This is a genomic window from Streptomyces sp. NPDC028298, assembly GCF_055565895.1.
Genome location: NZ_JBVHTL010000001.1, coordinates 21,239 through 78,483, shown reverse-complemented (window position 1 = coordinate 78,483; position 57,245 = coordinate 21,239). Strand labels below are relative to the sequence as shown.

Annotated in this window: 46 protein-coding genes (1 of these 46 cut by a window edge); 24 read left to right on the top strand and 22 right to left on the bottom strand. The window is 71.9% G+C overall.

Annotated features, from left to right (window positions below):
- On the bottom strand, positions 1-233 hold the 5' portion of the coding sequence (locus ACZ4TO_RS00345; RefSeq protein ID WP_468022942.1) for a hypothetical protein. The gene continues 529 nt to the left of window position 1, outside the view; only the first 233 of its 762 coding nucleotides appear in the window; it begins with the start codon at positions 231-233; its stop codon lies beyond the left edge, outside the window.
- Positions 234-426: 193 nt separating this feature from the next.
- Between ACZ4TO_RS00345 and ACZ4TO_RS00340 the strand changes: the two genes are divergently transcribed.
- On the top strand, positions 427-1,569 hold the full coding sequence (locus tag ACZ4TO_RS00340) for a winged helix DNA-binding domain-containing protein (RefSeq protein WP_468022941.1): 1,143 nt from the start codon (positions 427-429) through the stop codon (positions 1,567-1,569).
- 36 nt (positions 1,570-1,605) lie between these two features.
- Complete coding sequence (locus ACZ4TO_RS00335) at positions 1,606-2,310, top strand: hypothetical protein (protein ID WP_468022940.1); 705 nt, start codon at positions 1,606-1,608, stop codon at positions 2,308-2,310.
- Positions 2,311-2,398: 88 nt separating this feature from the next.
- On the opposite strand, the gene ACZ4TO_RS00330 is transcribed toward ACZ4TO_RS00335, so the two are convergent.
- Positions 2,399-3,103, bottom strand: coding sequence for a response regulator (locus ACZ4TO_RS00330; protein WP_382784723.1), 705 nt, complete (start codon positions 3,101-3,103; stop codon positions 2,399-2,401).
- A complete protein-coding gene (locus tag ACZ4TO_RS00325; protein WP_468023760.1) occupies positions 3,100-4,365 on the bottom strand; it encodes a sensor histidine kinase in 1,266 nt (421 codons plus the stop codon). The genes ACZ4TO_RS00330 and ACZ4TO_RS00325 overlap by 4 nt, the downstream gene beginning before the upstream one ends.
- A 359-nt stretch (positions 4,366-4,724) precedes the next feature.
- On the opposite strand from ACZ4TO_RS00325, the gene ACZ4TO_RS00320 reads away from it, so the two are divergent.
- From ACZ4TO_RS00320 to ACZ4TO_RS00310, 3 genes are all read left to right on the top strand, one after another.
- Complete coding sequence (locus ACZ4TO_RS00320) at positions 4,725-5,417, top strand: ABC transporter ATP-binding protein (protein ID WP_382784726.1); 693 nt, start codon at positions 4,725-4,727, stop codon at positions 5,415-5,417.
- A complete protein-coding gene (locus ACZ4TO_RS00315) occupies positions 5,414-7,828 on the top strand; it encodes an ABC transporter permease (RefSeq protein ID WP_468022939.1) in 2,415 nt (804 codons plus the stop codon). The genes ACZ4TO_RS00320 and ACZ4TO_RS00315 overlap by 4 nt, the downstream gene beginning before the upstream one ends.
- Before the next feature lie 284 nt (positions 7,829-8,112).
- Complete coding sequence (locus ACZ4TO_RS00310; protein WP_468022938.1) at positions 8,113-8,754, top strand: hypothetical protein; 642 nt, start codon at positions 8,113-8,115, stop codon at positions 8,752-8,754.
- Positions 8,755-8,782: 28 nt separating this feature from the next.
- Here ACZ4TO_RS00310 and ACZ4TO_RS00305 read toward each other — a convergent pair whose 3' ends face one another.
- From ACZ4TO_RS00305 to ACZ4TO_RS00295, 3 genes are all read right to left on the bottom strand, one after another.
- The gene (locus ACZ4TO_RS00305; protein WP_385037539.1) at positions 8,783-9,166 is read right to left on the bottom strand and encodes a VOC family protein; all 384 of its coding nucleotides are present in this window, start codon (positions 9,164-9,166) and stop codon (positions 8,783-8,785) included.
- Between the two features lie 58 nt (positions 9,167-9,224).
- Positions 9,225-10,439 (bottom strand): glycoside hydrolase family 3 N-terminal domain-containing protein, encoded by a 1,215-nt coding sequence (locus ACZ4TO_RS00300; protein WP_385037542.1) that lies wholly within the window; start codon positions 10,437-10,439, stop codon positions 9,225-9,227.
- Between the two features lie 280 nt (positions 10,440-10,719).
- The gene (locus ACZ4TO_RS00295; RefSeq protein ID WP_451075262.1) at positions 10,720-11,247 is read right to left on the bottom strand and encodes a DinB family protein; all 528 of its coding nucleotides are present in this window, start codon (positions 11,245-11,247) and stop codon (positions 10,720-10,722) included.
- A gap of 157 nt (positions 11,248-11,404) precedes the next feature.
- Here ACZ4TO_RS00295 and ACZ4TO_RS00290 point away from each other — a divergent pair, with 157 nt between their 5' ends.
- Entirely contained in the window at positions 11,405-12,193 is a 789-nt protein-coding gene (locus tag ACZ4TO_RS00290; protein ID WP_468022937.1) for an MBL fold metallo-hydrolase, read from the top strand.
- Positions 12,194-12,519: 326 nt separating this feature from the next.
- Complete coding sequence (locus ACZ4TO_RS00285) at positions 12,520-12,726, top strand: hypothetical protein (protein ID WP_382784747.1); 207 nt, start codon at positions 12,520-12,522, stop codon at positions 12,724-12,726.
- Between the two features lie 276 nt (positions 12,727-13,002).
- On the opposite strand, the gene ACZ4TO_RS00280 is transcribed toward ACZ4TO_RS00285, so the two are convergent.
- The gene (locus ACZ4TO_RS00280; protein WP_382785905.1) at positions 13,003-13,773 is read right to left on the bottom strand and encodes a polysaccharide deacetylase family protein; all 771 of its coding nucleotides are present in this window, start codon (positions 13,771-13,773) and stop codon (positions 13,003-13,005) included.
- A gap of 208 nt (positions 13,774-13,981) precedes the next feature.
- Here ACZ4TO_RS00280 and ACZ4TO_RS00275 point away from each other — a divergent pair, with 208 nt between their 5' ends.
- A complete protein-coding gene (locus ACZ4TO_RS00275) occupies positions 13,982-14,416 on the top strand; it encodes a VOC family protein (RefSeq protein ID WP_382784749.1) in 435 nt (144 codons plus the stop codon).
- A gap of 293 nt (positions 14,417-14,709) precedes the next feature.
- Positions 14,710-17,433, top strand: coding sequence for a glycoside hydrolase family 5 protein (locus tag ACZ4TO_RS00270; protein ID WP_468022936.1), 2,724 nt, complete (start codon positions 14,710-14,712; stop codon positions 17,431-17,433).
- Between the two features lie 33 nt (positions 17,434-17,466).
- Here ACZ4TO_RS00270 and sigJ read toward each other — a convergent pair whose 3' ends face one another.
- The gene (gene sigJ, locus ACZ4TO_RS00265; protein WP_468022935.1) at positions 17,467-18,414 is read right to left on the bottom strand and encodes an RNA polymerase sigma factor SigJ; all 948 of its coding nucleotides are present in this window, start codon (positions 18,412-18,414) and stop codon (positions 17,467-17,469) included.
- A 164-nt stretch (positions 18,415-18,578) separates the two neighbouring features.
- Between sigJ and ACZ4TO_RS00260 the strand changes: the two genes are divergently transcribed.
- Positions 18,579-19,298, top strand: coding sequence for an LUD domain-containing protein (locus ACZ4TO_RS00260; RefSeq protein WP_382784758.1), 720 nt, complete (start codon positions 18,579-18,581; stop codon positions 19,296-19,298).
- Between the two features lie 41 nt (positions 19,299-19,339).
- Here the strand turns inward: ACZ4TO_RS00260 and ACZ4TO_RS00255 are convergent, their stop codons facing one another.
- Positions 19,340-26,314: a glycoside hydrolase domain-containing protein gene (locus ACZ4TO_RS00255; protein ID WP_468023759.1), complete on the bottom strand. Its 6,975-nt coding sequence runs from the start codon at positions 26,312-26,314 to the stop codon at positions 19,340-19,342.
- Positions 26,315-26,868: 554 nt separating this feature from the next.
- Between ACZ4TO_RS00255 and ltaE the strand changes: the two genes are divergently transcribed.
- Positions 26,869-27,996, top strand: a complete 1,128-nt coding sequence (gene ltaE / locus ACZ4TO_RS00250; RefSeq protein WP_468022934.1) for a low-specificity L-threonine aldolase — start codon at positions 26,869-26,871, stop codon at positions 27,994-27,996.
- Between the two features lie 60 nt (positions 27,997-28,056).
- Here ltaE and ACZ4TO_RS00245 read toward each other — a convergent pair whose 3' ends face one another.
- From ACZ4TO_RS00245 to ACZ4TO_RS00235, 3 genes are all read right to left on the bottom strand, one after another.
- Positions 28,057-29,535 carry a glutamate-cysteine ligase family protein gene (locus ACZ4TO_RS00245; protein WP_382784763.1) on the bottom strand — a complete coding sequence of 493 codons (1,479 nt, stop codon included), beginning with the start codon at positions 29,533-29,535 and terminating at the stop codon, positions 28,057-28,059.
- Between the two features lie 258 nt (positions 29,536-29,793).
- On the bottom strand, positions 29,794-30,768 hold the full coding sequence (locus tag ACZ4TO_RS00240; RefSeq protein ID WP_468022933.1) for an NAD(P)-dependent alcohol dehydrogenase: 975 nt from the start codon (positions 30,766-30,768) through the stop codon (positions 29,794-29,796).
- Between the two features lie 137 nt (positions 30,769-30,905).
- Entirely contained in the window at positions 30,906-31,628 is a 723-nt protein-coding gene (locus ACZ4TO_RS00235; RefSeq protein ID WP_468022932.1) for a DUF4232 domain-containing protein, read from the bottom strand.
- A 373-nt stretch (positions 31,629-32,001) separates the two neighbouring features.
- On the opposite strand from ACZ4TO_RS00235, the gene ACZ4TO_RS00230 reads away from it, so the two are divergent.
- The 5 genes from ACZ4TO_RS00230 (at position 32,002) to ACZ4TO_RS00210 (ending at position 36,058) form a co-directional block, all read left to right on the top strand.
- The gene (locus ACZ4TO_RS00230) at positions 32,002-32,487 is read left to right on the top strand and encodes a DUF6896 domain-containing protein (protein WP_468022931.1); all 486 of its coding nucleotides are present in this window, start codon (positions 32,002-32,004) and stop codon (positions 32,485-32,487) included.
- The gene (locus ACZ4TO_RS00225) at positions 32,471-32,941 is read left to right on the top strand and encodes a hypothetical protein (protein WP_468022930.1); all 471 of its coding nucleotides are present in this window, start codon (positions 32,471-32,473) and stop codon (positions 32,939-32,941) included. The genes ACZ4TO_RS00230 and ACZ4TO_RS00225 overlap by 17 nt, the downstream gene beginning before the upstream one ends.
- A gap of 142 nt (positions 32,942-33,083) precedes the next feature.
- Positions 33,084-33,518: a DUF5958 family protein gene (locus tag ACZ4TO_RS00220; protein WP_468022929.1), complete on the top strand. Its 435-nt coding sequence runs from the start codon at positions 33,084-33,086 to the stop codon at positions 33,516-33,518.
- A 217-nt stretch (positions 33,519-33,735) separates the two neighbouring features.
- On the top strand, positions 33,736-34,266 hold the full coding sequence (locus tag ACZ4TO_RS00215; RefSeq protein WP_451075272.1) for a hypothetical protein: 531 nt from the start codon (positions 33,736-33,738) through the stop codon (positions 34,264-34,266).
- Between the two features lie 217 nt (positions 34,267-34,483).
- Positions 34,484-36,058, top strand: a complete 1,575-nt coding sequence (locus tag ACZ4TO_RS00210) for a serine hydrolase domain-containing protein (RefSeq protein ID WP_468022928.1) — start codon at positions 34,484-34,486, stop codon at positions 36,056-36,058.
- Positions 36,059-36,080: 22 nt separating this feature from the next.
- Here the strand turns inward: ACZ4TO_RS00210 and ACZ4TO_RS00205 are convergent, their stop codons facing one another.
- From ACZ4TO_RS00205 to ACZ4TO_RS00185, 5 genes are all read right to left on the bottom strand, one after another.
- Positions 36,081-36,449 (bottom strand): VOC family protein, encoded by a 369-nt coding sequence (locus tag ACZ4TO_RS00205; protein ID WP_468022927.1) that lies wholly within the window; start codon positions 36,447-36,449, stop codon positions 36,081-36,083.
- An 86-nt stretch (positions 36,450-36,535) separates the two neighbouring features.
- Positions 36,536-37,540, bottom strand: a complete 1,005-nt coding sequence (locus tag ACZ4TO_RS00200; RefSeq protein WP_468022926.1) for a HEAT repeat domain-containing protein — start codon at positions 37,538-37,540, stop codon at positions 36,536-36,538.
- 3 nt (positions 37,541-37,543) lie between these two features.
- The gene (locus ACZ4TO_RS00195; protein ID WP_468022925.1) at positions 37,544-38,179 is read right to left on the bottom strand and encodes a HEAT repeat domain-containing protein; all 636 of its coding nucleotides are present in this window, start codon (positions 38,177-38,179) and stop codon (positions 37,544-37,546) included.
- 322 nt (positions 38,180-38,501) lie between these two features.
- Complete coding sequence (locus ACZ4TO_RS00190) at positions 38,502-39,110, bottom strand: TIGR03086 family metal-binding protein (protein ID WP_468022924.1); 609 nt, start codon at positions 39,108-39,110, stop codon at positions 38,502-38,504.
- Between the two features lie 123 nt (positions 39,111-39,233).
- The gene (locus ACZ4TO_RS00185) at positions 39,234-39,872 is read right to left on the bottom strand and encodes a TetR/AcrR family transcriptional regulator (RefSeq protein ID WP_468022923.1); all 639 of its coding nucleotides are present in this window, start codon (positions 39,870-39,872) and stop codon (positions 39,234-39,236) included.
- 172 nt (positions 39,873-40,044) lie between these two features.
- Here ACZ4TO_RS00185 and ACZ4TO_RS00180 point away from each other — a divergent pair, with 172 nt between their 5' ends.
- A complete protein-coding gene (locus ACZ4TO_RS00180) occupies positions 40,045-40,617 on the top strand; it encodes a chloramphenicol phosphotransferase CPT family protein (RefSeq protein WP_468022922.1) in 573 nt (190 codons plus the stop codon).
- 8 nt (positions 40,618-40,625) lie between these two features.
- Positions 40,626-42,131, top strand: coding sequence for a COG1361 family protein (locus ACZ4TO_RS00175; RefSeq protein WP_468022921.1), 1,506 nt, complete (start codon positions 40,626-40,628; stop codon positions 42,129-42,131).
- Here ACZ4TO_RS00175 and ACZ4TO_RS00170 read toward each other — a convergent pair.
- A complete protein-coding gene (locus tag ACZ4TO_RS00170) occupies positions 42,120-44,330 on the bottom strand; it encodes an FG-GAP repeat domain-containing protein (protein WP_468022920.1) in 2,211 nt (736 codons plus the stop codon). The two genes, ACZ4TO_RS00175 and ACZ4TO_RS00170, sit on opposite strands and share 12 nt — an antisense overlap.
- A 199-nt stretch (positions 44,331-44,529) precedes the next feature.
- Between ACZ4TO_RS00170 and ACZ4TO_RS00165 the strand changes: the two genes are divergently transcribed.
- Positions 44,530-45,030, top strand: a complete 501-nt coding sequence (locus ACZ4TO_RS00165; protein ID WP_382784806.1) for a GNAT family N-acetyltransferase — start codon at positions 44,530-44,532, stop codon at positions 45,028-45,030.
- Between the two features lie 27 nt (positions 45,031-45,057).
- The gene (locus ACZ4TO_RS00160; RefSeq protein ID WP_468022919.1) at positions 45,058-45,933 is read left to right on the top strand and encodes a PhzF family phenazine biosynthesis protein; all 876 of its coding nucleotides are present in this window, start codon (positions 45,058-45,060) and stop codon (positions 45,931-45,933) included.
- Between the two features lie 199 nt (positions 45,934-46,132).
- Here the strand turns inward: ACZ4TO_RS00160 and pntB are convergent, their stop codons facing one another.
- The 4 genes from pntB to ACZ4TO_RS00140 all read right to left on the bottom strand — a co-directional run bounded on the left by pntB (position 46,133) and on the right by ACZ4TO_RS00140 (position 51,731).
- Positions 46,133-47,587 (bottom strand): Re/Si-specific NAD(P)(+) transhydrogenase subunit beta, encoded by a 1,455-nt coding sequence (gene pntB / locus ACZ4TO_RS00155; RefSeq protein ID WP_382784811.1) that lies wholly within the window; start codon positions 47,585-47,587, stop codon positions 46,133-46,135.
- A gap of 6 nt (positions 47,588-47,593) precedes the next feature.
- A complete protein-coding gene (locus ACZ4TO_RS00150; RefSeq protein WP_468022918.1) occupies positions 47,594-49,150 on the bottom strand; it encodes a Re/Si-specific NAD(P)(+) transhydrogenase subunit alpha in 1,557 nt (518 codons plus the stop codon).
- A gap of 212 nt (positions 49,151-49,362) precedes the next feature.
- Entirely contained in the window at positions 49,363-51,072 is a 1,710-nt protein-coding gene (locus ACZ4TO_RS00145) for a sensor histidine kinase (protein ID WP_468022917.1), read from the bottom strand.
- Positions 51,069-51,731 (bottom strand): response regulator transcription factor, encoded by a 663-nt coding sequence (locus ACZ4TO_RS00140; protein WP_382784815.1) that lies wholly within the window; start codon positions 51,729-51,731, stop codon positions 51,069-51,071. The genes ACZ4TO_RS00145 and ACZ4TO_RS00140 overlap by 4 nt, the downstream gene beginning before the upstream one ends.
- 146 nt (positions 51,732-51,877) lie before the next feature.
- Here ACZ4TO_RS00140 and ACZ4TO_RS00135 point away from each other — a divergent pair, with 146 nt between their 5' ends.
- The 4 genes from ACZ4TO_RS00135 to ACZ4TO_RS00120 all read left to right on the top strand — a co-directional run bounded on the left by ACZ4TO_RS00135 (position 51,878) and on the right by ACZ4TO_RS00120 (position 57,133).
- Positions 51,878-52,582 carry a PepSY domain-containing protein gene (locus ACZ4TO_RS00135; RefSeq protein ID WP_468022916.1) on the top strand — a complete coding sequence of 235 codons (705 nt, stop codon included), beginning with the start codon at positions 51,878-51,880 and terminating at the stop codon, positions 52,580-52,582.
- Positions 52,583-52,848: 266 nt separating this feature from the next.
- Complete coding sequence (locus ACZ4TO_RS00130; protein ID WP_468022915.1) at positions 52,849-54,834, top strand: fibronectin type III domain-containing protein; 1,986 nt, start codon at positions 52,849-52,851, stop codon at positions 54,832-54,834.
- Positions 54,835-55,038: 204 nt separating this feature from the next.
- Complete coding sequence (locus ACZ4TO_RS00125) at positions 55,039-56,646, top strand: multicopper oxidase family protein (protein ID WP_451075285.1); 1,608 nt, start codon at positions 55,039-55,041, stop codon at positions 56,644-56,646.
- Positions 56,630-57,133, top strand: a complete 504-nt coding sequence (locus ACZ4TO_RS00120) for a hypothetical protein (protein WP_468022914.1) — start codon at positions 56,630-56,632, stop codon at positions 57,131-57,133. The genes ACZ4TO_RS00125 and ACZ4TO_RS00120 overlap by 17 nt, the downstream gene beginning before the upstream one ends.
- Positions 57,134-57,245: the final 112 nt, after the last annotated feature.

Sequence of the window (57,245 nt, the reverse complement as noted above, 5' to 3'; positions counted from 1 at the left end):
GGCGCCGCGGTGTGGACTTCGCACCGCCACAGAGCCGGGTCGGCCCCGGCCGGAAGGGCGGGGCAGTCGCTGAAGTCGGTGGCGATCGGCGGGGTGGCGGAACCCGGTTCCGCGGAGGCGAAGCTCGGGGTGTACGCCCCCACGAGCCCCGTCAGGGCGGCGGCCCCGGCGAGGGCGAGCGCGGCGCGGCGGGAGAGGGACGGACGGCGGCCATCGGGCGTCGTGTTCAACATGACCACAGCCTCCTGGCCACGACCGGGCGACCGCCATCGGTGACGCCCCCGCCTCGACCCTGAACGGACCCTGACGTTCTGTCAGGGATGGTGTGCGGTGCTTCTGCGGGGTTCCTGAGGCCTCCGCATGTCACGCGGCGGTTCGCGACCCGGATCGGTGCCGCCGATGCCGTCCGGGCGGGATAATCCGGGCGTGACCCTCACCGCGCGGCAGCTCACCCTGGCGACCCTGGACCGGCAGCTCCTCCTGGAGCGCAGGCGCCTCGACGTGGCGGAGGCGGTCCGCCGGGTCTGCGCCGTCCAGGCCCAGGCGCCCGCTTCGCCCTACCTGGCTCTGTGGAACCGCGTGGAGGGCTTCATGCCCGAGGATCTCGACGCGGCGTTCACGGACCGGCGGATCGTGAAGGCGACCCTCATGCGGATCACCCTGCACGCCGTCCACGCCGACGACTACGCGCCGTACCACGCCGCCATGGTCCGGAGCCTGCGGGCGTCACGGCTGTACGACCGCCGCTACACCTCGACCGAGTTGAGCGAGGAGGACGCCGACACACTGCTTCCGCGGCTCGCCGAGTTCCTGGCCCGCCCCCGTACCGGAGCCGACGTGGAGGCCGAGTTCACCGAGAGCCTCGGCGGTGACGCGCGCCGCCTGTGGTGGGCCCTGAGGACGTACGCGCCGATCCAGCACACCCCGATCGGCGGTCCGTGGTCCTTCAAGCTGCCGAACACCTATCTCGCCTCGGCCGTCGACCCGGCCGACGAGGCGAAGGACGCCGCGGCGGGCGTACGGCGGCTCCTGCTCTCCTACCTCGGGGCGTTCGGACCGGCGTCGGCACCGGACTTCGCACGCTTCACCCTGCTGGGGCGGCCCGTGATCACCCAGGCGCTGAGCGAGCTCGGCGACCAGGTGGTGCGCGTTCCCGGGCCGGCCCGGGCCGCACTGTTCGACCTGGCGGGCGCCACCGTGCCCGCCGAGGACACCCCCGCGCCGCCCAGGCTGCTGCCGATGTGGGACAGCACGCTGCTGGCCCACGCCCTCCCGGGGCGCCTGATGCCGCAGGAGTACCGGCCGCTCGTCGTCCGGCGCAACGGCGACGTCCTGCCGGCCCTGCTCGTCGACGGTCAGGTCGCCGGGGTGTGGCGCGCGGCGGACAACGGCCTGGAACTGACCGCGTTCCGCAAGCTCGACAAGGCGGCCTGGCGCGGCCTGACCGAGGAGGCGCGGAAGCTGGCGGTCCTGCTCGCGGACCGCGACCCGGCCCCGTACAGCCGCTACAACCACTGGTGGGACAAGGGGATCCCGGGCGTCGAGAGCAGGACGGTCAAGGGCGAGTGAACCGGGCCCGCATCAGGGCCTCCTAGGATCTCTCGTATGGCGAAGCGCAAGGTTCAGCGGCGGGTGCGGGCGATAGTGGGGGAGGACCCGACGGCTGTGGTCTGGTGCGAGATCCACAAGGGGATCCCGAAGCCGCCCGCGGACGTCCACCGGGCCGCGGGCAAGGGCCGGCTCAAGCCGGGGCACCACTGGCTGCTGTACGTCGGGGCCGTCGCGTTCTTCTTCGTGGTCGTTCCGATGATGCTGATCGACCGACTCGGTGACCGACTCGGCGGGACGCGATCGGAGCCGCGGTCCGGGCGGGGCCCGGGAGGCCGCTCAACAGCGGCCGACCGTAGGGCCGTTGACGGGCAACGGTCGGCAGGGGGCCGCGGCCGCGGGGAGGACCCGACCAACGGGGTTTTTGACGGCGACTGGAACCTGACCGCGGGCCGGCTGCTCCTGGGCTGGTACACGCAGTCGCCCAATCCGAAGCGTTTGGTGATGCTGACCAGCGACCGCGTCTGCGTGGCGGCATCGCCTCGGCGCAGGCTGTCGCCGACGAAGGCGGACGACTTCCGGATCGTCACGGAGTACCCGTACTCCGAAGTCCGGGTGGAGGGCGAGGCAGGCCAGCCCCGGGGATTCGCCACGTTCCGGCTCCACTTCAGCGACGGCTCCTGGCTGGAGCTGGGCCGTCTGGCGGAACCCGACGACGCCGACAGGTTCCTGCGGGTCGTGGACCCGACCGTGAACCAGTGATTCGTACGACGCTGTTGCCGCGACCCGCGACCCGCGACCCGCGACCCGCGACCCGCGACCCGCGACCCGCGCCCCGCGACCGGCGGCCTCAGCCGGGGCCGGCCGGCCCCTGGGGTGAGATCAGCCCGCTCTCGTAGGCGAGGACGACGGCCTGCACCCGGTCCCGCAGATCGAGCTTCGACAGGATGCGGCCCACGTGCGTCTTCACCGTGGTCGGGCTCAGGAACAGACGGTCCGCGAGTTCGGCGTTGCTGAGGCCCGTCGCCAGCAGGCGCAGCACCTCCAGTTCGCGCGGGGTCAGCCCGGACAGGTCACGGTGGAGGCCGGTCCGCGGGGACTCCTCGCGCTGAGCGAAGCGCTCGATCAGCCGGCGGGTGATCGTGGGCGCGAGCAGCGCGTCGCCGGAGCGCACGAGGCGTACGGCTGCCACGAGGTGCTCGGGGGTGACGTCCTTGAGCAGGAACCCGCTCGCCCCGGCGGTGAGCGCCGCGTACACGTAGTGGTCGAGGTCGTACGTCGTGAGGATGACGACCCGGGTGCCGGGGGAGCCGTCGGCGGCTTCCAGGCCGCTGCCGAGGATGCGCCGGGTGGCCTCGATGCCGTCCATCCGCGGCATACGGATGTCCATGAGGACGACGTCGGGACGGGTGCGTCTCACGGCGTCGACCGCCTCGGCGCCGTCCGCCGCCTCGGCCACCACCTCGATCCCGTCGGCGGCGAGGATCATCCCGAAACCGGTACGCACCAGGGCCTGGTCGTCCGCGATGACGGCGCGCAGGGCGGGCCCGTTCACACCGCCTCCCACGGGACGCGGGCCGTGACCCGGTATCCGCCGGTGGGCGTGGGCCCGGCGGTGAGCCTGCCGCCGTAGACCGCGAGCCGTTCGCGCAGCCCGATCAGCCCGCGGCCGTTGCCGTCGACCGGCGGCGAGTCCCGTACCGCCCCCGTGTCGGTGACCTCTATCTCCAGCCAGGAGCCGGCGAAGCCGATCGCCACCGCGGCGCCCGCGCCCGCCGCGTGCTTGATCGTGTTGGTGAGCGCCTCCTGGACGACGCGGTACGCCGTGAGCTCCACCCCGGGAGGCAGCGGTCCGGGTGGCAGCGACACGGTCAGGCCCACCGGAGTTCCGGCGGCCCGCACCCGCTCGGCGAGGGCGTCGAGCTGCCCGAGGCCGGGCTGCGGCTCCAGGCCGTCGGCGGGAGTGTCGGCGCCCGCCTCGGTGCCCGCGAGCAGGCCCATCACATGGCGGAGTTCGGCCATCGCGGCGCGGCCCCCGGCCTCCACCGCCAGCAGTGCTTCCTTGGACCGCTCCGGCGCCGCGTCCATCACCTTGCGTGCCGCGCCCGCCTGTATGACCATCACGCTGACATTGTGGGTGACGACGTCGTGGAGCTCGGCGGCGATCCGGGCGCGTTCCTCCTCCACGGCCCGGCGCATGGCCTGATCCTGGGCCTGCTGGAGGTCCGTGAAACGCTTTCGGCTGGCCTCCAGCCGCAGGCGTCCGAGCCGGACGAGGCTCGCCAGCACCCCGACGACCAGGAGCACCACGGCGGGACTCGACCAGCCGGGAAGCATGGGATCCGCGTTCCGGAAGGCGAGACCGGCCAGCACGGCCGCGACGATCAGCCCGGCCAGCGCCCGGGTCCGGTAGCGGCTGTGCGCCACCGCTCCGTACGCGGCGATGCTGCAGGTCAGCACGTTGATCCAGGAGACGCCGTCCGCCAGGGCCAGTACGGAGACCGCGATGACTCCGAACGCGAGCAGCGGGTACGTGCGCCGGGCCGCCAGCGGCAGCGCGGACAGCACGACCAGGACCCAGGGCGCGGACCTGGGCTCGGTCGCCGGTTCGAACATCGGCCCGGGTTCGGGCACGGTCGGGGGGTACGGGATCGAGTCCCGGCCCTCGGTCACGGCCCGGGAGCTGATCCGTACCGGCCCGTCTCCGGGGTAGCGCGCCGCCACGACCAGCGCGACGACGGTCAGGACGACCGCCAGCACCACGTCCAGACGCACCGCGCGCCGGGACAGCGGGGCGGGCTCGCCCTCCGGCCGCATCGCGTCGCGGAGATGCGCCCACCACGTCCCCGGCCTCAGCACGTCGCCGGCCCGCTCACGCCAATGGCCGGCCCGCTCTCGCCACGGGCCCGCCCACGACGTGTCGTACCGCCGCCCGTACGGCTCCTCCTTCTCCATCCGCACATTGTGCGGCCCGGGAGCACGGGTCCACGTCCACCTGTGTGACCGGCACACCTGACCGCCAGGCGTACTCCTCGAGGAGGACCCCGCCGCCGGGTCCTCCGCGGGGAGGGCCGTATGTCGGTGCCGCGGCCGACGCGCCGCCGTCGCGTCCGCCCGTACGTTCACCGAGCCCGCTCAGGGCACCGGCTTCCCGACCACGAAGGACGGACACACCCATGAATCACGTGATCGAACTGGAGGGCGTGGCCAAGCGGTACGGCGGCGCCGACGCCGCGGCGCTCGGACCGGTCGATCTCGGCGTGGCCGAGGGCGAGGCCCTGGCCGTGACGGGGCCGTCCGGCAGCGGCAAGTCCACCCTGCTCAACCTCGTCGCCGGTCTGGACCGGCCGAGCGAGGGGACCGTGACCGTGGCCGGGCAGCGCATCGACCGGTTGAGCGAGCACGCGCTGGCCCGGTTCCGCCGCGAACGGATCGGCATGGTCTTCCAGTTCTTCAATCTGCTCGACGACCTCACCGTCGCCGACAACATCCAGCTCCCGGCCCAGTTGACCGGCACCGCCCGACGGGCGGCGGCGACCCGCGCCGGAGAGCTGATGGAGGTGCTCGGAATCCAGAAGCACGCCCGCGCCTACCCGGGACGGCTGTCCGGAGGAGAGCGCCAACGCGTCGCGGTGGCACGGGCCTTGGTGAACAAGCCCGCGCTGCTGCTCGCCGACGAGCCGACCGGCGCGCTGGACAGCGCGTCGGGGCAGGAGGTCCGTGAGCTGCTCGTGGACCTGCACCGCGGCGGACAGACCGTCGTCCTGGTCACGCACGACCTGGAGCTGGCCCGGGCGTGCGCGCAGCGCACGATCCATCTGGTCGACGGCAAGGTCGCGGTCGACACGCGCGCGGAGGCCGTCCGATGACCGGGTTCGGCAACGGTGCCCTCGGGCGGGTCGTGCGGTCCGGGGTCGGCAGGCGACGCGTCCAGACCCTGGTGATCGCGGTGGCCACCATGATGGCGGTGGCCTCGGCCGTGGTCGCCGGTTCGCTGATGGTGGCCACGAACGCGCCCTTCGACCACGCCTTCGCTCGGCAGCACGGGGCGCACCTCATCGCGCAGCTCGACCCGAAACGGGCCGACGAGGCCCAACTGGCGAGCACCCGCGACCTGGAGGGGGTCACGGCGAGCGCGGGACCCTTCCCGTCCACGACGATCAACCCGATCGGCCAGGGCGGCGGACACCTGCCCGCGCTGACCCTGGTCGGACGGCCCGGTCCCGGGAGGGACGTGGACGCGCTCGACCTCAAGTCGGGCCGGTGGCCCCGCACTTCGGGTGAGATCGTGCTGTCCGCCTCGTTCCAGGGGCCGGATCTCGTACTCGGTGCGACCTTGAAGAGTTCCGACGATTCGGACGCGCGCACGCTGACCGTCGTCGGCTTCGCGCTGTCCGCGAGCGGGAGCGCCGACGTCTGGGCGACGCCCGCCCAGGTCAGGTCCCTCGCCACGGGGGAGAGCGTCCTGGCGAGCCAGATGCTCTACCGCTTCGACTCCGCGGCCACGAAGGCGCAGATCACCGCCGACCGCAAGAAGCTCGCCGCCGCTCTGCCCTCCGGCGCGCTGGTCGGCACGCAGTCGTGGCTGGACACCAAGCGTGCCGCCGATCAGGGTGCGGCGGCGACGATCCCGTTCCTGTTCGCGTTCGGTGTCCTCGGCATCGTCATGTCGGTGATCATCGTCGGCAGCGTCATCAGCGGCGCCGTCGGCACCAGTCTGCGTCGCATCGGCATCCTCAAGGCCATCGGATTCACCCCGCGCGAGGTCGTACGGGCCTATGTGGCCCAGGCGTTGATCCCTGCCGCGGCCGGCATCGCCCTCGGCGTCGTCCTCGGCAATCTGCTCGCCGTGCCGCTGCTGAACGACACCGAGTCCGTGTACGGCACCGTGTCGCTGTCGGTGGCCTGGTGGGTGGATGTCGTGGTGCCGGCCGGCGCTCTGCTCGTGGTGGCGGTCGCGGCGCTGTTGCCCGCGCTGCGGGCCGGGCGGCTGCGGACGGTGGAGGCCATCGCCGTCGGCAGGGCGCCGCGCACCACGCGCGGTCAGTGGGCGCACCGCGCGGCCGGGCGGCTCCCGCTGCCCCGGCCGGTCACGTACGGCCTCGCGAGTCCCTTCGCGCATCCTGTCCGCGCGATCGCCATGGTGCTGGCGGTGACCTTCGGGACCGTGGCCGCGACGTTCGCGGTGGGGCTGACGCAGTCCCTCAACGCGGTGGCGAGCGCGCAGGATCCCGAGAACAGCGCCGATGTCACCGCCATCAGCGGGGCAGGCGGCTCGGGTCCCGGTGCCGGTCGGGTGCAGCAGGCGCCCGCGGCCGGTTCCGGGCGTGCCCAGGCCCCCACGGGGTCGAACCAGCGGCAGCCGTCGGCCGATCCGGAAGAGGTGCGTGCCGCGATCGCGAAGCAGTCCGGCACCGCCTCGTACTACGGCACGGCGTCGGGCGACGCCACGGTGGCCGGGATCTCCGGCACCGTCCGGGCCACCCTCTACCAGGGTGACTCCCGCGCGGGCGCCTACGAGATGATCGCGGGGCACTGGATCACCGGGCGGGGCCAGGTCGTGGTGCCCACCCACTTCCTGGAGCGGACGGGCACCAGGATCGGCGAGTCCGTGCGGGTCACCTTCCAGAAGGAGACGGTGAGCCTGCGGATCGTCGGCGAGGCCTTCGACACGTCGGACGACGGCATGCAGGTGCACGCGGACCTGGCGAGCTTCTCGAAGGCGGAGCCCGGGGTCTTCCACATCGAGGTCGAGCCGGGGGTGTCACCCGCCGAGTACGCGCGGAAGCTCGCCGCCGTGGTCGAGCCCCTGGGCGGTGCCGCCTTCGCCGAGTCCGCCCCCGAGGGGGAGAACATGATCGTCCTGCTGGAGGCGATGGCCGCGCTGCTCACCCTGATGCTGGTCTCTGTGGCGGGCCTCGGCGTGCTCAACTCCGTCGTCCTCGACACCCGCGAGCGCGTCCACGACCTCGGAGTCTGCAAGGCGCTCGGCATGTCCCCCCGGCAGACCGTGAGTCTCGTGCTCGCCTCGGTGGCCGGCATCGGCGTGGTCGGCGGACTGATCGGCGTCCCGGCCGGGTTCGCGCTGCACGACTACGTCCTGCCGGTCATGGGAGAGGCCGCCGGCACCCGCCTGCCGCCGTCGGTCCTCGACGTGTACGACGGCACGCAACTGGTGCTGCTGGGCCTGGCCGGGGTGCTCGTCGCCCTCATCGGCGCCATGGCCCCCGCGGGATGGGCGGCCAAGGTGCGTACGGCCACGGCCCTGCGCACCGAGTGACCCCTCCCTCGACGCCGTACGGCCGCCCACCGAGTCAAGGAGGTGCGACCGTACGGCGTCGAGGGGGCACGAACCGTCCACGCGGGGGCCGGGTTCGGCCGGTTCGGCCGGGGTGACCGTTGCCGGGCGGTGGACAGCGCTCCACGTCCGGCGACGGTCCCTGGCGATGGTCGACCGAATGGCTCGGGCCCTGCCTGGGTAGACCAGTTCGGCGATGGAGGGCACGTCGACTCGGCGGGCCCGGAGTTGGTTTTCGGCTTCCCTGAACGGGAGGACTGGCGTACGTGGAATCCCAAACCGTCGTGAGTCTGGCGTCCACGGGAATCGCGGGGCTGGCCGTCGCCGCGAGTCTGGTGACGACGCTGCTCTCCCTGCGCGCGCAGCGGGAGAGCACGCGTGACGCCCTCGAAGCGCAGGAGCGACTGTCCAGCGCACAGGAGGAGGCGCTTCAGCAGCGGTCGCACGCACAGGACTTGCGCGACAGGCGAGCCGAGGCTTACCTCGCCCTGATGAAGTGGGCCGACCAACTGCTCGCAGCACTGGACGAGATGGACGAGGTGACCAAGCCGTACCTGGCCATCGAGGAGTGGAACACTGCCCCCGGTGTCGACAACCTGCTCGACCTGTACGCCTCCGATGCCGTCCACGTGCGGTACGCGGCTCTCCGCGGCAGGCTCATCGGACTCGTCGTGGGAGTCGTCGCCACGGACGGTCCGCGGCTGCCGAAGCTGGTGACCTGGACCGAGTCCGAAGGTGTGGTCGGCGACGTCGTCACCGAAACGGGGCCGGCGTGGAGCACCTGGTCCGAGCGGGACGAGGCTCGCGTCCGGTTGATGGATGAGGCGATCGCCCTGGTCGCGCGGGTCCGGGCAGAGGTGCAAGGCCGGGCCGGCAGTGGGTACTTCGTCATCTGGCGGTTGGTCTGACGGGCCCGGGCGAACTCGGGTTACGGGGCTATTCTCCGTCGAGGCACAGGCAGAACGGGTGGCCGGCCGGGTCCAGGAGGACGCGGACGTTGTCCTGCGGCTGGGAATCCGACACCGTGGCGCCCAGGGCGACCGCCTCGGCGACCGCTTCGTCCAGGTCGCCGACCTGGAAGTCCAAGTGCATCATCGGGCGTTGCCGCCCGTCGACCGGGGGCCACACCGGAGCCCGGTAGCCCTCGGCCCGCTGGAACACGAGGAACGGTCCCTGCGGGGAGGCGGCGACCACGGCCGTCCCCGGTTCCTCGTGGCCGACGGGCCAGCCCAGAAGTCCGGAGTAGAACGACGCCAAGGCGCTCGGGTCCGGCGCCTCGATCGTCGTACCCCACCACATGCCACCCGTTCGCGACTTCATGACGGCAGCTTGCCCGATGACTCGGATCTTGTCGCGCACGTTCCGGAGCCGACACGGGTCAACTGCAGGTGAGCAGGCCCGCCTTCTGCTTGGCGTTCAGGATGCGGTGGACGCTCTGGTTCACCTGCGTGCTGAAGGCCGAGCTCTGCGTCATCCGGCTCTGCACCGCCTTCGTCATGGCCGGGATCAGGTTCGGCTCGACCGTCAGGACCACGTCACCGCCGGCGGAGAGGAACTTGACCGCGCGGTCGCCCGGGGCCACGGCCTTCACCGCCACCGCGTTCCCGAGGTCGTCCGAGATGACCACGCCCTTGAACCCCAGGTTCTTGCGCAGCAGCGTCTGGATCACCGTCGAGGAGAACGCGGCCCGGTTCTTCGCGTCGATCTTGCTGTAGGTCGCGGACGAGATCATGACGAACGGGGCCCCGGCCTGGATACCCGACTTGAACGGCGTGATGCTCGAACTCGTGCTGGTCGTCACCGTGTCCACGACGCCCGCCGTGGTGTCGGTGTTGCCGCGCACATAGCCGAGCCCGGGGAAGTGCTTGAGCGTGGCCAGAACCCCGGACTGCAAGGAGCCCTCGAGGAACGCGTCGCTGTGCGGGGCCACGACCGCGGCGGTGTGTCCGAACTCGCGGTTGAACTTGCCGATCGGCGGATTGCCGGTGCCCAGGCTCGCGGGCACGACATCCGCGACGGGCGCGAGGTTCAGGTTCACGCCGGCCGACTTGAGTTCCTTGGCCCACCCGGCCGACGCGCTGCGCAGTTGCGTCGTCGTCCACGTGCCCTGCGTCAGCGCACTCGGGATGGTCGAGAAACCGGGGCCGGACAGCACCTGCACCTGACCGCCCTCCTGGTCGGTCGAGACCAGGAGGCCCACACGATGCCCGGCCACGGTGTCCGCCTTCGCCTGCAGGCCGTCGACGACACTCTTGGTCGCCGCCGTCCCGGCCTTGCTGCGCCCGGCGAGGAACACCGAGCCGACGTGGTACTGCTGCATGAGAGCGATCCGCTTGCTGTCCGGAGCGGACGGCGTCACGCCTCCCATGAAGAGCTGACCGACGCGCTGGGCGGTCGTCATCGCCGAGTACGTTCTGTCGGCACATGTGGACGCGGCGAGCTTCGAGGGCGGTGTGGACGGATCGATGGTGGCGGCCCGCGAGACCTGCACACCCGCCACTCCCGCCGCGGCGAGCGACACCGCCAGCGCGGATGCGAGCCAGACACGTCGGCTGACGCCGGGGCGACGGGTGGGCGACTGGTGGGATGCCATGAAGATACTCCGAAGGTGCCTGCTGGGGACCGCTTGCATCGTGAGCGGGAAGTCAGTTGCCTGATCCAGGGTACCTCCGCGTACATCGGCTGAGTCCGGGCGTACGGCCCCGCCTTTCGGCGGGCTCGACGCGTGCTCGCGAGTCTGCGCGGAGCCCGGTCGGCACACCTTCCCAGGACAGGCAGGCGGCGCGGTGGACAGCGCGGCGGCACATTTGTCCCTATAAGCGTAGTGGGGGTGGTGGGGGACTTCCACCGATGCCCCGACAGGCCGGGTGGCCCTAGGCGTCGAGCACGAGATAGCCGTCGACGCGACTGAGCCGGTCCGATTCGGGGTCGGGCGGAAGGGCGTGGCCCAGACTGTCAGCCCGGACCTCGCCGATCCACTGGTCGTGCTGGTACTCGTGGTTGATGAGCGTGGTCATCAGATGGCCGGCGACGACGGTCAGTTGGGCGGGCGCGCCGACGTTCCCGGCCGCGATGTCGCCGATACGGGCATGCACGCGTCCGGCGACCGCGCCACGGAACGCGGAGAGCCGCTCGACCGTGGGCAGCGCCCCACGGAACTTCTCCGGGTTCGCCGAATCCATGATCCCGTCGAGCTCCGGATCGGGGCTGGGCTCCGCCGCGGTGAGATTGCGGATCATGAAGTGGGCGACGTGGGCCTGATGCCCGAGATGCCACCCGATGGCACTGGAATCCTCATGAGGCCGCCAGACCACCTCGTCCGGCGTGAGATCCCGCCACAGCTCGTCGGTGTAGGCCCGGGCCCGGTCGTACTCGCGCAGCAGCGCGGTGAGGTCGTACATGGCACCACCTGTCGGTGTTGAGGGAGAAAGTCGGTGTTGAGCAGGAAATGGGTGCAGTACGTACTACGGTCTCGGTGAGGGGTGCAAACCGCTAGCGGAAGGGGTCGCCGTGCTTCAGCGGGTCGCGGAGGGTGTGCTGGTTCACGAGAGTGAGTTCATGCGGACCAACGCCGTCGTCGTGCAGGGCCGCGCCGGTGTGCTGCTCATCGACGCCGGGGTGCAGGAACACGAAATGGTCTGCCTCGCGAACGACCTGGCCGAGGCGGGACAGACCGTCGTGGCGGGGTTTTCCACGCATCCCCATTGGGACCACCTCCTCTGGCACGCCGGCCTCGGCTCGGCGCCCCGCTACGGCACGGCGCGCTGCGCGGCCACGGTCCGGGAGCGGCTGTCGGCCGAGGGCGCGATGGCCCGCGTGGCCACGATGATCCCGCCGGACATCGTCGAGCAGGTACCCCTGGACCTGCTCGGCCACATTTCCGGGCTGCCCGAAGGGACCGCGCGGATTCCCTGGGACGGCCCTCCCGTCCGGATCGTCGAACACGACGCGCACGCCCCCGGCCATGCGGCACTGCTCATCGAGGACCGTGGCGTTCTCGTCGCCGGCGACATGCTCTCCGACGTGCTCATCCCGATGCTCGACCTGACCGACACCGCGGACCCGATCGGGAGCTACCTCGCCGCCCTGAGCCTGCTCGAGGACGTGGCGGACGACGTCGATGCGGTCGTCCCCGGCCACGGGTCCGTCGGCCGCGCCGACGAGGTCCGGGCGCGGATCGCCCAGGACCGCGCCTACGTACACGCCGTGCGCGACGCCCGGGCCCCCGACGACCCCCGGCTCGGCCCGTCCACCTACGGCAAGGACTGGCTGCCCGACGTGCACGAACGACAGTTCCGGCACCTCACGCGGAGAAGCGGGCCGGACGGGACTCCCGGCCGGCCGTGAGACCGCAGCTTGAGCCCCTGTGCGAACGCGTCGCCGCCACCGTGGCGATTCGGGGCCTACGTCGGGTCCTGCCGCGTCGGTGTGGCCAGCCGCACATTCGGCGCGGTATGGGGAGGACAGCGGAGGCTGAAAGGCCGCCTTTTCGCGGGCTGTTGGGTTCCCTGGGGGACCGCAGCAGCAGCCCCGTTCCGGGTCCGTCGAGGGCCGGGAGGCGTGCGGTGGGGGCGCCGGGGTCCGGCGCTGGAACGGAGGTGGCCGTGAGGCCCGTACACTCGGCAACCGCCTCCGTGTCCGGCGCGAGGCCCGACAGGAAGGACGCGTTGTCCGTGTTCCAGGAAGCCCCGATCTACCGCCAGCTCGTCGCCGAGCGCGGTGATGTTCCCGCGCAGGTCCGAGGTGAGGCCGAGCAGATTCGCAGGGACCTGCAGCGGGTGATGCCGCCTCTCGAGACTTCCGCCCCCGTCGCGGCCGAGGGCTCCTGGCCCGCCGCTCCCGTCGGCCTGGCCCTTCCGCCCGGGACACAGCAGCGCTGATCCGCCTACAGGGCGGGCCCGCCCTGACGCGTCTTGACCGCCCGGAAGCCGTCGGCTTCCGGGCGGCGCTGGTGACAGGGGGCCGGCCGTAGCACGTCCTGGGGGACGGTCCGCAGCACCTTCGGCGTGACGGTCAGCCGCGTTCCGCGCGACGGTCCGGCGTGTGTGCCGTCTGCCGTCAGCCGCCCGTCACCGGGCCGTCCAGGCTTCTGGGGCCGGCCCCGCCGGAAACGCGCGCCTGGGACGAGTGCCTGGAGTGCGACGTCGAGCCGGCGCTCAGCGCACCGGGAAGCCGAACGTGTGACCCTGCTCCTTCAGCCGGGGCAGGATCCGGCGCAGCGCCTCGACCGTCTGGGAGCGGTCGCCGCCCGCGTCGTGGAAGAGGAGCGTCGGCCCGTTGGGCAGCTCCCGCTCGACCGTGGCGACGACCGCGTCCGTGCCCGGCCGCTCGAAGTCCTTCGAGTCCACGTTCCAGCCCAGCGGTCGCATGCCCCGCGAAGCCGCCAGCTTGCGGCTGTAGGGGGTGAAGGCACCGCCCGGCGCGCGGTAGTACATCGGCCGCACGCCCCCGGACGCCTTGGTGATCATGCGTTCGGCGTCGAGTATCTGCTCAGACTGGTACGCCTGCGACTTGGTGTCCATGGTGGTGTCGTGCGACACCGAGTGGTCGCACAGCCGGTGGCCGGCGGCGACCACCTTCTTCACGAGGTCGGGGTGCGCCTGCGCCTGGGTCCCCACCATGCAGAAGGTGGCCTTCACCCCGTACTCGCGCAGGACGTCGAGTACTTGAGGAGTCCATACGGGGTCGGGGCCGTCGTCGATGGTGATGTTGACGCCGCTCGCCCCCTTGTCCGAGGCGTGCGCGATCGTCACCGCCACCGGCTTGACGGCGGACTGCTGTGCCGACGCGGCCGGGCGGGGCGACGCGTCGTTCACGGCACCGGCCTGCGCGGTCCACACCGACGCACCGGCGGCCAGCACCGTCACCCCAAGTGCCGCCGCGGCCACCTTGCCGTACCAGCCCCGCTTGCTGACGTGCCGTGCCATGTCCGCCCCGCTCTCCCGCAGTTCCTCGGTCGCCCACCGACCACCTGGCAGGACGAGCGCCGGCCGCCGGGGGATGCGTCTGTTACCGATCACGGACAATTCCGGGAGGAAACGCGGACACGGCGTCGCGAGAACGGCCCGACGCCATGCCAACAGGGCCGTTCCTGCGGACAGTTCGGCCGTCGTACCGCCCTGTTACGGTGGGCCGATGTCATCCGTGAAGCAGTTCCAGGTCACTTTCGACTGTGAGCGCCCCGAGCGCGTCGCCCGCTTCTGGTGCGAGGTGCTGGGGTACGTCGTGCCGTCACCTCCGGAGGGGTTCGCCACGTGGGAGGACTACGAGGCCTCGCGGCCCCCTGAGGACCGGGGCTCGTGGTTCGCGTGCGTCGACCCCTCGGGTGTCGGCCCGAGGCTCTACTTCCAGCGCGTTCCCGAAGGCAGGGTCGTCAAGAACCGGGTGCACCTCGACGTGCGGGCCGGCACCGGCCTCGTGGGCGACGAGCGTCTGGCCGTCCTGAAGGCCGAATGCGAGCGACTGATCGCGCTCGGCGCGACCCATGTGCAGACGCTGATCGCCGACGACGAGAACGAGTCCTGCATCGCGATGCAGGACATCGAAGGCAACGAGTTCTGTCTCGACTGAACAACGGTATGGGATCGAAGCCCGCGTCGATGGCGCGGGCTTCGTGCCGTTCGTACGGGGGGCGCGCCCTCGCGGCGGGACCTCGGCTCCCAGGGAGGGGCCGGCGCCGGATCCGGTGACTCCCAGGCCGGGCGCGGGAGTTCGGATCCGAGCCCGTGTGCCGCCGGCACGCACGCGTCGAGCGGTTCTGCTCCGGCGCCCGGTCCACGGCCGGTCCGAGCCTCGTGGACCCGAAGAAATTCCTGATCACAGGCCTTCCGCGCGACCTCGGGGCTGCCTTATCTTCTCCATCCATGCCCCTTGCCGATGATCAGCGCGGCGGCCGTCTGCTCGCCGGCGTCGCATCCCTCACCACCGTGGTGGTTCTCGCGGTTCTCTGTGCCGTCCTCGGCCAAGCCGACGGGACCGGACTGTTCGCTCCGGAGAACTGGCCGGACGCGGGTTTCGTACCCGGCGGTGCCACGAGCCCTGCCTGGGCCACCGTGGTGTTCCTGCCCCTGCTGATCGTCGGCAGCGCGGTGGCCGTTCACCGTCTGGTGCGCGCCGCGGCTCCCGAGGCGAGGGCACGATGGGTCTTCGGCGGGGTGTGGTCGAGTCTGGTCCTGGTCGCGTTCCTGGCGAAGCTGGCCTACAGCGTGCTGCTGCTGGCGATCGCCGGACCGGGCGGGCTCCACATCTTCCCGACGGCCGGGGCGCTGCTCGCGGAGTGCGGTCTGACCGGCGCGAAGTACGCCGTGTTCGGGCCGCTGGTCGCGGGCCTGACGGCGGCGTCGTACCGGATCGGTGTGTGGCGGCTCCACCGCGAGGCCGCCCAACTCGCCAAGGCCTCCAAGGCCGACGACGCCTCCAAGGCCGTCTCCCGGACCGACGATGCCTCCCCGGCGGGCGAGGGCGCCGAGGGTGACACAGCCGGTGAGGGCGGCGAAGGCCCCGGGAGTGGCAAGGCCGTTGAGGTCGGCGCCGGGGCCGGCGAGCGCGGCAAGCGCACCGAGCGTCCCGCAGGGGCGTCGCGTGCCGGTCTCGACCCGGTCGCCGGGTTCGCCTGGCTGCCCGCCGGTGCCGCCGTGGCGCTCCAGTCGGGGACCGGTGTGTTCGCCTGGGCCGCCGGACCGATACCCGGCGGCTTCGTGACGGCCACGCTTCTCAGCGGCGTCGCGGCGGTCCTGGCCGGCATCGGGCTCTGGCGCCGAGTGGTGTCGCCCGGCCTGACCCGGGCCCGTACCGGCGTGACGCTGTGGTCGCTCGCCACCACCCTCGTCGCGGCGGGCGTGCTCGGCAGCGTCCCGCTGTGGGTTCTCGACGGATGCCTGAACGGATTCGGCGGGGCACTCTTCCCGGTCGCGTCCGGCCTCGTACGCGTCGCGGGGGGCGTGACCGCGGGCGTGTGCGCCGGCGTCGTGTGCGTGCCCTGGGTCGCGGAACTGGCCTGGCGGCGCAGGACGGAGCCCTCGGCCGGCGGCGCCCTCGCCCTGGTCGTCCGATGGGCGCCACCCGTCGCCGTGGCCGCCGTGTTCGCGCTCGCCGCCGGCACCCTCGTACCGGGACCGGCCGTGGCCGCCGTCGGCACGCAGACGCAGGCCGCCGGCCGCGACCGGGACGGGCTGCTGCCGCTGACCGTGCTGCGCGAGGACGGGCAGTCCCCGGTGATCGGCGACAGCGAGGGGCGGCAGGTGCTGCTCCGCGGTGTGAACGTCAATCAGCTCATCGACTACGGACAGCCCGACCCGGCCAAGCCCACGGTGTGGCCGCTGAAGGACTCCGACTACGCCCAGATGGAACGGTACGGATTCGACGTCCAGCGCCTCGCCCTGTCCTGGTCGGCCCTGGAGCCGAAGCGGGGCGTCTTCGACGAGGCGTATCTGGCGCGGATCCGCACCGCGGTCGACCAGGCCGCCGCCCACGGCATCCACACCGTCCTCGACATGCACCAGGACACCTTCTCGAAGTACGTCAGCGCGGCTCCGGGAACGCGGTGCCGCGCCAACGCCTCACCGGAGTTCGGCAACGACGGCGCCCCGAAGTGGGCGACCCGCACCGACGGCGCCAAGGCCTGCGGTTTCCTCGGACGCGACCTCTCGCCCAATGTGCAGCAGGCGTTCACCAACCTCTACGACGACACCGACGGCATCGGCACCGAGTTCGCCCGCATGTGGGGCCACCTCGCCAAGACCTTCGCGGACGATCCCGCGGTCGCCGGCTACGACCTCCTGAACGAGCCCGGCCCCGGCAACGCGCCCGGCGTGACCTCCTCGATCCTGCTCGGCCGTCTCTACCAGCAGGCGATCACCTCGATCCGCGCCGCGGAGTCGAAGGTGGCCGGCGGCTTCCACCACCTGGTGTTCTTCGAGCCCTCGATCCTGTGGTCGGGACTCGGCTTCGACACCACCCCGCCGGCCGGGTTCGCCGACGACCCGCTGCTCGTCTTCTCGCCCCACCTGTACAGCGAGTCGATCACCATGGACCAGGGCCTGGGCGTCACCCTGACCTCGATCGAGCAGGGCTACACCGCCGCCGAGCGCACCGCGCGGGCGTACGGGACACCGCTGTGGTCGGGGGAGTGGGGCTGGTTCGGTGAACCCGACGACTTCCGCTCCCGGTTCGACCGTTTCCTGGACCGGCAGAACGCCGACGCGCTGGGCTCGGCGATCTGGGTGTGGAAGAAGGCCTGCGGCGATCCGCAGAACGACCCCGAGGCCAGCACCTCCGGCGGCGGTGTCGTGCTGTACACCTGCCCCGACGGCAAGCCGCTGGCGAGCCCGGCCTTCGAGACCACGGCGCTCTCCCAGGCCTACCCGCGCAGCGCTCCCGGCCGCCTGGGCTCCCTGCGGTCCTCCCGCACCGAGCGGGACCTGAGGCTGTCCGGCTCCGGGACGGGCACGCTGGACGTGTGGGTCCCCGGACCGGGCCGCCCCGAGGCCAAGGGCAGAGGCCTCTCCGGCATGCGGACCACGGAACGGCCCGGCGGCTGGCGCCTCACCGCGCACACCTCCGGCCGCTACACGCTCCAGGTGTCGTAGGAGCGGCGCGGGCCGACGCGGGACCGGACGCGCTCAACCGGTGGTCCAGGGACGCAGCTTCTCGGGGTTGCGCATGACCCAGATGTGCGTGATCCGGTCGCCGACGACCTCGAACGCGAGCACCGTCACGATGACGCCGTCCTGCTGGGCCACCAGGCCCGGCTGACCGTTGACCGTGCGCTCCAGGAGCGTCATGCCGTCCGGCCTCCGCTCGGCGAGCCCGGCCCAGGCGTGGGCGATCCGCTCGCCGCCCTCGATCGGGCGCAGGAAGCTCTGGGCGAGACCGCCGCCGTCGGCGATCGCCGTGGCGTCGGGGTCGAGCAGTCCGATGAGGGCGTCGATGTCCTTGGCCTCCCAGGCCTCCTTGAAGGCACTGACGACACCGGTGCTCCGGTTCGCCTGGGTGGCCGGGGCCGCGGCCGGGCGCGCGGCCCGGAGGCGGCGGCGGGCCGAGGAGGCGAGCTGACGGCAGGCCGCCGGCGTACGGCCGACGATCTCGGCCACCTCGGCGAACGAGTGGCAGAAGACGTCGTGCAGGACGAACGCGACCCGCTCGGCCGGGGTCATCGATTCGAGCACGACCAGGAACGCCAGACCGACCGACTCGTCCAAGGTGACCCGGTCGGCCGGGTCGACGACGGCACCGCCCGGCCGCCCGCTGATCCACTCCGTGCGCCCGGGCAGCGGTTCGGGGATCCATTCACCCACGTACGTCTCCCGCCGCGCCCGTGCCGAGCCGAGCACGTTGAGACAGACCCGACTGGCGACGGTCGTCAGCCACGCTCCGGGGGACTCGATGGCGTCCTGCTCCTGCCGGGACATGGCGTACCAGCGCGTGTACGTCTCCTGGACGGCGTCCTCGGCCTCGGTCAGGGAGCCCAGCAGCCGGTAGGCGAGATTGATCAGGTGCCGCCGCTCGCTCACGATCGCGTCCAGGCCCGGATCGGGCCGGCCCTGCCCGGGCTCGGATCGGGTGGTCATGGTGTCGACAACTCCCTCGGTCGCATCCGCTGTCACCCCTTCGACAAGACAGCGCACCGGAATGTGAGGCCGGAGCCGCACCTCACATTTCGCGGGCCTGTCCTGTCGAAGGGATGAGACCGACACACGACCCATCATTCAGCGACTGGAAGGCCGGAGACATCATGACCGCCTCGACATCAGGTTCCACGCAGACCCCGGACACCCCGGCGACCGCGCAGACCCCGGAGACACCTGCGGGCCAGGAGACCGCGGAGACGCGTGCGACCGCCGCGCCTTCGTTCACCGACCCCGTCGACGACCAGCGACTGGAGCGGGTGGCCGCCGCTCTGAAGGAGAAGAACTTCGACGTCGAGATCCTCGACGACGCCACCGCGGCGCGGGCCCGCGTCAAGGACCTGATCCCCGAGGGCGCCGCGGTGTTCACCGTGGCCAGCGAGACCCTCCGTCTGTCCGGCATCGACGAGGACATCAACGACAGCGGTCGGTACGACTCCGTCAAGGCGCGCGGAACGGCCATGGACCGCGCGACCCAGATGGCCGAGATCTGGCGGATGCTCGCCTGCCCCGACGTCGTGGTGGGCAGTGTCGCCGCGGTCACCGAGACCGGCTCCCTGGTGGCCGCGTCGGCCAGCGGAAGCCAACTGCCCGCCTACGCGGGCTCCGCGCCCCGCGTGATCCTGGTGGTCGGAGCGCAGAAGGTGGTGCCCGACCTGGAGACCGCGCTGCGCCGCGTCGACGAGTACTGCGTCCCGCTGGAGGACGAGCGCGCCCGGAAGGTCTACGGCGTGCCGAGCGCGCTCAATCGCCTGCTCGTCCTCAACGCGGAACCCCACCCGGGGCGCGCCACCGTCCTGCTGCTCCGCGAGGCCATCGGATTCTGAACCGCCGTGAGCCGACCGCCCGATGGTCAGTCGGCACGTCGTCACGTCCTTCCCGCCGGCCTCGCGACGCCGAGGCGCTCGGCCCACTCTCTCCCCGGCGACCAGAGGCGCGTGCCGCCGGAGGGGTCTGTTCCGCTGTCGCCGGGGAGCCACGGGCCGGCCCCTACGTCGTCCCGGTCGCCGCCGTTCCCGCCGGCGACGACCGGCCGGTCGTCGCGGTCGGTGAGCCGGAACCCGACCGTGTAGGTGCGGCTGACCGAACCGTTGGCCGAGGTCACCTTGATGGTGCGGTTGACGAACCGGGAGCCGGCCGACGAGAGGACCGGCCCGCCGTCGGTGACCCGCACCCGTGCGCCGGACCTGGCCGGTACGGCGGAGACGGCCGGGATCCTCTTGTTCTTCGGCCAGTCGACGACGTACGTGGACCCCTCCGGATCGAAGCCGTCGATGGGGACGCCGCCCACCCTGATCGAGTCCGCGTCGGCGACACTCGCCTTGGTGGCGTCGGCGAAGTCGGTCACCGTGACCGAACCGTCCGCGCCCACGACGACGTGTGCCGACATGGCGGCCGCCAGGTTGATCCGCTGCCAGCTCGCTCCGCCGTCCGCGGTGAGGTCGAGCGGGTACCCGGAGTCCGTCGCGGTCTGCTCCAGGACCTGGACGCGCTGCTCGGTGGTCAGGTCCGGGAAGGCAGTGGTCAGCAGGGCCGCCGCGTCGGCCGGTGTCCTGAGCGTCTGACCGGGCTTCGCCACCTGGGAAAAGCCGTAGGTGAGGCGCCGGGTGTACAGGGCGACGTCCTGCGTCGTGCTCAGACCGGCGTACGGGTCGCCCGCGCAGGCCGCGAGCGTGTCGCCGTACCCCTCCTGCGCACACCGTGCGAGCAGCACGTTCTCGATCTCGGTGTGGGCCTCCAGCAGCAGCTTGCGGAAGTCGGGGTCGGCCCAGCGGTGTGCCACGGTGGCCTGTCCGGTGATGCGGCCGCCCATGACGTCCAGGGGGTAGTGGAACCCGAGGACGACGCGGTTGTCCCCGTACTCCGAGGTGCGGGCGAGGATCGACGGCGCCAGTTCCGGCAGGAGCGTGGCGAGCACGGTCCCGGCCTCGTAGCCGCCGTAGGTGTGGCCGCTCGGGTACGAGCCGCTGGTGGCGAGGCTGTTGTACGAGCCGTCCTGCGACTCGTAGACGGCACCCCCGGTACCGACGAACCCGAGCCGAACGTAAGGGCGTTGGTAGCCGTAGCGGTTCTTCGCCGCGTCGACCCCGTCGAGGCCCTTCGTGACGCGGGAGAACAGCGCGCTGGTCTTGGGCAGCCGTCCGCCGCTCAGGGCGTCGCCGTAGATCCGGCCGAGCCGGGAGCCGAGGCCGTCGGCCATCGTGACGGTGGCGCTGTGGGTCGCGTCCACCTCGGCGCGGTCCACCTCCGCCTGGGTGGCCGCGTTGTTGACGGCCACGGCGATCCTGTCGTTCTCCGCGGTCGGTGAAGTGCCGTTCGGGACGCTGGTGTTGGCGGCGCGGACGCCGGTGCCCAGGTCGTCGAACCCGTTGAGCAGGTTGTCGAAGTAGTCGCTTCCGTCGCCAGTGGTCGGCCAACTGTCGGATGTGTAGGTCGCGTTCAGCGTGTCGTCCGGGAAAGGGGACGGCTCGTACGCCGGGTCGGAGGCGTCCGCCGTGTCCGCCGCCGTCTTGGAGGCGGGCGCGACGGTGTCGGCGGAGGTTCCGGCCAGGGTGACCGCGGTGACGGTCGCCGTGTGTGTCTTCGCCTTGCCTGCGGCCGTGAGAAGGGTGGTCTCCGTCATGGTGGGGACGTGCGCGGTGGTTCCGTCGTCGAGGACCACGGTGTACCCGACGACCGGGAATCCGCCGTCGCCGGCCGGACGCCAGCTCACGCGGACCCGCTTGCCGTCGGTGACCACGCTGCTCACGGTCGGCCTCTGCGGCTTGCCGCCCCCGGTCACCACGGGGGCGGTGGCCGGGCTCGGGCGCGAGGTGCCGACGGCGTTCACCGCCCGGACCCGGGCCGTGTACGACCTGCCGACCCGCAGCCGGGTGAACGTGGTGCGCCGGCCGGCCGGGTCGTGGATCTCGACCTGGTGACCGTCGTCGAGGGTGACCTTGTAACCGGTGACCGGTGAGCCTCCGGTGTCCCCGGGGGCGGACCAGGCCACGGTCACGCTCGTGCCGGACGAGGTCGCCGACACGGCCGCGGGCACGGCGGGCACCGCCTTCGGCCTGGTGGTGAGCGCGTCCCGGGCGTGGTCGAGCGCGGCGTACCGTGCCGTGAGGGTCTCGTCGGAGGCCGCCGCGTCCGCGACCGTGGTCCGGGCCGCGGCGAGCGCCTCGGAGAACGCCGTCCACGACGCGTCCGTGTAGCGCGCGTCGTCGAGGGCCGACGCGGTCGCGACCAGTTCCTCCAGCCTCAGCCTCGGGAGCGGGACGAGTTGCCTGGCCGCGAGGGTGAGACCACGGGTCCGGGTGTCGACCTCCAGCTGGGTCACGGCGTCGGCGTCGACGAGGGCGCGCGCCGCGGCTAGTTCGCGCTGGTAGACACCGAAGTCGATCGTGTCGTGGCGCTCCGGCTCGGTGGAGAGGCCGGCGTACTGGTCGATGGCCTTCCGCAGCGCGGACTTGTCCGTGACGGCGGGCGTCCCGACATGGGTGAAGGTGATCCGACCCAGGTTCGCGACGTACGGGTGCGAGGCGTCCGGGGTGGTCACCAGACGCAGATGGACGGCGTGCGGGCCGGTGACCGCCTTCGGCAGGGTCAGGCTTGTCGTCCCTCCCGATGACCAGGCGGCACCCGTGACCGGCAGGGGGACGGTCGCGTACGGCGTCCCGGGGGCGGCCGGGTCGAAGGAGTCCAGGTAGAGCTGGACGGCCGAACCGGTGCCGCAGCGGGCGGAGTTGTTGACGTAGGTGATCGTGACGGTGTTCTTCGGGGAACCGCCGAAGTCGAGGTCGCCGTAGTCGAGCCAGGCTCCGGCGTAGGTGCCGCCGAGGTCGGTGGTGGATCCCGCGCCGGTCCAGCCGACCGGCTCGCTCTTGAGCCCGCCGCCGCTGTTGGAGCGGAACGCGGTGGCGTCGAACACCAAGGGCGCGTCGGCCTCCTGAGTGAGCGTCAGTGAGTAGACGTTGGCGACGTAGGGCTGTGAGGCATTCTGAGTGCTGGAGACGAAATCGGCGTAGACGTCCTGGACGCCCCTGAAGACGCCCGGATCGAGCCGTACGGTCGTGGTGGCGACGGTTCCCCAGCCCGATCCGCTGTAGTCGAGCGGGATGTCGACGCTCTTCGGGCCGTCCTTCGAACCGAGGTGCAACTCGATGCGCGAGTCCGACGCCGCGCGCGACTGCGGCTTGTCGTAGCGGACGGTGACGGTGTCGGCGCCGTCGCGGAGGTCGGTGTCCTTCCACTCGGCCCACGCGCCGTTCGTCGTGTTCTCGAAGACGCCGTTCGCGAGGTTGAGCGGGAGCGAACCGCCGCCGGTCGTGGTGCTGTTGGGCGCCGTCAGCGTGGCGAGCGTGGTCGCGGAGGACGAGGAGGCCTCGTACGGGGAGAACTGGTACCGGTCGAAGTTCGACACCCACTGCTGTCCGGACGGCGCGTGGAAGACGAACGTGACGCTCGACGCGCCCAGCAGGGCGTCCGGGTCGGTGACGGCCGCCCGCACCGTGCTGTAGTACTGCCAGCCGCCGGTACCGGGGAGCGGGACGCTCGCGACGACGGGGCCGTCGGCGGCACCGGCGTGGACGTCGACGCTGCTCGGTTTCGCCGTCGTGGCCTGCGCGTTGGCGTAGCGGACCGAGACGCTGCGCGGCGCGATTCCGCCGAAGTCCAGCGCGGTGAACCGCTCCCAGGCGCCCTCGGTGACGCCGCCGAGGTCGCCGTCCGAGTAGTACGCCTCGCTCACGAGGCTGGGGCCCTCCTTCTGGTCGGGGGCCTCGGCCTGCAGGACGGCGTAGCCGCCCTCGTCGATGGTGAGCGCGTCGGCGGCGGACCGCAGCGCGTCGTCCGCGGCCATGACCGTGCCCGTCGCGGAGGCGCTGTCCCCGAGGACTGTCCGCGCCCGCTCCAGCGCGGCCCGGAAAACGGTCCACGAGCCGTCGGAGTAGTTGCCGGCGCGCACGAGCGAGGCCTGGTCCACGAGCGTGCCGAGCGCCTTGCGATGCACCGCGGCGGCGGAGAGGCGGAGCGGGTCGGTGGGCGATGTGCCGGTGCCGCGCACCGTCGAGGCCGGCACGCCGTGGGCGAAGGCCGCGTCCTGGAACGTGATGCCGATGCGGGCGTCGGCCCGTGTGCTGCCGCTCAGTGACAGTGTCGCCGTACGCGAGCCGTCGACGCGGAGATCCGCCGTGACCCCGCCCGGCAGGCCCGTCACGGTCGCCGCGCCCGTCCTGGTCAGGCTGGTGCCCTTGCGGGCGGCGAACTCGGCGGGGCCGGACAGGGTGAGCCTGACGCCGCCCTCGACGGTGCCGTCGGCCCGTGTCTCCACGGTGCCGGGGGCGGCGGAGACGACGGTGTCGCCCCGGCCCGCTCCCGTGCCGCCGCCACCCGTGTCACCCGCGTCGGTGTCCAGGGAGTAGGCGGGCCTCGTCTTCGCGCCCCATGTGGAGGGCTTGGAGCCCATGGTGAACTCCAGGGTTCCGCCCGAGACGATCTGCGAGTAGTCGAGCCAAGTGTTCCCGAAACGGGCGCCGTTGAGGGTCGCGCTCTGCACGTAGTAGGCGTCGGGCGACACCCCGTCGGCCTTCACCGTGAACCGGGCGCCGTTCGCGTAGTGGATCGTCGTGGAGTCGAAGAACGGACTGCCGATCTGGAACTGGCTGGAACCGGCGGTCACCGGGAAGAGGCCCAGGGCGGCGCCGACGAACATGGTCGACATGGTGCCGGCGTCGTTGTCCATGGTCGGCAGGAAGCCCTTGGGGGAGAGCTTGTAGACCTGAGTCCTGACCGGCGGCCGGAACTCGCCGCCGGAGCTGGGGGCTTCGTTCGAGGAACCCGTCGCGATGTAGCGGTTCCAGGTCGTCCCGGTGTAGATCGCGCGCACCCATTTCTGCGTCAGGCTCGGCTCGCCGACGTAGTTGAAGAGGTACGGGGCCTGCAGGTCGATCTCGTTCGCGTTGGAGTGCAGCATGGCCGAGCCGTCGTCGGCGCCGGAGTCCTCGCCGAACATGTGCTCCACGGCGGCCCTGCCCGCCTTCGCGCCGCCCATGGCCTTGATGAGACCGCCCATGTCGTAGGCGTCGTACCAGTGGTACTGCCAGAGCGTTCCCTGGTAGAGCCCGGCCGCCTCGAACTTCTCGTGGTCGGCGCTCTGCCAGTCGCCGTTCGCGGCGCGCGGGGTGAGCAGACCGACTCCGGTGCCGTCGGCCGCGGTCCAGGCGCCGGGCCGCACGAGGTTGTCGATCGCCATGGTGGCCTGCGTACGCAGTTTCGCCGCGTCGGTCTTCCTGCCGAGCGCGTCCGCGATGACGGAGAGCGCCCACTGGTCGTAGCCGCGCTGGACGGTCGTGCCCGGATCCCCGGTGACGTAACCCTGGCGCAGTTGCGCCCCCGTGTAGTACCCGGCGTACGACATCAGCGCGGGATAGGCCTCGTCCAGCCGGTCGAAGTCCTTGTACCCCTTGGACAGCGCGTCGGCGACGAGCACGGCCGAGCGCTCCCAGCGCACGGTGGGGACGGAGTGGGTGAGGCTGCCGAGGCTCTTGCCGGCGGTGTGCGCGTCCGCGAAGAGTTCGACGAGCGACTGCACCATGTCCCGGTAGGTGGACGGATCGATGTACGCCTCGACCGAGTACTTGCGGAAGTCGTCCCAGGTGGACCAACCGTCGTAGTACGTGAAGCCGTTCGTCTTGTGCACCGCTCCGTCCACACCGCGATACGTCCCGCTGGTGCTCGTCGCGTTCACCGGCAGTGCGTACATGCGGTACAGGTGCGTGTAGAACTCCTTGGTCAGCGTCGACCCGGGATCGGACTGCGCGGAGGCCTGTACGTCGACGGCGCCGAGCGCACGGTTCCAGTCCGCGCGCGTCCGCTCGCGCGCCTGGTCGAAGGTGAGGTCGCCCACCTCGTCGAGCTGGTCGGTGGCGGCCTGTTCGGCGCTGATCGGCGACAGGGTGACGCGCAGTTCGATGTCCTTCCCCGCGGCGGGGTCGAACGCGAGGACGGCGCCGGTGTCCTTGCCGTCCCGCGCGGTGGCGTCGCTCAGCCCGCCGTCGTCGCCCCAGCTCTTGAGCGAGGTCACGGGGACGTTCGTCGTGGCGTTGTAGTAGAGCTGGTACGACGCGCCGTTGAACGACCCCGCGATGAGCCCGCCGATCGACGTGGTCCCGTCCGGGAGCGTCGTCGCCTTCAGGGTCGAGCGGGTGCGGCTGGTGAAGTTGTTCGCCAGGTCGAGGACGAGTTCCGGGGCCGATCCGGCGGGGAAGTCGAACCGCTCCAGCGCCGTGCGCGTCGTCGCGGTCACCTCGGCCTTGACCGTGCCGGAGTCCTGCGTCACCGACGAGGCGGTCCCGGAAACGGCTCCGAGCCCCACCCGGTACGAGCCGGGCGTCGCGCTCTCGTCGTCGTGGCTGTAGGTGTGCGCGTACGTGCCGGGGGAGGGGCGCTTGTCGTACCGGACGGACGTCGGGACGACGAGCAGGTCGCCCCCGCCTCCCGAGCCGCCGACGCCGTCGAGGTCCGTGGCCGTGAAGCCGGCTATGTGGTCCTCGTCGTAGTCGTATCCGGAGTGGTTCCGGCCCGGCGTGGTCATCGGGTTGACCTTGGCCAGACCGTGTGGGGCCTGGGCTCCCGGCAGATCGTTGCCGTCGTCGCCCGCGGTCGACACGAAGGGGTCGACGAGCCGCGTGTAGTCGGTGCCGCCGGACGTGCCGCCGGAGGCCGTGGACGTGACGGCGAGGGGCACCGCGACGGCCGTACCACCGACGGACGCGGCGAGGACGAGCGCCCCGGTGAGCAGGGCGGCCGCTGCCGCGCGCAGTGGCAGACGGCCGCTGCGGGCGGTCCCCGGAAGGAGCACGCGGGGCACGGGGGGACGGGATCTGTTGGGCACGTGACCTCTCCAGCGTCGCTCATACGCACGCACGGTCGGGCGCGCACACGGGCCGCGCCTCGTCGAAAGACAACGTTGTCGCTTCGTGGCGCCGGGCGTGCGACCCGGAGTGAGACGGAAGTGGACCAACAGAATGGCACCCCTGCACCGGATTGCACCCTGTCGTGTTCACGACCGCCCGCAATGAGACACGGACCAGGCGTACGGAGGGCGAACGGCACGCGTACGGCGGGCACTTGGCGGGAGCCGCGAAGGCGACGACCGGGGGAGCGGCGTGAGCGGGGGAGCGGTGTGGGTGGCAGCGTGCGTGGCCTGGGTCGGGGGTGCGGCGTGATCGGGGGAGCGGCGTGGGTGGGAGAGCGGCCTGGCCGGGGGAGCCGCGTGATGGCCCGTCGGTCTCAGCCTTGACGGGAGGTGCGGAGGGCCGGACATCTGCCCCTCCCGGAGGGTGCTGCGGCCGGACCTCCAGGGCCTCGTCCCCCAGACACTCGGGGCGGCTCCTGGCGTGGCAGAGTATGCGTGTGCCCACCACTGATGCCGCCCGTGCCGCCGACGCCGTCGATGCCCCCCGCGCCGTGAACGCGCCCGAGGCCGCCCATGACGAGCCCGGTCACCTCATCGACCTGCGCAGCGACACCGTCACCCGGCCCACCGAGGCGATGCGCCGCGCCATGGCCGAGGCCGAGGTCGGAGACGACGTCTTCGGTGACGATCCCACGGTCAACGCGTTGCAGGAGCGGATCGCCGGGCTGCTCGGATTCGAGTCCGCGCTGTTCGTCTCCTCGGGCACGCAGAGCAACCTGTGCTCCCTGCTGACCCACTGTGGCCGCGGGGACGAGTACATCGCCGGCCAGATGTCCCACATGTACCGGTGGGAGGGCGGTGGCGCCGCCGTACTCGGAGGCATTCAGCCCCAGCCGCTGCCGCACCGGGCGGACGGGACGCTGGACCCGCTGGACATCGCGGCGGCCGTGAAGCCGGACGACGCGCACTTCGCCCGGACGCGCCTGCTCTGCCTGGAGAACACCATCGGCGGGCGGGCCGTGTCGACGGACTACCTGAAGACCACGACGCACCTGGCCCACGAGCACGGACTCGCCACCCACCTGGACGGGGCCCGGCTGTTCAACGCCGCGGTGGCCGGCGGCGGCGATCCGTACGAGCAGGCACGGCTGATCGCCGGCCACTTCGACAGTGTGTCGGTCTGCTTCAGCAAGGGCCTGGGCGCACCGGTGGGCTCCGCGCTCCTCGGATCGCGGGAGTTCGTGGTCGAGGCCCGGCGCTGGCGCAAGGTCCTGGGCGGCGGGATGCGGCAGGCGGGCGTCCTGGCGGCCGCGGCGCTCCACGCGCTCGACCACCATGTGACGCGGCTCGCCGACGACCACGCGCACGCCGCGCTGTTCGCCGAGGGGCTGAAGGACGTGGCGGGCCTCACCATGGAGCCCAGTGGGACGAACATGGTCTTCGCGGCTTCCGCCCCCGGCGTCGAGACGGACGAGGTACGCGACCGACTGGCCCGTCGGGGTCTGCTGTGCGCGGGGTACCCGGGCCAACTGCGGTTCGTGTTCCACCTGGACGTGACGCGCGCCGACACGGAGCACGCGGTGCGGATCGTGCGCGAGACCATGACGGAGATGGCGAAGGGCTGATGCGCACGGGCCGAGAGGCGTGCGTCAGTCCGATGGCCCTGTGGGACCGAGGAGTTCGGGTCAGTCCACCGGCCATGTGTGCACCGGCGCGTTCAGGTGCATGTAGTCGATGTACTGCCGTGTCATGCGCCGCAGGGCCTCGTGACGGCCGCAGTGGTCCGCCGCCTCGAAGCGGTGCAGCATCTCCTTCTGCCAGACCGCCCCGTTCCGCGCGGTGACGCACCGCTGCTCGATGATGCCGAGCAGCGGCTCCCGCCACGCCTCGTCCATGCCCGACTGCTCCAGGCCCTTGTGGGCGAGCGGCAGCAGCCGCCGCAGGACGAGTTCGGGCGCCGGCACCTCACCCACTCCGGGCCAGTACAGGCGGGCGTCGATGCCGTGCCGCGCCGCGGTGTGCAGGTTGTCCTCGGCGGCGGAGAAGGACATCCGCGACCACACCGGCCGGTCCTCCTCCACCAGCGCGCGGGTCAGCCCGTAGTAGAAGGCGCCGTTGGCGAGGGTGTCGGCGACCGTCGGGCCCGCGGGCAGCACGCGGTTCTCCACCCTGAGGTGCGGCCTGCCCTGGGAGACGGCGTAGACCGGACGGTTCCACCGGTAGATCGTGCCGTTGTGCAGGGTGAGTTCGGCCAGCTCCGGCGTGTCCCCGCGCTCCAGCGTCTGCGTCGGATCCTGCTCCTCGCACAGGGGCAGCAGCGCGGGGAAGTAGCGGACGTTCTCCTCGAAGAGATCGAAGACGCTGTTGATCCACCGCTCACCGAACCACACCCGGGGCCGTACGCCCTGTGCCTTGATCTCCTGCGGGCGGGTGTCCGTCGCCTGCTCGAAGAGCGGGATTCGGGTCTCGTGCGCCAGCTCCTTGCCGAACAGGAAGGGCGAGTTGGCCGCCAGCGCGACCTGGACCCCGGCGATCGCCTGCGCCGCGTTCCAGTAGTCGGCGAACTGCTCGGGAGACACCTGGAGATGGAACTGCGTACTCGTGCACGCGGCCTCCGGCGTGATGGTCTCCGCGTACGTCCGCAGCCGGTCGACCCCGTCCACCTCGATGAGCAGATCCTCGCCGCGCGCCGCGAAGACCTGTTCGTTGATCAGCCGGTAGCGGGCGTTCTCCGACAGCGCCTCCGGTCCGACGTCCGACTCCCGAAGGGTGGGCAGGATGCCGATCATGATCAGATGGACGCCGATCGTCCTGGCGCGTTCGTCCGCGTGGTTCAGGGCGGCGCGGATCTCCTCCTCCCAGGCGTCGGGGCCACCCGCGATCAGCCGCCGGGGCGGAATGTTGATCTCCAGGTTGAACCGGCCCAGCTCCGTGTCCCAGGCGGGGTCCGCGATGGCGTCGAGCACGTCGGCGTTCCGCATCGTCGGCTCGGCCTCGGTGTCCGTCAGGTTCAGCTCGATCTCCAGGCCCACTCGGGGCCGCTCCACGTCGAACCGGGCTTCCCGGAGCATCTGTGCGAAGGCGTCGAGACATTCCTGCATCTTGATCCGGTACTGGCGCCGGTCCTCGCGGGTGAAGACCAGTGCCGGAACGTCGCGTCCCATCGGTCCTCCCGGTGGCCCCACGGATACCTGCTCCCTCCAGCGTCGCACCATGGGACGGGTCTGACCATGCGGAGCACTCGCGGGGCCGTGACGGGAGCCGCGGCCGGATCTCACACAGGGTGACGAGGGGGTTTCTTGAGGTGACGGGCATCGTGATCGTCCGTCCCGCCCGGCCGTGCCGCGGGCACGCCCCGCCGTCCGCGGCTGCGCATGGCTGCCGCCTGGAGGATCAGCGCACGACATGATTCCAACGCCCGGTCAGACGGTGATGACGACCTTCGAGCGTGCGTGCTCCTTTTCGAGGTACCGGATGGCCTCGGGCGCTTCGCTCAGCGGGTAGGTGCGGTCGACGGCAGGGGTGAGTTTCCCGGAGTCGGCCAGTTCTCTCAGGGTCGCCAGGTTCTCCTTGCTCGGCGCCGCCGTGAGGACGAGCAGGCGGTGGCGGGCGAAGCGGGACATCACCTGGCCCTTGATGAGGAGCCCCATCGGTCCGACGACACTCCCGCCTTCGAAGACGCCCCCGCCGGACAGGACGAGTGTCCCCTGGGGTTTCAGCGCGCGGCGGAACCCGGCCAACGAGTGGTTCCCCACCAGGTCGAACACGACGTCGTACCGCCGTCCGTTCCGGGTGAAGTCCTCCTGGGTGTAGTCGATGAGGTGATCCGCGCCCAGCGACCGGACCAGGTCCGTGTTCCTCGTGCTGCATACGCCGGTCACTTCCGCGCCGAACGCCTTGGCGATCTGCACCGCGAAGGTCCCCACCCCGCCCGAGGCGCCGTTGATCAGCACCTCCTGCCCCGGCCCGATCCGACCGAGGTCGCGCAGGCCCATCAGCGCGGTGTTCCCCGCGAGCGGGAGGGCGGCCGCCTGCTCGAACGACAGCGCGGCCGGTTTCGGCTCCAGCAGGTCGTCCCGGGCACTGACGTACTCGGCGAACGCGCCGTCCACCTCGCCGAACACCTCGTCGCCGGGACGGAACCGCCGTACGGACTTGCCCACCGCTTCGACCCGGCCCGCGAAGTCCGTACCCCGGATCCTCGTCTTCGGGCGGCTCACCCCGAGCGCCAGGCGTGCCAGGTACGGATCACCCCGCATGAGGTGCCAGTCCCGGGCGTTGACCGAGGCCGCGTGGACGCGGACCAGGACGTCGTGATCGGCGACGGCCGGGGTGTCGACCTCTCTGAGTTCCAGGACGTCGGGGGAGCCGTACCGGTCCTGGGCGATCGCCTTCATCGGGCCTCCGTGGCGCACGGTGGGTTCGGTGCGTAGTGGATCGGCTGACCGGACGTTCAGCCCCACCCACGATGGTAGGGAAGAGGCCGCTTCGCGGGTATCGGGGCGAATCCCTAGGTGACGCCCCGGGGTACGGCTCAGCCGCCCTGGCCGGCGCTGCCGATCGGGCCGACCTTCACCGGCTCGCCGGAGCCGTTCGTGACGGGCAGGGTGGCGGCGCCCGGCCAGGCGAGGGTGACCGTCTTGGTCTCGTTCGGCGGGGTCACCAGCAGGCCCGTGATGCGGACGCCGGAGCCGCCCGTCTTGTTGAGCGGGTAGGTGACGGCGAAGGCGATCGACTGTCCGTTCTTGAGGATGCTCCGGCCGGCCGACGCACCGGTGCGCTTCGCGGACACCGTCCCCGAGTTCGTCTTCAGGTCGACGCCCGCGTACCCGGAGATCGAGCAGTCGTGACCGCCGCCGTTCTTGAATTCCACCGCGACGTTGCCGGAGGGGTCGCCGTCGATGGTGTCGTCCTTCGCGGTGACCTCCAGCTCGTCGGTGTGGCACCTCTCGACCTTGCCGCTCGCGTCGGTGCCGGTCCCGGCGGTCGAGCCCTTTCCGGTCGAGCCCTTTCCGGTCGAGCCCTTTCCGGTCGAGCCCTTTCCGGTGCCCGTCCCGCCGGTCTGATCCGAGCCGCCCGAGTCCGAACCGCTTCCCTGGTCCGAACCGTTCGAACTCGAACCGCCGGCCTGGGCCGACGCGTGGGATCCGGCGGACGGTGCGCTCTTCCCCGTACCGTCGTCCCCGTTCTGGCAGGCCGTGAGCGAGAGGCCTGCGGCGACGGCCAGGGCGGCGAAGGTGAGCTTGTGAACGCGCATCGATTGTTCCTCGGTCCGGGTCGGTGGTACCGGCTGCCCGCCGGCGGCGAGCGTTTCCGAGCATCAAGAGCGCCCCGGCCCGGCAGCCGTTCCGCCCAATCGCCGTGTAGTACACCCCTGTTACAGGCCCACCCGAACCCGAAGCCCACCTCCCCGGACACACCCCGGCGCCCACCCCGCCGACGGGCCCCACGACCCCTGCCCACGACCGTCACCCGCTGGGACGGACCTGTGACGCGACGGCACTTGACGCATGCGGAAGCGGTGGCCCGACACGGAGTCCCCGGTCGTCGTGGAACAATCGCATCCCTGATGTCGGTGCGATGGGTGACGCGATGTGTGGCTCCGGGCTGATGACCGCGGGCGGTCGCGAGTGAACCCGTCACGCGCCCTGGTGGTCGGCTACGTCGACGCTCTCGGCGTCGTAGGGGAGGCCGTCCGGGCGGCGATGCCCTCGCTCGTACGACTCGCGGACATCCTCGGGCTGGTCCGGTCGCGCCAGATCGCCCGGCGCGGCGAAGCAGGCGGCTACGAGTACGCCGTGCACGGGGCAGGGTGTCGGTTCACGGCCCAGGACGGCACCGAGGTCGATGTCGACTTCGCCGCCGACGGCACGGAGATCTTCGACCTCTGGCGACTGCGCCTGTACGGGCAGAGCCTGCCCGCGCCTGTGACGTCGACCGAGGACGACCTGCGAACGGCGGTGGAGTCGCTGAGTCCCTTGCTGACCGAAGTACGGCCGGGCTGGTTCACGGTGACCCGGCGCCCGGTTCGTCCGCTCGCACGTCATCTCGACGACGGCCCACCGAACGGATCGATGTCCTCGCCGCGAGAGCGGGGCGATGAGCGGCATGGGTGACCTGAGGCTCGTCTGGACTTTGACGGGACATGGCTGGGCCCACTGCACGGTGGCCGATGCGCGCGGTGAGGCCGAAACCACCGTCTCCGACATCACGACAGCACCGGAAGACCTGTTGACAGCCGTGACCCGCATGTTCGCCGGCGAGGGGGAGACCCGTGCGCAGTTCGAGGCGGAGCCGACCGCCTACCGCTGGATCTTCTTCCGCGAAGGACAGGACGTCTGGATCCGCGTGCTGGAGCTGCCGGACGGCGGCAACCATGACAACGCGGGTACTGAGATCTGGTCGAGCCTGCAATCCCTCGAAGCCGTTGCCCGGGCGGTGATTCGCTGCTTCGACGAGGTGAAGCGAGAGTACGGCGTCAGCGGATACCGAGGGAAATGGGGCGAACACTTTCCCTCCCTCGAACTCGAAGCCCTCAGGCGGGCATGGCGCGACAATCAACTGGCGTGATCAGCCTGCGGCAGCCAGGATCGAGCGCAATCCGCTGGCCGCTGGGCGGGACGGCGCCGTCGATGGCGTGGCGATCCGGCGGTGCTGCGCGCAAACCCTGATCAGCCGCGGCGGAGCGCCGCCTTCTCGACCGGAGCCCGTTGTGAGCGAACGCGACGTCATACTCAACGAACTCGCCCAAGGGCTGCGCCCGATGGCGCAAGGTGTCGAGTGGTTCGACGGTCTCGGCTCGGAGGAGCAGAGCGAGGTGCTGCGCTTCCTGTGCCACCACTGTGGCCAGGCTCGCGCCGTCGAGGAAGACGGACCTGAGGCCGTCCGGCGTTCCGGGCTGCGCCCGACGTACACCCCTGCCGTGCTGATCACCCGGGGACGGATCGACGAGCAACTGGGGAAGGTCGCAGGTCTCACCCCGGTCGACGAACGCCGAAAAGCCTTCCGTCTGTTGGTCGCGGTGCTCGCCATCGCGGACGAGCGACGTCGCCGGCGCTTCTGTTCCGGTGGGTGCGGTCACTGGTGGCATCAGTTGGCCGGCGCCGATGCGGCTGCCCGTACCGTCGGCTCGGACGGGGCTTCGTGAACCACCGACCCTCACGGCGTGGTACCGGTCGCGGGGCGAAGGCGGCGCCCGCCCGGTATCTCCGTGCCGCCTTGATCGGTGGCGAGGGGTCGAGCGGTCCGGGGTGTGGCGATCGGCGCAGCGACACCACCCGGGTGAGCTACGGTGCGGCACGAGCGGTTGCGCGGTTCCTACGGTCGTGTTCGAAGCCAACGGAACACATGCGAAGGAACGATCCTTGAACCGCACAGTCGCCAGGGCCGCCGCACTGCTCGCCTCCGCCCTCGTCGCCCTTCCCGTCACCGCCGCGACCGCAGCCGCGGCCGACAAGGGCGACGGTCCCCTGATCGTCATCAACAACGTGTACCAGCGCGCGGACGGCGACATCTTCAACGTCGGCCACGACAACGTCGTCGGCTCCGGCAACGGGAACGGCACCCAGCCGACGGGGGTCGGAGCGCCGGGCGTGAGCCAGACGACGGTGCGCATCAAGACGGGCACCCGTCTGCCGTTCAACGGCGTACAGCTCGCCTCGCACGAGGGCAGCGGGGAGTACCCCCGCGCCCTCTACCCGAACTACGCCGCCATCGTCCCGATCGACGGCCCCTCCACGGCCGTGTACCAGTCGGAGGGCGGGGCCGGGCAGGTCCGCATCACGGCGACCGTCGAGGACGGCAGGGTCCTGCCGAACTGCGCCTCCGAGGGCAACCTGGACTGCCGTATCGACTACGACGCGCAGGGTCAGTACGTCGTCATCGACGGCCGCTGACAGAGCGAGGACAGCGGCGGGGCCGAGCCGTCAGGCCCCGCCGCACCTCCCTGGCCGGGACCGGCGTCCCCACACCGGTCTGCCGGGATGGGCCGCGCCGCACCGGCGGTGCCGGGACCGGCCGCCCCACACCGGTCCGCCGGGAAGAGCGCCGCCCCATCACCGCCTCGATCGACAGCCATTCATCTTCCCTCCCGTTGCCCTGAGGAGAACGCCCATGGAGTCCGACGCCGCGAGTGCGGTCTCGTCGACCGGTACGACGCGCAGGACCGCGATCCGGGGAGCCGTGGCCGCGGGCCTGGCCGCCGGGCTGGGCGTCCGGTCGTCCCCGGCACGCGCAGCCGGACCGGCGGCGGCCGCGGCGGGCGCATGGCAGGGGTTCGCCGCCCGGGTACGGGACGAGTTCACCGCCATGGGCCTGGCCGGCGCGGCCGTCGCCGTGGTCAGCAGGGACCGCGTACTGCTGACGCTGCCGCTCGGCGTCCGCGACATCGAGAGCCGCGCCCCGGTCACCCCGTCGACCCGCTTCCTCGTCGCCTCGACGACCAAGTCGATGACCTCGCTGCTCGCCGCGACCTACGTCGACCGGCGGCAACTGGCCTGGGACCAGCGGGCCGTCGACGCCTGGCCGGGCTTCCGAGCACCGACCGACCGGCTCACGCGCTCCCTGAGGGTCCGCGACCTGTTCGGCATGGCCACCGGCATCGACGAACCGCCCGCCCTGTCGGGCCTCCACGAGGGCGACCCCACAGCCCCCGAGCTGCTCCGATCCCTGGTCACCCTCCCGGTGGTGGCGCCACCCGGCACCAGCTACCACTACAACAACACGGTGTACTGCGTGGGCGGTTACCTCCCGCTGCTCGCCTCCGGCGTGACCGGCGACGCCCTGACCGGCACGTTCGCCGACGAGATGCGGGAGCGGGTGTACGGGCCGACCGGTATGACCGGTGCCCGGATCGCGGACGACCCCCGGGGACTGGTCACCGACTTCATGCGCGGGTACGTACCCGACCTCACCGGCGCCAACAGGCCGCTCGCCTACGGGCCGGTCGGCAGCTACGCCCCCGCCGGCGGCACGCTCGCCTCGCTCGACGACATGGCCGCGTACGTCCGCATGCAACTGCGGCGCGGTGTCTCCGTCGACGGCCGGCGTGTGGTGTCGGCCAGGAACCTCGCCGAGTGCTGGAAGCCCCACATCCCGGTCCCCGTGTCACCCGAGTTCGACCCGGACGTCACCGAGTCCGGCTACGGGATGGGCTGGATCCAGAACCGTTTCCGCGACGGCACCTCGCTGATCTGGCACAACGGCGGGATCGACGGCTTCACCTCGTACATCGGCTTCCTGCCCGAGCACGACCTCGGACTGGTCGTGCTCAACGGGATGAACCCGACCCCGACCGGACCGTACTTCTACCTCTACGTCCTCAACCTGCTGCTCAGCGAACGGTTCGGCCTCAACAAGGGCGTCCCGGCCAAGGCCCATGCCGCGTACGTCGCCGCCCTCGAAGACCTGCGCGCCCTCGGCCGCCGGACCGCGCCGACCGACCCGGGAGCCACCGCACCGTACCTGGGCTACTACGAGGGCGGTTACCGCCTCACACGCGAGGGACGCGACCTGAACCTCCACCTCGGCCCGCGCACCCTGCCGCTCGGCGTCCTGCCCGACGGCAGCTACGTGGTGACCAGCGGCCTGCTCGTCGAGAACAAGGTCCTCCTCACCCGGGACGTCGACGACACCCCCCGCATCGAACTGGTCGGCCTGGAGACGGTCCGCCGCACGGTCGGGCTGTAGCCTTCCCGCGCGGGAGCGGCGGTCAGCGGTGGCCCGTGTCGATGACGCAGAAGCGGTTGCCGTCGGGATCGGCGAGAACGACGAAATCGGCGTCGTCGGGATACCGGTCCCATGCGACGCGCCGCGCGCCCAGGGACACCAGCCGCTCGACCTCCGCGGCCTGGTCGGCGGCGTCCCCGGCGTACAGATCGAGGTGGATCCGCGGACGCTCCTGTACGGGCGTCTCGCTGAGGCCGAGTGACAGCCGTACCCCGGCCCCGTCCGCAGGCATCAGAACCACCCAGTCGTCCTCCGGCGCGTCGCGCGGGACGTATCCGAGAGCCTCCGTCCAGAACGCGGCCGCGCGCGGCACATCCGACACACCCAGGACGACGGAACCGACGGTCAGCATGCGCTGATTCTGACGGACGGAGCGTCTTGCCGGGGGACGAGTGTCGGCGCGCGTCGCACAGGTGGAGGAGTAGCAGGTGGAGGGGTTCAGTGCGTGTCACGCAGATGGAGGAGATAGGCCGCGGTCAGGGCGACGGCTCGGTCCGGGTCCTTGGACAGGTCCACGAGCGCGTCCGACGTCCTCGCCCCCGGGATGCCCGCCAGGGCCTGCGTCAGCCGCCCGCGCGCGGGTGCCTCCGTGGCCGGGTGGGCGAGACGGCCGAGGAGCCCGTCCGCGAGCCGGTCCGCCGTGACGGGGTCGCTCGCCAGCACGCTCAGCGCGTCCGCGGCGTCGGTGTCGTTGCGTCCCTCCACGATCATGTCGAGGAGCGTCGGGACCGCGTCGGCCACGCCGCGCGCCCCGAGTGCCAGAGCCGCGTGCCCGCGGACCACGGAGTCGGGGTGCGCGAGAGCACCTCGCAGATACGTGGTGGCCTCGGCGTCCGGCATCTCGGCGAGCGACTGGACGGCACGTTCCCTCACCGCGGCCGACTCGGAGGCCAGACCCTCCGCGAGCAGCGCCGGGCCGCGGTCGCCGGAGCGCGCCAGGGCCCAGCGAAGGGCCCCGGCGACGTTCGGCTCCGTCTCGCCCAGCACCGCTTCCACCAGGGCCTCCACGGGCACCGGGACCTCACCGGCCGAGGACAGCGCGGCGCGCTGCCGCGCGTCGGCGCTCTTCGAGGCCAACGCCTGGAGCAGCGCAATGACTTGGAGGACGTCCTCCCAGCCGGCCGGCTCCGCGGCATGAATCCTGCGCAGCCGCGTGAGCAACTCGGTCTCCGCCGCGATGCGTTCGCGGGTCTGAGCGATGAGACCCTCGACGAGCGAGGACGGCGCGAATCCGGGATCGTCCAGCGCGCGCCCGATCTCACGCAGCGACAGCCCCAGTGAACGCAGGCTCTCGATGTGGAAGATCCGCCGGATGTCGTCCCCCGAGTACTCCCGGTAGCCGGAGCCGGTACGCCCCGAAGGACGGACCAGACCGAGCGACTCGTAATGCCGCAGCATGCGGGCACTGACACCGGACCGTCGCGCCACCTCACCGATCAACACGCCCTATGGTCCCTCCTGTCCCGGCCCGTCGAGGACCGCGACGCGCTTGGCCTCCTCGATCGCCGACTCGAATCCGGCGTCCGGATCGCGCAGCAGCCGCTGGGTGGCCAGCGCGTGCGTCCGTACGCGCTCGCCGGGCGCCGTCGTCGCGGCGAGCAGAACCGGCACGATCGCGTCTCCGAGCGCGACCAGGGCCTGGCTGAGACTGAGCTGCGTGTCCTGTCCGCCGCGCCCGAGCTGGGTCGCCAACTCCGCGGCCAGCCCGGCCTCTTCGCCCGCCGGTACGAGAACGACCGCGGCGCGCCAGGAGCTCCGCGCCACCTCGTCGTCGGCGTCGGACAGCAAGGCCGGTGTGATCGCCTGCCACCCTCGCGCGTCACCGATCTTGGACAGCGTGTGCAGTGCCTGGCTCCGTGCCTGCGCGCGGTCCGAACCGGCCTCGGTGAGCAGCGCGGGAAGCGTCATGGACACCGGGTGGCGGGTGAGCGCCCAGGTCAGCATGTCGCGGACGAAGAACTCGGGCTCGACCGCGCAGCGCTGGACGAGGCGGGGGACGAAGGCGGGGTCGGGTGCCGAACCGACCGCCAGCGCGGCCCGCAGCCGCACGGACGAGTCGCCGTGCTCCAGCCCCCGGAGCATGCGTGCCGTACCCGCATCCGCATCCGCATCCGCATCCCCAGCCGTGCCGGCAGGTACATGAGCACCCGCATTCGTGCCGGCAGGCACACAGGCATCCGCATCAGCCCCGCCAGGCACCCGCGCATCCGCATCAGCCCCGCCAGGTACCCGCGCATCCGCGCCCGCAAGTACAAAGGCATCCGTGTCCGTGTCCGCGTCCCGCTCCGTGATCGTCATCGAGACCACCTCCTGGACACGCAGTGAAGGCCTTGCCACCGTGTCAAGGTCAAACGGGACCGGTGCGGAGGGCCTCCTCGCGCGTCGGCTCCGCGCCGCGAGGTGTTCAGGTCGCCACGGGCCAGAGGTGCGGCTCCCGGCCCAGCAGCCGCAGCGTCGCGTCGAGCGGGTCCGACCCGTCGGGCACGTCCAGCGCCGGGGCGAAGGCGTTGCCGGGGCCGCGGACCGCCGGATCGTTCGGTACGCGCCGGGCTGTGGCCAGTGCCGCCGCGAGCACGTCGTCGGGGAGCTTCACACCCACTCCCAGCGTCGCGGCGACGTCCCAGGCGTGGACCACGTAGTCGACGAGGTGGAAGCGGACGGCCTGCCGTCCGGGAAAGCTGCCGCCCAGCTCCGGGAGCGCGAACTCCCGCTCCGTCGTGCCGGGTTCGGCGAAGGCCGCGAGGACTGCTGTCGCGGCCGCCCGGTGGACCCGGGCCGGCTCGTCCATGTCCTGCGGTTCCCGCCAGTGGGCCGCCTCCAGACCCGCTCCGCGTGCCGCCGCCGCGAATCCGAGGTGCTGTGCGGTCATGTGTGCCACGAGCCGGCGAAGATCCCAGCCCGCGCAGGGGGTGTCCCGGTCCCAGTCCGCGGGCTCCGCCAGGTCCACCACCCGCAGCGCCTCCTGCACGGCGATCCGGTCGAGCTCGACGATGTCCGCTCCGCTGACAGTCATGAACCGACCGTAAAACTGTGCGACCGGTCGTGCAATTATTTTTCCAGCCAGAGGGATCTCTCGGGCCGTGGCCAGGGACTGGCCGTGGTCAGGGACTGGCCGTGGCCAGGGACTGCCTCGGCATCAGCCCCCTCGGGGGACGGACACCCCTTCCGCCGAAGCGTTCCGCAAGCGGTTCGCGATGCCCGTCCGAGCCCGGTGATAGGCGGTCTCCTCGTCGTGCAGCACCGACACGGCGTTGGCCGCCTCCATCAACGCCACCAACTCGAAGGCGAGTTGGGGGACATCGGTGTCCGGGCGCAGCTCGCCGCCCGTGCGGGCCTCCTCGATCGTGCGCTCCATCAGAGCCGTCCACGCCCGATGGGCCGACACCACATCGTCGTGCACCGGACCCGATCGGGCGTCGAACTCGGCGATGACCCCGTAGAAGAAGCAGCCGCCCGGGAAGACCCGTCCGCGCGAGTAGTCGAGCCACGCCTCGCAGAGCCGCCACACCCGTCCGACGCCGGCGGGGACCTGTTCCGAGGGGCGGATCACCCGCTCGGCGAAGATCCGTCCGGCTTCGCGCACGGTGGCGAGTTGCAGCTCCTCCTTGGACCCGAAAAGTGCGAACACCCCGCTCTTGCTGAGCCCCAGCTCGGTCGCGAGCCGTCCCGCCGACAGCGCCTCCAGCCCCTCGACCGAGGCGATGTCGACGGTTCGGCCCAGCACCAACTGCCGGGTTCGGTTGCCCCGTTCGAGCCGTCCGTCGGGCCGGGTCATCTCGGTGCTCCCTGGTCCGGCGCCAAGTGATCGCTCTCCTCCGTACGGGCCACCCGCGGCCGCCCAGTCGTGGCTCACAGCAGACCACTGTAGGAGGTCCCGGCCGAGGCCGTTGAGGCCGTGGCCTCCGGGGTGTTCACGGTCGTCACGGCGGCCGTGTGATCATGACGGAATGACAGTCGGCCGCATCATCTTCCTCAACGGCACGTCGAGTTCGGGAAAGTCGAGTGTCGCCCGCGAGCTGCTCGACGTGCTGGACGACGGTGTGTTCTTCCATCTGGCGGTGGACAGCTTCAACGCGATGCGCACCAAGCGGACCCTCGGTGAGGCGGAGCTGGAGACCGCGCTGCGGCGGACGAGGATGGGCTTCCACCGCTCGATCGCCGCGATGGCCGAGGTCGGCAACGACGTCGTCGTGGACCATGTGCTGAGCGAGCGGTGGCGGTTGTTCGACTGTTTGTCGGTCCTTCCCGCGGAGAACGTGCTGTTCGTTGGTGTCCACTGTCCGTTGGAGGAACTCGAGCGCCGGGAGCGGGCGCGCGGAGACCGCCCGTCGGGTCTGGCCGCGTATCAGTACGACCTCGTGCACCGTCACGGCGACTACGACCTGGAGTGCGACACCGGCACGTCGAGCCCGCGTGAATGCGCCGAGCAGATCAAGGAGTTCCTTCCCCTTCGCCCGACCCCGACAGCCTTCGCCCGGCTCCGTGACCGTCACGTGCGCGTCGAGCCCGAGGGGAGGTGAGGCGGTAGATGGGCCTGTTCGTCCGTTCGTGGAGGGCCGTCGTCGTCCTCCTGCTCGCGCTGACCGGCGTGACGTCCGTCCTCTCGGGGTGCTCCTCGAACGGGGGAGACGACGTGGAGCTGGTCGCTCCCCCGGTCGTCTACGTCTCCCGGGATCCGCACCGGACCGCTCACGACCTGCGAGTCCAGGAAAGGGCTCTCGACGGGAAGACGGTCGAACTGCGGGTCACCTTCGACGCCGCCGATCTGAAGAACGTCGTCACCGTCCGGCGCGCACTCGACGACTGCGTTGTCCATCTGCCCGTCTATCACTGCGACACGCAGGTGGGGGCAGGTCCAGGAGGCATCCAGGCCTTCCATCTGAGTCCCGCGAAGGGGGCGAAGGCGGGTGACTCCGGCGTCCTGCGCTACCGCGTCACCGCTCCCGGCATGAGGCCCCTCACCGGTAAGACCCGCATCGTGGTCGGCCGACCGGAACTCCGGGTCGCGACCCGTCTCCGTCAGGGCCCTGTGCAACCCGGTGAGAGCCTCGCGGTCCGTCTGACCGTACGCAATGTCGGTGACGTGCCCGCCCGCGGAGTGGCGTTGAGCATGGAAGCGCATGACGGAGTCACCATCGGCAGTCGGCACACCAACTGCTATTACCGGGGCAGCACTTCGGTGTGGTGCCGGCTCGCCGCCGCCGACGTCGTCATTCCGCCCGGCCGGTCGTACAGCCTGGCCGTCCCCGAACACCTTCGGGCGGCGCGTGACGCCGGCTATCCGACCGTCGACGTGAGTGCCGCCGCCGTCGGAACCGAGTACGTTCCACCGGTCGCATCGTGGCACCGGCCGGACGACGGGACACGCCTGCGGCTCGTGCCGGCGACCGTGACCGACCCCGCCGTGCCGGACAAGGCCGGCGACGGGCCACAGGTTCTCCACGTGCCGGTGCGCAACCGGAGCGAGCTCGCGGCGATCGCCGACACGGCCCGCGGCCCCGTCGGCAGTCTGGCCACCGTGCGGATCGGCGTCCGCAACGACGGCCCCGGTTCGCTGCCGACCACGGTGAGGGTCGTCTTCACCGTGCCGGAGGGCACCACGGTCGTGGAGTCGCCGTACAGCTTCGCCGGCGACGAGGAAGCGATCGACCAGGACTGCCGGGCAGTTGCCGCCGACGACACGCCTCTGGCCGAGGCGTTCGTGAAGCAGCCCAGCGCCCGACGGTACGTGTGCACGGCTCGCGTCGAGGCCGTGGGAGCCACGACGACCTTCCCGTTCACCCTCCGCATCGACATCGGCACCGACAGCGTCGACCGGCGCGGCCGCGTCACGGTCTCGGACGGCGACTCCGCGCGCCCCAGCCGGGACACCACGCCGACCGACGACGCGGCGGACGTCGTCGTGTCCGTGTGGCCGGGCCCGGCCTGGGCCACCCCCGGCTTCTACGCCGGCGCCGCCGTCGTCATCGCCCTGCTCGCCGCCGCGCTGGCCCTGTACACGCGGCGCCGAAGGCCGGCCTCCTCAGCCGAGTGAGGCCCAGGACTTCCAGTACGTCGAATCCCCCGCCTGGACGCGGCTCTTGAAGGAGCCCGTGCCCGTTCCCGCGTTGAGCCAGAGGGTGTTGGAGGTGTCCCGGGAGATCAGGTCGTTCCTGCCGTCGCCGTTGATGTCGCCGGCGCCGATGACGTCCTTGTAGGTGCGGCCCCAGTCCTTGAACACCTGCACGCGGTCCTTGAGTTTGCCGGTGCGGGTGCCGTCGTAGCGCCAGAGCTTCCCCGTACCGTCCAGGGCGAGGACGTCCCCGAGGCCGTCGCCGTTGAGGTCGCCCGCGCCGATGACACGCTTGTAACCCGTCCAGGCGGTCCGGATCCTCACCCGGGGCAGGAATCCGTCGCTCCCGTCGTGGGCGTACAGGTACAGGTCACCGGAGGCCTTGTTCCGGGCCAGCAGGTCGGGGCGGCCGTCGCCGGTCTGGTCGCCGCTGGAGAGCAGGACGTCGTACGCGCTCCAGTCCCGCGACAGGCGCCGGTAGGCGGAGTCGGGTGTGGGCAGGCCGCCGCAGACCGGGGTGTAGAGCCGCGCCTCGCCGCCGGGCAGCCGGACCACGAGGTCGTTGCAGCGGTTCCCGTCGAAGTCGCCGAACGGCACGATCCGGGTCTCGGCCGCCCAGGGGCGTGCCTGGAACGTACGGAGCGGATTGGTGCCGTCCTGCGTGAGCAGGTTCATCGTGTCGGAGAGGCCGGTGCCCAGGATGTCCGAGCGGGTGTCGTCGGCGTAGTCGTGCCACTTGGGCAGGGCTCGGGTGCCCGTCGTCGCGGTGAACGCGGTGGGCGCGGAGCCGGCGGCCGCGGACTGCGTCCAGACGGCGACCGGGCGCCCCTTGTCGTCGGTCGCCACGCGGCCCGCGCTGGTGGTCCCGTCCGTCAGGGAGTTGAGGGTGCGCGGCTTGCCCACACTGCCGACGGCGACGGTCTGGGCGACGAAGTCGCGGCGGATCGTGTGCCCCGAGAGGAAGCGCTTCTGGGTGTACGTGAGCACGAGCGAACCGTCCGCGGTGCGGGTGCTGCCGAGCGAGTCGGCCTCGGTGTCACCGGCCAGGTCCTGCGGGGCCTTCCAGCCGCTCCCGGTCGCCTGGCGCGTGGCGACGGCCGGTCCTCTGGCGCCCGAACCGACCGCCGTGACATCGCCGTTCGGCGCGGTCAGCAGGTCGGCGGGCCGGGTGTCGTTCGCGTAGATCCCGGTGCTCTCGGTCGGACCCCAGTTCGCCGCCCCCGCGGGCTTGCGGGCGTAGTTGTTGAAGGAGAGCAACTGGAAACCGCCCTGCGGGTGGGCCGCCAGCGTGACCAGCCGGGGTTTCTCGCCGAGCTGCGGCAGATCCCGCGGCGCGGTCCAGGAGGCCGAACCGGCGGGCTTCTCCAGGTACTTGTAGTACCACTGGTAGGCGGTGGGGTCCGGGTCGACGCCGTCGCCCGTGTAGTAGCTGTCGCCGCCCCAGATCAGCCCGAGGGCGCCGTCCTTGGCGACGGCGAGGCGCAGGTCCCGCAGGTGGTAGTCGTAGACGTTGTCGGGCCGGACGATCGGCTCCGGGAGCCGGTCGAGGACCGTGGGCGCGGACCACGCGCCGGTCGGTCCGGGGCGCTCGGACACGGTGAGCCGGTGGTCCTTGTCCATCCAGGCGACGGCCTGGCGGCCCGTGGGTCCCGCCGCGACCGTGGTGACGGCCGTTCCCCGGAAGTAGCCGTCCGTGGCCGAGGTGCCGGCCGCGACGACCTCGGCGGGCCCAAAAACGGTCGCGTCGGGTGCCAGCCGGGACATGCGCAGGGTGCCGGTCGTCGCGTCCGCGGCCTTCTCCCACCACACGAGGACGAGCGCGCCGTCGTCCGTGCGATGGAGCGTCGCGCCGGGGGCGGGCTCGGCGGACCGCCAGGTCGAACTGCCCGCGGGCCTGACCGACAGCACGGTCTTGCCGCCTTGTTCGAAGAGACCCGCCAGGGTGCCGCCGCGCGACGACTGGAGGTCGATCACCCGGGTGACGCCGGGAAGCTGCTTCGGCGTGGCCCAGGGGCCGATGCCCACGGCGGTCGCGGCCGCCGTCGCGGCGGTGCCGCTCGCCGTGGCGGTGGCGGCGGCCGTGGTGGTGGACGGGACGGCGTGCGCGCACGGCACGGTCACCGTCAGCGCGAACACGGGAACCAGCGCGCTGCCCAGAAGCGCGCGCGAAGACGTGATCATGTGGAAGGCCCCCCCGGGCTTGAACTCATGAAGTAGCCGCAGCGTATCTCAGCCATGATCATGGCGCCGTCTCGCCCCGGCAGAGGTCACGCGAGGCCGACGGTTCGGCGCGCGGGGCCCCTCACCGCCGGCTGCCTCGCCCCGCGCTCGGAGCGAAATCCCGGGGCCGCGACCGGCCCCGCCTGCATAGAGTTCGGTCATGCCCGTTTCGCCGCACCTGCAAGAGATCACCCCCGACAACTTCGAGGCCGCCATCGCGCTGAGGGTCCGGCCCGACCAGGAACACGCGGTGGCGCCCGTGGTGAAGTCGCTCGCCGAGGCGTACGTGCACCCCGGCATCGCCTGGCCCCGGCTCATCCGCGACGGCGACGAGGCCGTCGGATTCCTCATGGCCTTCTTCGACATCGACTGGACCGGCGACGGCACCGACCTCCGCTCCGGGCTCTGGCGCCTCAACATCGCCGCCGGCCGGCAGGGCCGGGGCTATGGACGCTTCGCCGTGCGGTCGGTGGCCGACGAGATCCGGCGCCGCGGGGGCACGCGCCTGACCACCACGTGGCATCCAGGAGCGGACGGACCCGGGGAGTTCTACCGGACGTTGGGATTCACGCCGACCGGAGAGACCAGCGGCGACCAGACGGTGGGCGTACTGGAACTCGACCGGGCGCCGCTTCCCGCCGCACCCGGGCGGACGGAATAGCCACTTGATGCCCCACGTTCCACGATCATGACGATCAACGCGCCGCATGCCGAGGTCCTGCGCTACACCGCCTTCTCCGGCACCCCCGACGGCGGGAATCCCGCGGGTGTCGTCCTGGACGCCTCCGCCCTGGACGACAGCGAGATGCTGGCCATCGCGGCCGACCTCGGATACTCGGAGTCCGCGTTCCTGACCGCGCCCCCGGAGGACCTCGGTGGCCCGGAGGGACGGTCGTACACCATCCGCTACTTCAGCCCGAAGGCGGAGGTGCCGTTCTGCGGGCACGCCACCGTGGCCACCGCCGTCGCGCTGGCCGAGCGGATCGGGCCCGGTGAGCTGGTGTTCGCGACGCGCGCCGGTGTCGTACCGGTGGAGGTGACCCAGGAGCACGGGACGGTCCGCGCGACGCTCACGAGCGTCGAGCCGCACGTCGAGGGGATCGCCGACACCGACCTGGACGAGGCGCTCGCCGCGCTCGGCTGGCCCGCCGGCGATCTCGACCCGGCCTTCCCGCCCCGCATCGCGTTCGCGGGTGCCCGCCACCTCGTCCTCGCGGCCGCGACGCGCGCTCGCCTCGCGGACCTCTCGTACGACTTCGCGCGCCTCGAAGCCCTGATGCACCGCCTGGACCTGACCACGGTCCAGCTCGTCTGGCGGGAGTCGGCCACGGTCTTCCACGTCCGTGACCCCTTCCCCGTCGGCGGGGTCGTCGAGGACCCGGCGACCGGCGCCGCGGCCGCCGCGTTCGGCGCCTACCTCCGTGAGCTCGGTCTGGCCCCCGAGGAAGCCGTCCTCACCCTGCATCAGGGCGAGGACCTGGGCCGCCCCGGCGAACTCACGGTGACCCTGCGCCAGGGCGACCCCCGCGTCCACGTCAGCGGCGCGGGAACACGCATCGACTGACCGGTCGGCTCCGGCTCTCCTCGCACACGAACCCACGCCGCCGCGCCCGGGCGGTCCCACCCGGCCGGGAAAGCGCACGGCCCGCCGCCGCCCCGCGCACACGAGCGCGCGGGGCGGACGACGGGCCTTCCCCGGAGAGGGGGGACGGACGACGGTGCGGCTGTACCGGAAGCGGAGGCCGCGTGCCCGGGTGCCGGGCTCAGCGGGCGAGGGCGGCCTCGTTCGACGCCTGGGACCGGGGGTCGGAGGGAAGCGCGCGCAGGATGTCCTCGACGCTCTGCTTGGCGTCGCCGAACAGCATGCCGCTGTTCTCACGGAAGAACAGCGGGTTCTGCACACCCGCGTAACCCGAGGCCATCGAGCGCTTGAAGACGACCACCTGCTCCGCCTCCCACACCCGCAGCACCGGCATGCCCGCGATCGGGCTCGCCGGATCCTCCTCCGCGGCCGGGTTGACGGTGTCGTTGGCACCGATGACCAGGACGACCGAGGTGTCGGAGAGGTCGTCGTTGATCTCGTCCATCTCCAGCACGATGTCGTACGGCACCTTGGCCTCGGCCAGCAGCACGTTCATGTGCCCGGGCAGACGGCCCGCCACGGGATGGACACCGAAGCGCACCTCGACGCCCCGCTCCCGCAGTTGACGCGTCAGCTCGGCGACCGGGTGCTGCGCCTGCGCCACCGCCATGCCGTAGCCGGGGGTGATCACGACGGACCGGGCCTGGACCAGAAGGTCGGCCACCTCCTGGGCGTGGACCTCGCGGTGCTCGCCCTGCTCCTCGTCCCCGCCGGAGGGAGCCTCGATACCGAACCCGCCCGCGATGACCGAGATGAAGGAACGGTTCATCGCCTTGCACATGATGTACGACAGGTAGGCACCCGAGGAACCGACCAGCGCGCCCGTGACGATCAGCAGGTTGTTGTCGAGCAGGAACCCCGCGGCCGCGGCGGCCCAGCCCGAGTAGCTGTTGAGCATGGAGACGACGACCGGCATGTCGCCGCCGCCGATCGACGCGACCAGGTGCCAGCCCAGGACCAGCGCGAGGACCGTCACGGCGATCATCAGGCCGAGGGAAGGGGTGACGGTGAACCAGACCGTCAGGGCCACGAACGCCACCAGCGCCGCGACGTTGAGCGCGTTCTTGCCCGGCAGGACCAGCGGACGGGACTTCATGCGCGCCGACAGCTTGAGGAACGCGACGATCGAGCCGGTGAAGGTGACCGCGCCGATGAAGATGCCGATGAACACCTCGGCGTGGTGGATCCCCAGCAGGTCGGACGTGACGTGCCGCTGCGCGGCTCCGTGCGCCTCGACCTCCAGGTAGCTGTTCCAGCCGACCAGCACCGCGGCGAGGCCGACGAAGCTGTGCAGCACGGCGATGAGTTCGGGCATCTGGGTCATCTCGACCTGCCGCGCCCGCCAGATGCCGATCGCGGCGCCGAGCACCATCGCGACGACGATCAGGGTGACCGCGCCCGCGGTGATGCTCTGTGCCGCCAGCACGACGGTGGCGACCAGGGCGAGGGCCATGCCGGCGATGCCGTACACGACACCGGCACGGGAGGTGCGGTGCTGGGACAGTCCGGCCAAGCTGAGGATGAACAGCAGGGCGGCGACCAGGTCCGCCGCATGGGAGGCTGTGATGGACGTCATGGCGGCTCAGCCCTTCGAGAACATGGACAGCATGCGGCGGGTGACGGCGAAGCCGCCGAAGATGTTCACACTCGTCAGCAGGATCGCGATGAACGAGAGGGTGGTGACGACCGCGCTCTCGTGCCCGATCTGCAGCAGCGCCCCGATCACCACGATCCCGGAGATCGCGTTGGTGACGGACATCAGCGGTGTGTGCAGCGCGTGGTGCACCTTGCCGATCACGTAGTAGCCGATCACCACCGCCAGCGCGAAGACCGTGAAGTTCGCCGCGAGTTGCGCGGGGGCGAAGGCGACCAGGGCGAACATCGCCAGCATGCCCGCGCCGATCAGGGCGAACCGGGCCGCCGGGGTGAGCCGAGGCTCCTTCGCCGGGGCGGCCACCGGCGCGGGGGCGGGCTGGGGCGCGGCCTGGGCCGACACGGCCACGGGCGGCGGGGGCCAGGTGATCTCACCCTCGCGTACGACGGTCACGGCGCGCTGGACCACGTCGTCGAAGTCGATGACCAGCCGGCCGTCCTTGCCGGGCGTCAGCAGCTTGATCAGGTTCACCAGGTTGGTGCCGAAGAGCTGGGAGGCCTGGGTGGGCAACCGCGACGCGAGATCGGTGTAACCGATGATGGTGACGTCGTTGTCCGTGACCACGGTGCGGCCGGCCACGGTCCCCGCGACGTTGCCGCCCTGCGCGGCGGCCATGTCGACGACGACGCTGCCGGGCTTCATCGCCGCGACGTCCTCCGCCGTGAGCAGGCGGGGGGCCGGACGCCCCGGGATCAGCGCGGTCGTGATGACGATGTCCACGTCCTCGGCCTGCCCGTGGTACAGCGCGGCGGCGGCCCGGTCGTAGTCGGCGGAGGTCGCCTTGGCGTACCCGTCGGTGCTCTCCTCCTGCGCGACGTCCACCGCGAGGTATTCGCCGCCCAACGACCGCACCTGGTCGGCCACTTCCGGCCGCGGATCGGTCGCCCGGACGATCGCGCCGAGACTGGAGGCGGCACCGATGGCGGCCAGGCCGGCCACACCGGCCCCGGCCACCAGGACCTTCGCCGGCGGGACCTTGCCCGCGGCCGTCACCTGACCGGTGAAGAAGCGCCCGAACACGTGCGCCGCCTCGATCACGGCCCGGTACCCGGCGATGTTGGCCATGGAGCTGAGCACGTCCATGGACTGCGCCCGCGAGATCCGCGGTACCGCGTCCAGGGCCAGCACGGTGATGGGCCGGTCCGCGAGCTCCGCGAGGAGGTCCGCGCGCTGGGCCGGACCGATCAGACCGATCAGCGTCGAACCGTCGGACAGGCGCGCGATCTCGCCCGTCGACGGAGCGTTGACCTTGAGGACGACGTCCGCCTGCCAGGCGTCGCCGATCCGCGCTCCGGCGTCACCGTACGCGTCGTCCGTGAAACCCGACGCCGTACCGGCGTCCGACTCGACGACGACCTCGTAGCCCAGCCCCACCAACTGGCGCACGGTGGCGGGCGTCGCCGCGACACGGGTCTCCCCGGGAGTGGACTCGGCCACCACTCCGACGACCTGGGGCGGGTGATGGGCCGATTCTTCTGCGGGCATGGTGATGTCTCCCTCAGGGGGCGCAGATGTGCAGGCACGAATGGGTGATTCAGGGGGAGTCCACGCCCCTTGGACGCAGGAACTTACATGGTGCGGCCCGCTGTTCGGCACAGCGCGCAGCCGTGACTTGTTTCACGCGAGGTCTGTTGCCGACAACACGGTGAGGTGCGGTGTTCCGGCGTTCCGGACATGTTTCCCGGCGCTCCGGCGTCTCAGGAACGCGACGCGTGAGGGAGTACGGGCGCCACGGGCAGGCACAGTTCGAAGAGCGCGCCGCCGGACGGCGCCTCTCCCGCGGTGAGCGTGCCACCGTGGCGGCGGGCCACGTCGCGGGCGATGGCCAGGCCGAGCCCGGCACCGCCGTCGTCGCGGGCCCGCGCGTCGTCCAGCCGCACGAACCGCTCGAAGATGCGCTCACGTTCGCCCGCCGGCACTCCGTCGCCGTCGTCCGCGACGGTGAGGACGATCCGGTCGTCCCGCCGCTCCACCCGCACGACGACCTCGTCGCGCGCGTGCCGCTGCGCGTTGTCCAGCAGATTGCCGATGACGCGCCCCAACTGCCCACGGGAGCCCGTCACCTGCAGGTGACCGTCGGTGTGGCAGGACACCGGCGTGCGGTCGGCCGGACGGTGTTCCGCCTCCTCGCGGACCAGCTCGCCGAGGTCGACGAGCCCCTGACCCGGCCGCTCCCCGGCGTCGAGCCGGGCGAGCAGCAGCAGGTCGGCCGCGAGGTGCTGCAACCGCTCGGTGTCCTTGACCGCGCCGGGCACGTCCAGCAACTGCGGATGGGCGGAGCCGACCTCCAACTGGGTGCGCAGCGAGGCGATGGGGCTGCGCAGTTCGTGGGAGGCGTCGGCGACGAAGCGGCGCTGCCGGTCGACGGCGGCCTCCAGCGCGGTGAGCGTCTCGTTGGTGGTACGGGCCAGCCGGGCCACCTCGTCGTGCGAGGCGGGTTCCGGGACGCGCCGGGACAGGTCCTCGGAGGCGGTGATCGCCGCCATCTCGCGCCGGATGCCCTCCACGGGGGCGAGCGCGCGCCGCGTCACCAGCCAGGTCACCCCTCCGACGACGAGCAGGATCAGCGGCAGCCCGGCCAGCATCGCCACCGCGGCGCTGCGGACGGCGCTCTCGCGGGCCGCGAGCGAGGCCCCCGCGTGGACCAGCACCGTCCGGCCGCCGAGGTCCGTGGCCTTGATGGTCGCGAAGCGGTACGGGGCACCGTGGCCGTCGACCACCGCGCGTCCGGAGCCTTCCTGGACGGTGTCGCCGATGGTCCCGATGGCGGGGTCGTTCGCCTCGGGCGACGGGCTGCCGTCGGTGTCGTCCGTACCGTGATCGTCCCTGCCGCGGTCGTCCGAACCGTGGCCGCCGGACGTGCTGTCGTCCGAAACGGATGTGCTGTCGTCCGACGCGTCGTCGGAGCCGCGGTTCCGGTCCCGCCCGCGGCCGTGGTCGTCGCCCGATCCGATGACGAGCTGTGCGGCGGGATCCGGGGCGGGCGTCGTGGTCGCGGACGGCGAGAGGGAGGACGCAGAGGATGGGGAGGGGGAAGGAGAGGGGGAAGACGTGGCGGGGGAGGCGGCGGAGCGCGGCACGCGGACGGCGGTCACACCGGTGCCGCTGATGCTCTCCAGCCCGTCGCCGACGGCCAGCAGCCGGCCGTCCTCGTCCGTCACCTGTACGGGGATTCCGTCCCGCGCGCCCTCCGGCAGCGTCAGCCGGGCGTCGCCCCCGCGCCAGGTGGCGACGCCGAGGGCGATCCTGCGGGCGGTGTCGTTGGCCTCGCTCTGCGCCTGCTCGGTGAGGTTCACGCGCAGGGACATCAGCACCGCGACCCCCGCGGCCACCAGCGCGACCGTCACCACGGCGGTGGCCCACAGCACCATCGTGGCCTTCACGGAGCCGAGCGGCCGCCCCTTCACGAGGCCACCATCCGGTAGCCGGCGCCGCGTACGGTCTGGATCGTGTCGGGGCCGAGTTTGCGGCGCAGCGTGCTGATGTACACCTCGACGATGTTCGGGTCGCCGTCGTAGGCGAAGTCCCAGACGTGCTCCAGGATCTCGGGCTTGCCGACCACCTGTCCGGCCCGTGTCGCGAGCTGTTCCAGCACGGCGAACTCCTTCGCGGTCAGCGTCACTTCCGTATCGTCCCGGCACACCCGGCGCGTCGACGTGTCGACGACGAGCCGTCCCACGCGCAGGACCGGCGACGCCCCGGCCGAACCGCTGCGGCGCAGCAGCGCCTTGACCCGCGCCACCAGCACGACGTACGAGAACGGTTTCGTGAGGTAGTCGTCGGCGCCCGTGTCCAGGCCCTCCGCCTCGTCGTACTCGCCGTCCTTGGCCGTGAGCATCAGGATCGGCATGTTGTGACCCGCCGCGCGCAGGGCGGCGCAGACGCGGTAGCCGTTGAGGCCCGGCAGCATGATGTCGAGCAGCACCAGGTCGTGGACGCCCTCGGCGGCCAGGTGCAGGCCCTCGTTCCCGTCGTGGACGACGTCCACGGCGAAGCCCTCGGCCCGCAGGCCCTTCGCCAACGAGAGCGCGAGCCGCTTCTCGTCCTCCACGATCAACAGGCGCATGTGCCGAGTCTCCCAAACGGAACCTGAAGGGATCTTCAGGTGGCTTCAGGTCCCCTTCAGCTTTCCCCGGGCACCTTGGCGTCACCGAACAGTCAGGACACGGATACGACACGGGCCGGGCGGACGTCCGGCCGGGGAGGCTCGACATGAAGCGCACCACCTCCATCGCCACCGTCCTCGTGACCGCCGTACTCATCGGCGGCGGCGGGTACTCGGCGCTCGCGACGGCGGACACCGACCGGCACGGCGGCGGTCCCGAGGACCGGCCGTCCGCCACCGCCTCGCCGGCACCCGCACCGTCCCCGGCGGCGACGTCCCTGACGGCGGCTCAGGCGGCCGCCGCCGCGCGGAAGGCGTACCCGGGTACCGTCACCGCCGTCGAACTCGACGCCGACCACCCGGGCTACTGGGAGGTGCACATCGTCGGCGCCGACCAGGTCCGCCGCGAGGTACGCGTCGACGTACGCACGGGTGCCGTCACCCTGGACCGGCGCGGCGACGACGACCGCCGGGGTGACGACCACGGCGTGCGCTCGGGAACCGACGACCACGGCGCGGCCACCGCCGGAGACGACCGGGGCCGCGGAAGGGGCGGACGGGACGACGCTCCCGGTGACGACCACGGGGTGGCCCCGGGAACGGACGACCACGGCGCGGCCGGCGCCGGAGACGACCGGGGCCGCGGTACCGGCGGACTGGACGACGCGCCGGGGGACGACCACGGTGTCCACGTCGGCGGTGACGACCACCCGAGTGCGGGGGAGGACCACGGCGGGGACGATCACACCGGTGACGACGGCGGGCGTGGCCGCGGCCGGCACCGGGGCGGCCACGGCGGCGACGACCGCTGACGGTTCCCCGGCCTCGCCGGTGGCGGGCCCGGACTCCCCGGTGACGGGGTCGGACTCCCCGGCGACGGGTCCGGCTCCCCGGCGACGGGTCCGGCTCCCCGGCGACGGGGCCCGGGCGCGAGGAAGACCCCTCCAGATTGGGGATGGGCGGGTGCCCAAGACAAGGCTGCCGCGGCGCGGCCGGGTCGGACAGGCTGGCACCCGCTCATCGCTGCCGACCGCCCGGCGCAGCCCGGTCCGGGTACGGCCAAGGAGGGGAAGTCGTCATGACCAAGTTCGCGCGGGGCGGAGGAAGGCGGAAGGCCACCGCCGCCGGCCTCGTCATCTCCGGCATGGTGATCAGCGCGTCGGTCGCGCCCGTCACCGCCCACGCCGCCGTTCCGGCCTTCCCGGACAACATCACCATCTTCCCGGACCGGGACTTCGTCTCGATCGACGGCTTCTCCGAGCACGCGGGGGAGCAGGTGACGATCGAGGTGCAGCGCCCGCACGTCGGGCTCATCGGTTCGGCCACCGGCACGATGGCGTCGGCGAACTCGATCGCGGCGGGCAACCCGGCCATCGAGGTGAACCACCCCGGCGGCCTGTGCTGGGGAGCCGGCGGCGGCCTCCAGGTGACGCCCGACATCCGCACCGGCGACGTCGTGTCGGTCAAGTTCGGGGGTGCCGTGGCCGCCGACGCCACGGCCCTCGACGTCGGTGTCACCGGCGGGGCCCTGACCACGCCGACCACCCTGGTGATCCAGGGGCGGCTCGGATCCGCGGTCGACCCGACGTTCCTGGAGCAGCGGATCATCGAACCGGCCCTGCGGGACACCGAGGTGGCCCGGCGCGACGTGCGGGCCGTTCCGGGTGCCCTGGCCAACGCCCCCAAGGGCGGCTACTCCTCCGGCATGGAGGTCGCCGACGGCACCTTCACCGCCACGTACAAGTTCCTGAACGCGGACACGGCCGCCGTCGCCGCCGACGGCCTGTACACCGTGACGAGTTGGCAGGACCAGGATCCCGACGGCAACACGCAGGGCGTGACGATCGCGGAGTTCGGCGAGGTGGGCGGCCCCGGGATGGGCGGCTGCCCCGCCGGAGCGGTTCAGCAGGGACCCGCCTCGCCCACCGGAGTCGTGGTCCACGACGAGGGCGACACGACCTCGGTGAGCTGGACTGCGCCCCGGTCGGCTCCCGGCGCCGCACCGATCCTCGGCTACACCGTGCGGGCCGTCGACCGGCTCAGCAAGAAGGGCGTGCAGGGCGAGGTGGGCGTCCGCGTCAACGACCCGGACGCGACCTCGGTGACCCTGCCGGGTTCCGTGGCGGGCAAGCGCGTCGAGGTGAGGTCCTTCGGCGAGGCGGGCGAGTCCTGGCCGCCCGCGCTGCCGGGCGACACCGCCTCGGCCGACGCCACGCCGCCGACCGTCTCGGCCAAGCCCGCCGGAGGGTTCTACACCGCCGACACCACGGTGACCCTCACGGCCAACGAGCCGGGCTCGGAGATCTACTACACGCTCGACGGCTCGGACCCGCTGGAGGCGGGCACCACCGGACCCGCGGCGACGCTGTACACCGGGCCCTTCGACCTGAAGGCGTCCGACGGGTCCAGGACGCTGCGGTTCGTGGCCTTCGACCCGGCGGGCAACGCCTCGCAGGCGCGGATGGAGAAGTACACGTTCGGGTCCGCCACCGCGCCCGGCGCCCCGCAGTCGGTGACCGCGCAGGCCGCCAACGCGAGCGCCACCGTCCGCTGGACGGCGCCCGAGGACCCGGGCACCTCGCCGGTCACGGGCTACGAGATCACCGCGACGCCCGCCTCCGGCACGGCCGTCACGACCACGGCCGGGGCCAGCGCCTCCAGCGTCGCGCTCACCGGGCTGAAGAACGACACGAAGTACGCCGTGACGGTCGTCGCCGTCAACGCGGTGGGCAAGGGCGCCTCGTCCACGCCGGTCGACGTCACCCCCAAGGTGCCCGCGGTCGACAAGCTCGCGATCACGCTCGCCAAGTGGAAGTCCGGCGACCTGCGGCTCGAAGGCACCGGGTCCGTTCCCGGCGCGTCGCTGACGCTGCGCTCCGGTTCGCCGACCGGCCCCGTCTTCGCCACCGACGTCATCGTGCAGCCGCCCGCGGCGGGCGCCGCCAACGGCACGTGGAGCCTGCGCCTGCGGTCGGGCAGCGCCGCGACCACGAACCCCTCCCCGGTCTACATCTCCTCCGACAAGGGCGGAACCCTGGGGCCGGTGACCGTGCCGAACGGCTAGACCGTGGCCGGTCCGAGCGACCGGCACCCCGGCGGGGGGCGTTCGCCGTGCCGCGCACGTCCGCCGCCGGGGCCCGTCAGGACAGGGCGGTCGAAAGCAGCCCCTCCTCAGTTCCGAGAAGACCGGGGCATCCGCGACTCCATGGGGGAGAGCGCGGTGCCCGAGCCGCCGGTGCGGCGGCCCACCATGGGGGTGAACCCACACATGCAAGACAACGCCCTGTCCCGGCGTGACGTGATGAAGTACGGCGTCCTGGCGTCGGCGGCCCTGGCGCTGCCGTTCGAACGCGTCGTGCGCGCCAAGACGGCTTCGGACCGGATCGCGGTGAGCAAGTTCCCGAAGCCCTTCACCGTGCCGTTCGCGGTACCGCCCGAGGCCGTGCCGACGAAACGGTCGAGCACGACGGACTACTACACGGTCACCATGCGCAGCGCCATGACCGAGATCCTGCCCGGCCTGAAGACCGAGACCTGGTCGTACGACGGGTCGTTCGGCGGCCCGACGATCCGGGCCACCCGGGGCCGGCCGGCCGTCGTACGGCACATCAACGCTCTGCCCAGGGTGCATCCACGCCTGGGGTACGAGTCGTGGACCTCGGTGCACCTGCACGGTTCGGCGTCGCTGCCCGAGTACGACGGCTACGCGAGCGACGTGACGCGCACGGGCGAGTACAAGGACTACCACTACCCGAACTCCCAGGACGCGCGCACCCTTTGGTACCACGACCACGGCGTGCACCACACCGCGGAGAACGCGTACATGGGCCTCGCCGCGATGTACACGATGCACGACGCCCTGGAGCAGTCGCTGCCGATCCCGCACGGCCGCTACGACGTGCCCCTGATCGTCCGCGATGCCATGTTCGACCGCGACGGACAGCTCCTGTACGACGACGGCGGCCACTCCGGCATCTTCGGCGACGTGATCCTGGTCAACGGGCGGCCCTGGCCGGTGATGAAGGTCGAGCGGCGCAAGTACCGCTTCAGGATCCTGAACGGCTCGATCTCGCGCGGCTACAAGTTCGCGCTGAGCACCGGCGACCCGTTCGTCTTCATCGGCACGGACGCGGGCCTGATGCCGCAGCCCCGCTCGGTGACCAGCTACCGGCACGGCATCGCCGAGCGCTACGAGGTGATCATCGACTTCGCCAAGTACAAGGTCGGCCAGCGGGTGGTGCTGCAGAACCTCAGCGTGCCGAACGTCGAGGACTTCGACACCACCGGCAATGTCATGGCCTTCGACGTCGTGGGCGATGCCACCGACCTGTCCGGCAACTCCATCCCGGACGTGCTGAACCCGAACGCGCCGGCCATGGACCTGACCGCCGCGATGGCGAAGAAGACCCGCAAGTTCGAGTTCATCCGCAAGGACGGCATCTGGACCGTCAACGGCAAGACCTGGGCCGACGTCGTCGCCTCAGACTACGAGTACGTCTGGGCCGATCCGTCGCTCGGGGACGTCGAGATCTGGGAGTTCGAGAACAAGTCAGGCGGCTGGTGGCACCCCGTCCATGTGCACCTGGTCGACTTCAAGATCCTGGACCGCAACGGCAAGCCGCCGTCGCCGTGGGAACTCGGCGGCAAGGACACCGTGTTCGTCGGTGAGAACGAGACCGTGCGCATGGTGGTCAAGTTCGGTCCGAACACCGGGCGTTACATGATCCACTGCCACAACCTGGTGCACGAGGACCACGACATGATGGCGCAGTTCCGGGTCGGTCCGCCCGCCGACGGACACCACCCGGTGTACGCGGCCCCCGCCGAGTCCTGGCCCGCCCCGACGCTGGGATACGACGATGACTCCATCGACTGAGGCGCCCCTCGCCGGGACGGGCGTCTCCCCGGCGGGCCCGCGATGGGGCCGGCCCGTGCCGGCCCGTCGCCTCGGGGCCCTGCTCTGCGCCGCCGCGACCGCCGGGGACCTGGTGGTCTTCCAGCAGAACCTGGCGTACGGGCTGTCCGTGTCGCTGCCCTTCCTGGCGGCGGCCGTCGTCCAACTCGACCTCGTCCGGCGGGTGTGGGCCTCGCCGCGTACGGCCGCGGCCCTGTCCGCGGTCCTCGTCCTGGGACTGCTGATCGGCCTGCAGACGGTCGCCGTACGCGGAGGCGCGACCTTCGGGCCGCGCGACGAACCGCTGCGGGCCGGGCCGGTCGCGACGGCGGCGCTGCTCCTGCGGCTCGCCGCCGTGCCCTGCCTGGTGCGCGCCCTCTCCGGCCGCGGGCGGGCCTGGGCCGTCAACGGCCTCCTCGTCATCGGGACGGTGCTGTGGACGTTCGGGCTGACCGGCCTGGCGGGGTGACACGGCCGGGGGGGGGGGGGGGGGGGGGGGGGGGGGGGGGGGGGGGGGGGGGGGGGGGGGGGGGGGGTATGGGGGCGGGGGGGGGGGGGGGGGGGGGGGTTGTGGTGGGTGA

What these genes read in the sequence shown, in the direction of transcription:
- ACZ4TO_RS00335 (WP_468022940.1), top strand. Translation starts at nt 1,606, where the DNA reads ATGGCGAAGCGCAAGGTTCAGCGGCGGGTGCGGGCGATAGTGGGGGAG.
- ACZ4TO_RS00325 (WP_468023760.1), bottom strand. Translation starts at nt 4,365, where the DNA reads ATGCGGCCGGAGGGCGAGCCCGCCCCGCTGTCCCGGCGCGCGGTGCGT.
- ACZ4TO_RS00320 (WP_382784726.1), top strand. Translation starts at nt 4,725, where the DNA reads ATGAATCACGTGATCGAACTGGAGGGCGTGGCCAAGCGGTACGGCGGC.
- ACZ4TO_RS00315 (WP_468022939.1), top strand. Translation starts at nt 5,414, where the DNA reads ATGACCGGGTTCGGCAACGGTGCCCTCGGGCGGGTCGTGCGGTCCGGG.
- ACZ4TO_RS00305 (WP_385037539.1), bottom strand. Translation starts at nt 9,166, where the DNA reads ATGAAGTCGCGAACGGGTGGCATGTGGTGGGGTACGACGATCGAGGCG.
- ACZ4TO_RS00300 (WP_385037542.1), bottom strand. Translation starts at nt 10,439, where the DNA reads ATGGCATCCCACCAGTCGCCCACCCGTCGCCCCGGCGTCAGCCGACGT.
- ACZ4TO_RS00295 (WP_451075262.1), bottom strand. Translation starts at nt 11,247, where the DNA reads ATGTACGACCTCACCGCGCTGCTGCGCGAGTACGACCGGGCCCGGGCC.
- ACZ4TO_RS00290 (WP_468022937.1), top strand. Translation starts at nt 11,405, where the DNA reads ATGCGGACCAACGCCGTCGTCGTGCAGGGCCGCGCCGGTGTGCTGCTC.
- ACZ4TO_RS00280 (WP_382785905.1), bottom strand. Translation starts at nt 13,773, where the DNA reads ATGGCACGGCACGTCAGCAAGCGGGGCTGGTACGGCAAGGTGGCCGCG.
- ACZ4TO_RS00275 (WP_382784749.1), top strand. Translation starts at nt 13,982, where the DNA reads ATGTCATCCGTGAAGCAGTTCCAGGTCACTTTCGACTGTGAGCGCCCC.
- ACZ4TO_RS00270 (WP_468022936.1), top strand. Translation starts at nt 14,710, where the DNA reads ATGCCCCTTGCCGATGATCAGCGCGGCGGCCGTCTGCTCGCCGGCGTC.
- sigJ (WP_468022935.1), bottom strand. Translation starts at nt 18,414, where the DNA reads ATGACCACCCGATCCGAGCCCGGGCAGGGCCGGCCCGATCCGGGCCTG.
- ACZ4TO_RS00260 (WP_382784758.1), top strand. Translation starts at nt 18,579, where the DNA reads ATGACCGCCTCGACATCAGGTTCCACGCAGACCCCGGACACCCCGGCG.
- ACZ4TO_RS00245 (WP_382784763.1), bottom strand. Translation starts at nt 29,535, where the DNA reads ATGGGACGCGACGTTCCGGCACTGGTCTTCACCCGCGAGGACCGGCGC.
- ACZ4TO_RS00240 (WP_468022933.1), bottom strand. Translation starts at nt 30,768, where the DNA reads ATGAAGGCGATCGCCCAGGACCGGTACGGCTCCCCCGACGTCCTGGAA.
- ACZ4TO_RS00235 (WP_468022932.1), bottom strand. Translation starts at nt 31,628, where the DNA reads ATGCGCGTTCACAAGCTCACCTTCGCCGCCCTGGCCGTCGCCGCAGGC.
- ACZ4TO_RS00225 (WP_468022930.1), top strand. Translation starts at nt 32,471, where the DNA reads ATGAGCGGCATGGGTGACCTGAGGCTCGTCTGGACTTTGACGGGACAT.
- ACZ4TO_RS00210 (WP_468022928.1), top strand. Translation starts at nt 34,484, where the DNA reads ATGGAGTCCGACGCCGCGAGTGCGGTCTCGTCGACCGGTACGACGCGC.
- ACZ4TO_RS00205 (WP_468022927.1), bottom strand. Translation starts at nt 36,449, where the DNA reads ATGCTGACCGTCGGTTCCGTCGTCCTGGGTGTGTCGGATGTGCCGCGC.
- ACZ4TO_RS00195 (WP_468022925.1), bottom strand. Translation starts at nt 38,179, where the DNA reads ATGCTCCGGGGGCTGGAGCACGGCGACTCGTCCGTGCGGCTGCGGGCC.
- ACZ4TO_RS00190 (WP_468022924.1), bottom strand. Translation starts at nt 39,110, where the DNA reads ATGACTGTCAGCGGAGCGGACATCGTCGAGCTCGACCGGATCGCCGTG.
- ACZ4TO_RS00185 (WP_468022923.1), bottom strand. Translation starts at nt 39,872, where the DNA reads ATGACCCGGCCCGACGGACGGCTCGAACGGGGCAACCGAACCCGGCAG.
- ACZ4TO_RS00180 (WP_468022922.1), top strand. Translation starts at nt 40,045, where the DNA reads ATGACAGTCGGCCGCATCATCTTCCTCAACGGCACGTCGAGTTCGGGA.
- ACZ4TO_RS00175 (WP_468022921.1), top strand. Translation starts at nt 40,626, where the DNA reads ATGGGCCTGTTCGTCCGTTCGTGGAGGGCCGTCGTCGTCCTCCTGCTC.
- ACZ4TO_RS00170 (WP_468022920.1), bottom strand. Translation starts at nt 44,330, where the DNA reads ATGATCACGTCTTCGCGCGCGCTTCTGGGCAGCGCGCTGGTTCCCGTG.
- ACZ4TO_RS00165 (WP_382784806.1), top strand. Translation starts at nt 44,530, where the DNA reads ATGCCCGTTTCGCCGCACCTGCAAGAGATCACCCCCGACAACTTCGAG.
- ACZ4TO_RS00160 (WP_468022919.1), top strand. Translation starts at nt 45,058, where the DNA reads ATGACGATCAACGCGCCGCATGCCGAGGTCCTGCGCTACACCGCCTTC.
- pntB (WP_382784811.1), bottom strand. Translation starts at nt 47,587, where the DNA reads ATGACGTCCATCACAGCCTCCCATGCGGCGGACCTGGTCGCCGCCCTG.
- ACZ4TO_RS00150 (WP_468022918.1), bottom strand. Translation starts at nt 49,150, where the DNA reads ATGCCCGCAGAAGAATCGGCCCATCACCCGCCCCAGGTCGTCGGAGTG.
- ACZ4TO_RS00140 (WP_382784815.1), bottom strand. Translation starts at nt 51,731, where the DNA reads ATGCGCCTGTTGATCGTGGAGGACGAGAAGCGGCTCGCGCTCTCGTTG.
- ACZ4TO_RS00135 (WP_468022916.1), top strand. Translation starts at nt 51,878, where the DNA reads ATGAAGCGCACCACCTCCATCGCCACCGTCCTCGTGACCGCCGTACTC.
- ACZ4TO_RS00130 (WP_468022915.1), top strand. Translation starts at nt 52,849, where the DNA reads ATGACCAAGTTCGCGCGGGGCGGAGGAAGGCGGAAGGCCACCGCCGCC.
- ACZ4TO_RS00125 (WP_451075285.1), top strand. Translation starts at nt 55,039, where the DNA reads ATGCAAGACAACGCCCTGTCCCGGCGTGACGTGATGAAGTACGGCGTC.
- ACZ4TO_RS00120 (WP_468022914.1), top strand. Translation starts at nt 56,630, where the DNA reads ATGACTCCATCGACTGAGGCGCCCCTCGCCGGGACGGGCGTCTCCCCG.